The sequence below is a fragment of the Citrobacter sp. R-1.5.2 genome (genome assembly GCF_035064245.1).
Taxonomy (GTDB): domain Bacteria; phylum Pseudomonadota; class Gammaproteobacteria; order Enterobacterales; family Enterobacteriaceae; genus Citrobacter.
Genome location: NZ_JASEYC010000007.1, coordinates 1 through 52559, shown reverse-complemented (window position 1 = coordinate 52559; position 52559 = coordinate 1). Strand labels below are relative to the sequence as shown.

The window sequence follows — 52559 nt, the reverse complement described above, 5'->3', positions numbered from 1 at the left end:
AGGTTTCATCCCGCCGTTACCACAAACGTACAGGTTCCAGCCTTTCTCGGTGGCGATGATACCGACGTCTTTACCCTGGGCTTCCGCACATTCGCGGGTACAGCCAGAAACACCAAACTTCATTTTGTGCGGTGTACGAATGCCCTTGTAGCGGTTTTCCAGCTCGACGCCGAAGCCAACGCTATCGCCAACACCATAACGGCACCAGGTGCTGCCTACACAGGTTTTCGCCATACGTAGCGCTTTGGCGTATGCATGACCCGTTTCGAAACCGGCTTCAATCAACTGACGCCAGATTTCCGGCAGATCATCTTTTTGTGCGCCGAACAGCCCAATACGCTGGGAGCCGGTGATCTTGGTGTACAGGTTAAACTCACGGGCGATACGGCCCACGGCCACCAGGCCTTCAGGGGTAATTTCGCCACCCGCAGAACGCGGGATCACGGAATAGGTGCCGTCTTTCTGGATATTCGCCAGGAAGTTGTCGTTAGTGTCCTGCAGCGGGGTATGCTGTGGTTTAAGAATGTATTCATTCCAGCAGGAGGCCAGCAGGGAGCCAACGGTGGGTTTACACACTTCGCAGCCGTAACCTTTACCGTGTTTAGCCAGCAATTCTTCGAAGGTTTTAATGCCTTCTACGCGGATCAGGTGGAACAGTTCCTGACGTGAATACGGGAAGTGTTCACACAGGTTGTTATTCACTTCGATACCCTGTTTCGCCAGTTCGGCGTTCAGGACCTGGGTCACCAGCGGGATACACCCGCCGCAGCCGGTACCGGCTTTGGTTTCGGCTTTCAGCGCCGCAACGGTGTGACAACCTTTGTTGATCGCGGCAATCAGCATGCCTTTAGTGACGTCGAAGCAGGAACAAATCTGCGCGCTGTCCGGGAGTTTATCCACGCCGATTGATGGTTTACCGCTGCCTGCGTGCGCTGGCAGAATCAGCGAGTCCGGGTTTTCCGGCAGTTCGATGGCGTTCAGCACCAGCTGTAGCAGGTTGCCGTAATCGCTGGTATCACCGACCAGAACCGCACCCAGCAGGGTTTTGTTATCTTCACTCACGATGAGGCGTTTGTAGACTTCTTTGCTTTCATCGAGATAGACATAGCTACGGGCACCCGGTGTGCGCGCGTGCGCGTCGCCAATTCCGCCAACATCTACGCCGAGCAACTTCAGTTTGGCGCTGAGATCCGCACCTTCGAAAGCGTTTTCAGTTTCGAGGATATGATCCACAGCGACCTGGGCCATTTTGTAACCCGGCGCGACCAGACCATATACGCGGTTGTTCCAGCTGGCGCATTCGCCAATCGCATAGATATCCGGGTCAGATGTCTGGCAGCTGTCGTTAATGACGATGCCGCCGCGCGGAGCGACGTCCAGACCGCACTGGGTTGCCAGTTTGTCGCGTGGGCGAATACCGGTGGAGAAGACGATGAAATCAACTTCCAGCTCGCTGCCGTCGGCAAAACGCATGGTTTTGCGCGCTTCGGTGCCTTCCTGGACGATCTCTTTGGTGTTTTTGCTGGTGTGCACACGCACGCCCATGCTTTCAATTTTGCGACGTAACTGCTCGCCACCCATATGATCCAGCTGTTCAGCCATCAGCATGGGGGCGAATTCAATCACGTGGGTTTCCACGCCCAGGCTTTTCAGCGCTCCGGCGGCTTCCAGACCTAACAGGCCACCACCGACGACGGCACCGCGTTTGCTACGGCGGGCGCAAGCCTCAATGGCGTTGAGATCTTCGATGGTACGGTAAACGAAGCAGTCCTGGGTTTCGGAACCTTTAATCGGTGGGATCCACGGATAGGAGCCGGTCGCCATGATCAGCTTGTCGTAATAGACCGTACGGCCCGCGCTGGAGTGGATTACCTTCTCCTGGCGGTTGATGGTAATTGCACGTTCACCGACTAACACCTTAACGCCATGCTTCTCATAGAACCCTTCACGCACCAGAGAAAGCTCTTCAGCTGTGTGGTGAGAGAAGTAGGATGACAGGTGTACGCGGTCGTACGCTTTGCGGGGTTCTTCACAGAAGACGGTAATATCAAAATTGGCAGCGTCGGATTTATCAAGAAGATCCTCAATAAAGCGATGGCCGACCATACCATTACCGATAATAGCGAGTCTGACTTTGCTCATTTTTGCCTCGATTTCTTTTCTATTACTGCCTACCTTAACGATTCAGCAACCGCGCTTATTGATACAAATCAAATTCGGCCTTATATACTCCTTAAGAGGTATATAACTGATTTGTCAGCATTTTTATAAGTGACGGAATTGACAGGCTTTTCATATTTGTACAATTAGCATACAAATTGAGGGGTTTTAGTGTGTTTGGGCCGACATCGCCAGCGAAAGAAGAGGGTATGAGAATAGGCCGGATGGCGCAGACACCATCCGGCAGTGTGTAGGCCGGGCAAGCGAAGCGCCCTCCGGCACTGAGATTAATGCGTTGCTGGTGCGTTATGCAGGCGATGACGCGTGACGAACCCAAGGATAAAGCACATCACGAACACCACGGCATACAGTCCGTTCGCAGTCTGTAATGCGGCTAATGGGCCACTGTGCGCCACGATAGGACCGGTGACGACGAAGGTGAGCATGGTACCAATGGTGCCGCAGGTCAGCACAAAGTTAACCAGTTTAGGTGAGGCAACTTTGGTCTGCTGAGAACCAAGGGTAATAATGGTGGTATAAATCGCGCTGGAGAAGAAGCCCAGTGTCAGAATGAACCACGGCATATGCTCTGGCGTACCGGTGATGAACAGATACATCAGCACGGTGGCCAGCCCTGCCAGTACGGTCAGAATACGCTGCAAATCGAAGAAACGCAGAATAAAGCTAAACGCCCACATGCCGACCATGTAAGACATCCAGAAGTCACTAACCAGTTTACCGGCATCGTTCAGGCTCATGCCCAGGCTCTTGGCGTATTCCGGAACCCAGGAGATAAAACCAAGCTGACCGAGGATGTAACACAGCGCCGCAATCGCCAGGAACAGCACGCCAATGCCCCATTTTTCTTTCACGGCCGGTGCATCTGACTGTTGTGCATGTTTGCCCAGCGCCGGGAATTCGCAGCCGAAGGTCAGCAGGAAAATGGCGACATATACCAGGCCGATACAAGCATAGACCCAGTACCATTCAATGCTGCGCGCGAGCAGGAAGGCCGCAACCATGGGGAAAATCATGCCCGCCATGCTGAAGAAGGAGTCGGTAAACAGCAGGCGGGAGCCACGCTGGCGACCTTCATACATCTGAGTCACCAGGAACGTACCAATCGACATGGTGATACCACTCACCAGTCCCAGCACAAACATTGCCGCAGAGAACAACGCCAGGCTATGGCTGAGCATCAGCCCGGCGATTGCCAATACCATCAGGATGAAGCCAAAACGCAATTGCGTTTTCAGCGGCACGATTTCCATCAGCCAGGCATTCAGAAAAATAGAGATCAGGATACCTGCGTTCAGGAAGGTGAAGGTGTTACTCATGCTGGAAACGGGCAAATGGAAATAATCCGCGATGTTTCCCATCACCATCCCGGTGACAATTACCAACGCACCTGTCAGGGCGTAGGAGAGAAAGCTAATCCATGTGAGCTTAATGCGATTGCTGTTAGTCATGACTGGCCTGTATAGAAGTGTAAGGCGCATTAACGGCGCCGTGAGCGGGCAGATTTTAGGCGTTTTAGTGATGTATTTAAATATTTTTTGGTAATTACTGAGCCTGTTACATTTTTGTATGTGATCGTGATCACATAGGTATTTCCGGCTATGAGGTTACATTTGTTTCAAGTACGTAAAATTAGGTAAAGGGATGGCCTTGTTCATGAAGGCTCTTTAGAATCAATCCACTTGCTTTAGTTTCTGCTCTCGTTTAAGGAAATCTCATGCTCAAATCGACTCTGGCGGCTGTTGCAGCTGTTTTCGCTCTTTCTGCTATCTCTCCCGCAGCGCTGGCAGCGAAAGGGGATCCGCACGTTCTGCTGACAACCTCTGCCGGTAACATTGAACTGGAACTGAACAGCCAGAAAGCCCCGGTTTCAGTGCAAAACTTTGTCGATTATGTCAACAGCGGTTTCTATAACAACACCACGTTCCACCGTGTGATCCCGGGATTTATGGTGCAGGGTGGTGGGTTTAACGAGCAGATGCAGCAGAAAAAACCTAACCCGCCAATCAAGAATGAAGCGGATAACGGGCTGCGTAACACCCGAGGCACGATTGCTATGGCGCGTACTGCGGATAAAGACAGTGCGACCAGCCAGTTCTTTATCAACATTGCGGACAATGCATTCCTCGATCATGGCCAGCGTGACTTTGGTTACGCCGTGTTCGGTAAAGTTGTGAAAGGTATGGATGTTGCGGACAAGATTGCGCAGGTACAGACCCACGATGTCGGTCCTTACCAGAATGTTCCGTCAAAACCGATTGTTATCCTTTCCGCTAAAGTCCTGCCGTAAGCCTATTTTGCGCGGGTAGTCCCTGCCCGCGTTCTCCCCCCTCTCTGCGTAACCCGAAATTGCTGCTTATACTTGTGGCAAGTGTCGGCTCATTCAGGGAGGTCACGTGAAAAAACTCACCGATAAACAAAAGTCCAGGCTCTGGGCGCAACTGCGAAATGCCAATTTCCAGGCAAGCCGGCGACTGGAAGGCGTGGATATTCCACGGGTTACTCTGAGCGCTGAAGACGCCCTGGCGCGTCTTGAGGAATTGCGGAGGCACTATGAGCGATAAATTCGGTGATGGACGTGACCCCTATTTGTATCCCGGGCTGAACGTTATGCGTAACCGGCTGGGGGTTCATCAGGCGCAGCGTCTGGCGCAGGCAGCTTATGAATTGACGGCGCTGCGTGCTGCCACGATTGAACTGGGGCCGTTAGTTCGAGGTTTACCCTACCTGTGCGCTATTCATCGCCAGCTTTATCAGGATATTTTCGACTGGGCTGGCAAGCTACGCGAAGTGGATATTTATCAGGGCGACACACCTTTCTGCCATTTTGCCTGGATAGAGAAAGAGGGCAACGTGTTGATGCAGGACCTGGAAGACGAGTCCTGGCTGGTGGGATTGCCGCCAGAAAAGTTTGTGGACCGCCTCGCACACTACTACTGTGAAATTAACGTGCTGCACCCGTTTCGCATCGGCAGTGGTCTGGCGCAGCGTATTTTCTTCGAACAGCTGGCGATTCATGCCGGGTATATACTCAACTGGGAGGGCATTCAGGTTGAGGAGTGGAACCAGGCAAATCAAAGCGGCGCCATGGGTGACCTGTCCGCACTGCAGGCGATATTTCGTAAAGTGGTAAGCGAAGCCCTGGAAACTGAGTAGAATAGCGCGGTTCTTCTGTACCGGAGCCGCCATGATCCTGCTTATCGATAACTACGATTCTTTTACCTGGAACCTGTATCAATACTTCTGCGAACTGGGCGCAGATGTCCTTGTCAGACGCAACGACGCGCTGACGCTGGCGCAAATTGATGCGCTGAATGCGCAGAAAATCGTCATTTCCCCGGGGCCATGCACGCCGGATGATGCGGGCATCTCGCTGGATGTCATTCGTCATTATGCGGATAAGATCCCTATGCTGGGCGTTTGTCTGGGCCATCAGGCAATGGCACAAGCCTTTGGCGCGACCGTCGTGCGGGCGGCGAAAGTGATGCACGGTAAGACTTCACCCATTACGCATACCGGGCAAGGTGTTTTTCAGGGATTGGCAAATCCGCTAACGGTGACGCGCTACCATTCGTTGGTGGTCGCACCTGAGACGTTGCCTGAGTGCTTTGAAGTGACGGCGTGGAGTGAAACGCAGGAGATTATGGGCATTCGTCACCGGGAGTGGGATATGGAAGGGGTGCAATTTCACCCGGAGAGCATCCTCAGCGATCAGGGGCATCAACTGCTGGCTAATTTCCTTAACCGGTGATTTATGGTTGCTATTCAGTGATTTTTTATTCATATTTTGTGATTATAATTTCACTAGCATTTCTGCTTAACAGGGTGGTAATGACATGGCAACTGAACAAACTGCAATTACGCGCGCAACATTCGATGAAGTGATTCTGCCGATTTATGCACCGGCAGAGTTTATCCCGGTAAAGGGGAAAGGAAGTCGAGTCTGGGATCAACAGGGTAAAGAGTACGTTGATTTCGCGGGCGGCATTGCAGTGACCGCGTTAGGGCATTGCCATCCGGCACTGGTCGAGGCATTAAAAACCCAGGGTGAAACTCTGTGGCATACCAGTAACGTGTTCACCAATGAGCCGGCGTTGCGTTTAGGCCGCAAAATCATTGATGCCACTTTCGCTGAACGCGTGTTGTTCATGAACTCCGGTACCGAAGCTAACGAAACCGCCTTTAAGCTGGCACGCCATTACGCCTGTGTGCGCCATAGCCCATTCAAAACTAAAATTATCGCCTTCCATAATGCGTTTCACGGTCGATCGCTGTTTACCGTTTCCGTGGGTGGGCAGCCGAAATACTCTGATGGCTTTGGACCAAAGCCCGCGGATATCATCCATGTACCGTTTAACGATCTGCATGCCGTAAAAGCGGTGATGGATGATCATACCTGTGCGGTGGTGGTTGAGCCTATTCAGGGTGAGGGAGGGGTTACCGCTGCCACGTCAGAATTCCTGCAGGGGCTGCGCGAACTGTGCGATCAACATCAGGCGCTGCTGGTGTTTGATGAAGTGCAGTGTGGGATGGGGCGTACCGGTGACCTGTTTGCGTATATGCACTACGGCGTGACGCCGGATATCCTGACCAGTGCTAAAGCTCTTGGCGGTGGATTCCCGGTGAGCGCGGTACTGACGACGCTGGAGATAGCCTCCGCGTTCCATGTTGGCTCGCACGGTTCGACCTACGGCGGTAACCCGCTGGCCTGCGCGGTTGCGGGAGCGGCGTTCGATGTTATTAACACCCCGGAAGTGCTGGAAGGTATTCAGGCCAAACGCCATGCCTTTGTGCAGCATTTGCAGAAAATTGATCAGCAGTTTGATATTTTCAGCGATATTCGCGGCATGGGACTGTTGATTGGCGCTGAGTTGAAGCCGCAATTTAAAGGTCGTGCGCGTGATTTCCTCTACGCTGCTGCTCACGAAGGGGTGATGGTGCTAAACGCCGGGCCAGACGTGATGCGTTTTGCGCCGTCGCTGGTGGTAGAGCAGGCTGATATCGATGAAGGGATGCAGCGTTTTGCCCAAGCGGTAGCGAAAGTGGTGGGCTGATTGCCGGATGGCGGCGCGAGCGCCTTATCCGGCCTACAGGGTAAGGTGTGATTCGTAGGCCGGATAAGCGTAGCGTATCCGGCAAATCTCTTAACCCTTCATGTCCCGCAGTCGGCGGCTCAGCCAGATACCGTGGTGCGGTCGCTGGCGCCAGGCAACAGAAGAGATGGTGTGCATGGTGTTAAGATGCCCCAGTATTCGTTGTAGATGCTGCTCAAGCGTACTTAATGGGCCGTGTGAGAGCATCTCTGGTGATTCGAGAATATTCACATCACCAGAACTTCCCGGTCCGTCATATTCCAGCCGCTGTTGACAGCGCTGGAGTGCAATTTCGCAGGATTCCAGATATCGCTGCGCCAGATCCGGCGTCAACATCGTGTGCTCCCTTGCCAGGGTAGTCATTGCATTGATGTGCTCGACGATGAACTGGCTGTGTGTAACCCACAGTTTCATATCTGCCAGATAGTGCGAGTTAAACCCGGGTTCCTGCATGGCCTGGTTTAAGGAGTTAAACAACGTGTTTTGCGCCTGATTGACCCGCATGCGCTGATACGCCAACGGCGTGGCCTGCGGATCGTTGCTGAGGATTAGGCGGATGGCTTCTTGATCTGCTCCTAGCGCATCGTGAGCGTTCTTACGTAGTAAACCACTCTGCCATTGCGGCCATAGCCAGAGCGTACCGCCAAAGGCGATCAAACAGCCGATTACGGTGTCGACAAACCGGGGCACGATAAACTGTTCCCCGTTCAACGTGAGTAACTGTAGGGTATATACCGCTGTGACCGTAAAGCCCACGGTGGCCCAGCCGTAGTTTTTACGGATGATCAGATAGCTCACCAGGGTTATCAGCAGCATAGCTGCCAGCGTGAAGCCCTCAGGAATATGAAAGTGCAACGTGACGCCGGCAATGACCAGTCCGACAAGCGTGCCCACCGAGCGGTGTAAAATACGCACCCGGGTTGCGCCGTAGCCATTTTGCGTGACGAACAGTATCGTCATCAGGATCCAGTAAGGTTTTGGCAGGTGTAAAGCGCTACCCATTAGGCTTGCAATACTCAACATGACGCTGATGCGTCCGGCGTTACGCAGCGCCGGAGATTTCAACGACAAATAGTTTTTCAGTGCAGGAATTAACGGTAATCGACGCTGTTTATCAGCCATCAAATCCCGGGCATACAGTGGGCGTTGGGTACGCAGCACGCGGGCAATGCGGCTGAAATGCCAGTAGCAAAATTGTCCCACCGGATTATCCGGGTGCTGCCGGGCAATCTTCTCCAGGGTGCCGATCTGCTTTTCCATCGAAAAACGCGTCGGCAAACGGTGATACAAAATGTCATCGGCCAGTACGCGTAGACGTTCCGCAACGGTGCGAGCATTCCAGCGAATCACCTGTTCAGCATGACTACGTTCAACCAGTTTCTGCACTTCTTCGGGTTGATGCAGGCTGACGGAAATATGCTCCTGTAAATCCAGCGCTTCCTGGAAAACACGTAGCAAGCGTTTGTATTCATTATTGTGATGTGCCGACAGCATGTGCATTTGCTGGTAGCACTGGGTAATCAGATCCACGGCTTTCTGTTGACGGACCAGCAGGGGGGGTAGCGCTTTTTCGGGATCGGCATGCTGGGTCAACATGCTGTATTTGGCCTCACAGTAATCGGCTAATTCGCGGTACAACAAACTGAGTGATTCGCGCAGCGGTTGTTCACGCCACATCCAGAACCAGAACCAGTTAAACAGGCCGTACCATACTGTCCCCAGCGCGTAGATCAGCAATGGCTCCCAGACGGGCATGTTCCCGGCCAGACTCAGTGTGAAAATCGCCGCGATCAGTGAGGCGGGCAGAAGTCGTGCATGCAACGGGCTTAGCTCAGCAGTCACACCGAGAATCAGCGTCAGGCCGGTGAGGATCAGCGGCAGGGGTATAGTCTGTGCCAGCAGTAACTGCATTATCAGGCTGCAGCCGGCAAACAGCGACGCGCCAATCACTAAGCGTTTGAAAAAGCGCTTATGTGGGGTATCAAGACCCGCAATATTGCAACAGGCAGGGACGAGGGAGAACAACAGTCCCAGATGAAGCTGACCAATGATAAGACCGACAGCCACAGGTAAACATAGCACCAGCGTCTGTCGTAGTGCGTAGTTGATCTCGGGGTGATAAATCAGTCTTCGCCACATCGGAGCAAACAAAAATGGCGCATTACTACGTAACACGCCATGTCGATGGGATTAACGCGTGCCGTAGACGACGATGGTCTTACCATGTGCGGAGATCAGGTTCTGATCTTCCAGCATCTTCAGGATACGACCAACGGTTTCACGGGAACAGCCAACGATCTGGCCAATTTCCTGACGGGTGATTTTAATCTGCATGCCATCCGGGTGGGTCATCGCGTCAGGCTGTTTCGCCAGATTCAGCAGAGTCTGGGCGATACGACCGGTTACGTCGAGGAAGGCAAGGTTGCCCACTTTTTCAGACGTTACCTGCAGACGACGAGCCATCTGAGAAGACAGGCGCATCAGAATATCTGGGTTGACCTGGATTAATTGGCGAAATTTTTTGTAGGAAATTTCAGCGACTTCACATGCGGTTTTGGCACGTACCCAGGCGCTACGTTCCTGGCCTTCTTCGAAGAGGCCTAATTCACCAATAAAATCGCCCTGATTCAGATAAGAGAGGATCATTTCTTTCCCTTCTTCATCTTTGATCAGCACTGCCACTGAGCCTTTAACGATGTAATACAACGTTTCCGCTTTTTCACCCTGGTGAATCAGCGTGCTCTTCGATGGGTACTTATGAATATGGCAATGAGACAAGAACCATTCGAGAGTCGGGTCTGTTTGCGGTTTGCCAAGCACCATGCGCGGTTATCCTCTGTTATAAGCTGTCTCCAGAGCCAGAACACGACGCTGTCTCTGGGGTTGCAAAAATGTGCTTCCCGCTACCTGGGAAGGGGGCTGCTAAAAATAGATTGCAGCCTGTAATGTGATGTCCTCTGCATACATGCAGTACGTCAATGTATTACTGTAGCATCCCGACTGTTTTAGCATAGCTTTCGCCGTGTGTCTCCTGGTGTCTCGCTTCAGCATGACGCAGGTCGCCTTCCATTGCGAGAATTGTTATGTACGCGTAATCTGTCAGGAAAATTGAAACATTGGAGTTACGAAATATGCAAGCGCGTGTAAAGTGGGTTGAGGGGTTAACCTTCCTCGGTGAGTCCGCCTCAGGCCACCAAATTTTGATGGACGGTAACTCTGGTGATAAAGCGCCGAGCCCGATGGAGATGGTATTAATGGCGGCAGGGGGGTGTAGCGCCATTGATGTCGTGTCCATTCTGCAAAAGGGACGCCAGGATGTCACCAACTGCGAAGTGAAGCTCACCTCTGAGCGCCGTGAAGAAGCACCGCGTCTGTTTACCCACATCAATCTGCATTTCATCGTGACGGGTCGCGATCTGAAAGATGCGTCTGTGTCTCGGGCGGTTGATCTTTCTGCTGAGAAATATTGCTCCGTGGCGTTGATGCTGGAAAAAGCGGTGAATATCACCCATTCCTACGAAGTGATTGCTGCTTAACATATGATGCCGGATGGCGGCGTAGCCTTATCCGGCCTACATAACGATACCGACTCGTAGGCCCGATAAGCGTAGCGCCATCGGGAACATCCCATACATCACTCTATCTTTTTACCTTCCATCAGCCTCTGCACCAATGGCAGCATGATCAATTCCATCGCCAGCCCCATCTTGCCGCCCGGCACGACTAATGTATTGATATGGGAAATGAATGAACCCTGCAGCATAGCCAGCAGCCAGGGATAATCGATGCCTTCCAGATTACGAAAATGAATCACTACAAAGCTCTCATCCAGTGACGGAATACTCTTTGCCGCAAAGGGGTTGGAGGTGTCGACGGTGGGCACTCGCTGGAAGTTAATATGCGTGCGGGAAAACTGCGGCGTAATGTAATTGATATAATCGTCCATTGAACGAACGACCGAGTCCATTACCGCTTCACGTGAATGCCCGCGTTCGCTGGTATCGCGGGTGAGTTTCTGGATCCACTCCAGGTTCACAATAGGGACAACACCCACAAGCAGATCGACATGCCGTGCCACATTTTGTTGTGGTGTAACGACGCCGCCGTGCAATCCTTCATAGAACAGTACATCAGTAGGTTCAGGAAGCGGTTGCCATGGGGTGAATGTGCCCGGAACCTGGTTCCATGGAACGGCTTCATCATAGGTATGCAGATATTTACGCGACTGTCCTTTTCCCGTCTGGCCGTACTCAATGAAGGTTTGTTCGAGCAGGCCAAAGTCATTCGCTTCAGGGCCGAAGTAGCTGATGTGTCGTCCGGCGTCGCGCGCTTTGCGGATCGCCATATCCATTTCCGGGCGGGTATAACGATGAAAACTGTCACCTTCCACCTCGGCGGCACGCAGATTTAACTGTGCGAAAATTTTACGAAACGCGAGGCTGGTGGTGGTGGTCCCCGCGCCACTGGATCCTGTTACCGCAATCACCGGATGTTTGGCAGACATAACAACTCCATAAATAGGTTGGTTTTTTATTATAGTCAGCCGTCGGCAGCGGATTACTCGTGAAGCTGTTTCCTCGGCATTATGTTGACCGTTTCATGCAGTTCGGACCACACCAGCACAGCTTCACCTGATTGTAGTTGGCGTTTGACGTCGGCGACTTTTTGTTCGAGCGAGCGTTCATGTTCACCATAATCGGTGCCTTCGCGCAAGACAAAGCTTTCAATCAGGTTATCCAGCGCGTCCGGGGAGATGTCTTGCCAGGGAATCATCATGATGATGCCTCCAGATATGTTGTCAGCCAGTCTGGAATACGCGATTCCAGCCACATCTCAGGGCGACGTAACGTGCCACCAATAAATCCGACGTGTCCACCGTGCTCGGTGAGTTGATACTCCACCTGTGGGGGCAGATTCTCGGGTTGTGGGATGACATGGCTATCCATAAACGGATCGTCTTTGGCGTGGATAATCAGCGTCGGTTTGGCGATCCGATTCAACAGTGGCATGGCGCTGCACTGACGATAGTAATCTATAGCATCAGCAAAACCGTGGATTTTAGCCGTGATCAAATCGTCGAAATCGCGAATACGACGCAGGGATTTTAATTGCGCGAGGCTCACTGGCAGCGACCCCGGATACGCTTCCAGTTTCCGTGAGGCGTTGGCTTTCAGCAGATTGAGCAGGTAGCGCTGGTAGACGCGGGAGAAACCCTTCTCCATGTGATAACTACACGCTTCCAGCACAAACGGTGCAGAGACGATAACTGCCGCATCAATGGGGATCGTGTTCCCTTCTTTCGCCAGCAGGCAGGCCAGCATATTCCCACCGAGCGAATAACCTACTGCAGCGGTTGGAACGCGTCCAAACTCGCGCTCCAGCCAGTTTAAAAACCAGGTGCCATCTTCTGTTTCACCAGAGTGATAAATACGATTCAGGCGATTTGGCTCACCGCTACAGCCACGAAAATGCATCACTACACCGAGCCAGCCGCGCTTTTGCGCCGCTTCAATCAGGCCATGCGCGTACGGACTGTTCAGGCTTCCTTCCAGACCGTGAAAAACCACCAGGCGCGGCTTATGTTTGGCCTGCTGTGGATCTTCGCTCCATGCCAGGTCGACAAAGTCACCATCGGGTAATTCCAGACGCTGCCAATGGGCATCGAACTTCACCTTACGGCGTATTAAACGCGGCAGCATCGTCTGTAGATGACGGTTACTGATACCACGCATCGGGCGGAATTCTCGCGAATCGTCGGTAGGTGGGGTCATTTCTGTGGATGTGATTTCAACCATAACACCAGAGCAATTAATAATCGGAAAGAATAACTATACCGCGCACAGCGCGTGCGGGTTAGCCAATATGTGATTTTGTCGCCAGTCAGTCAGCAGGTTACGCGAGCCTGGAGCGCAACTACGGGCCGAAACATAGGCCTGATAAGACGCGCGAACGTCGCCATCAGGCATTATCAACTCCGACGCCGGATGGCGGTTTCGCCTTATCCGACAATCAGGGCTACTCGGCCAGCATCTGCTCAAGCTGTTCCTGCGCATCCAGCCAGGCCATCTCACACTCTTCCAGCCCGGACTTCGCGCTTGCCTGTTGTTGCAGGCATGCCGTGAGCTCAGCTTTACGACTTTGGTCGTACAGTTCGCTATCACCGAGCTTCTCTTCAGCCTGTGCCAGCTGTGCGTGTAGCTTCTCCATCTCTTTTTCCAGACGGGTAATCTCTTTACGCAGCGGTTGTGTCAGGCTGCGTAGCTCGGCTTCGCGGCGTTTCTGGTCCTTACGCGCCTGGGCGCTGTTAACGCTCTCTTTTGCTGGTTCGTCGCTCTGATTTTCTTGTTTTTGCACGTCGCTCAGCCACTGCTGGTAATCTTCCAGATCGCCATCAAACGGCTCGACTTTTTTGTCGTGCACCAGATAGAGATCATCGGTGGTGGAGCGGATCAAGTGGCGATCGTGCGATACCACAACCAGTGCGCCTTCGAAATCGATTAGCGCTTCGGTCAGTGCCTGGCGCATGTCCAGATCCAGGTGGTTGGTCGGTTCATCAAGCAGCAGCAGGTTCGGGCGCTGCCAGACGATCAGTGCCAACACCAGACGTGCTTTTTCACCGCCGGAGAAACGTCGGGTTTCTTCGCTGACTTTATCGCCCTGGAAGCCGAATCCACCGAGGTAATCACGCAGTTTCTGTTCGAGCTCTTGTGGCGCCATACGTGCCAGGTGCTGAATGGGGGATTCATCAGCGCGCAAAAATTCCAGTTGATGCTGCGCGAAGTAGCCCAGCTTGATGCCTTTCGCCAGGCCAATTTCGCCACTGATAGGGGCCAGTTCGCCGGCCAGCAGCTTGATCAGCGTTGATTTGCCCGCACCGTTGCGGCCTAACAGGCCAATGCGGGAACCCGGCACCAGATTCAGTTTGATGGAATCGAGGATTGTGCGATCGCCGTAGCCAGCACTCACTTTTTCCATTTTCAGCAGTGGGTTAGGCAGGCTTTCCGGTTCACGGAAGCTGAAATGGAACGGGTTATCGACATGGGCTGGCGCGATAAGCTCCATGCGCTCCAGCATTTTGATACGGCTCTGCGCCTGTTTTGCCTTGGTTGCTTTTGCGCGGAAACGATCGATATAGCTTTGCAGATGCGCCACGCGCTCTTGCTGGCTTTCGTACATCGCTTGTTGTTGTGCAAGGCGGGTCGCACGCTGGATTTCAAACGCGCTGTAGTTGCCGGTGTACTCGAACATGGTTTGCTGTTCGATATGAATAATTTTATCCACCACCGGATCGAGGAAGTCACGGTCGTGGGAAATCAAAATCAGTGTGCCCTGATAGCTTTTCAACCATCTTTCCAGCCAGATTACCGCGTCGAGATCGAGGTGGTTGGTGGGTTCATCGAGCAGCAGCAGGTCTGAACGGCAAATCAGCGCCTGGGCCAGGTTGAGGCGCATACGCCAGCCACCGGAGAAATCGCTGACCGGGCGGTCGAGCTGCTCGTTAGAGAAACCGAGACCGTGCAGCAGGCTGGCCGCGCGTGAGCGAATGGTCCAGGCGTCTATGGCGTCCAGCTTTCCGTGTACGGTGGCAATGGCGTGTCCATCGTTACGTTCGTTGGCATCGTTTAACTGGGCTTCCAGTTGACGATATTCGCGGTCGCCATCAATCACGTATTCCAGCGCTGGCTGTGGTAACGCAGGCGTTTCCTGATTCACCCATGCGAGTTGCCAGTTTCCCGGAAACGTAAATCCGCCGGCGTCAGCGCTGATTTCATTTTTCAGCAATGCCAGCAGGGTAGATTTACCGCAGCCATTTTTACCCACCAGGCCAACCTTCTGCCCAGGATTAATGGTGGCCGTGGCATTGTCCAGCAAGACGCGCACGCCGCGACGAATTTGTAACGATGAGAAAACAATCATAAGGCGCCGTATGTTCAGACTATGTTAATTTATCATTATGATAATGTAATGTGTGGGCCATTTGCCGCACCGAGGCGCAATGGTAGCCCAAAACGCCGAAAATAGACAAAAGACAAAACCGGGAGGGGGATGATGTCCCAGCCAGCGAAAGTGTTGCTGCTGTATGCCCATCCGGAATCTCAGGACTCGGTCGCGAACCGGGTTCTGCTTAAACCGGCCATGCAGCTCAATAATGTTACCGTGCACGATCTTTACGCGCACTATCCTGATTTTTTTATCGATATTTCGCACGAGCAGGAATTGCTGCGTGAGCATGACGTGATTGTTTTTCAGCATCCGCTCTATACCTATAGCTGCCCGGCCCTGCTAAAGGAGTGGCTTGACCGCGTACTGAGCCGCGGGTTTGCCAGTGGCCCCGGAGGGAACCAACTGGCGGGAAAGTACTGGCGGAGTGTGATCACCACTGGTGAGCCGGAAAGTGCGTATCGGTATGACGCGCTGAACCGCTATCCGATGAGTGATGTGTTACGTCCTTTTGAGCTGACGGCAGGAATGTGCCGGATGCACTGGATGAGTCCCATCATCGTTTACTGGGCCAGACGGCAAACGAAGCAGGAGCTGGACAGCCATGCTAAAGCGTATGGTGACTGGCTGGCGAATCCGATTCCTGTGGGAGGCCGCTGATGGAAGGTTCTGATTTATTGACGGCGGGAGTGCTGTTCCTCTTCGCGGCGGTGGCTGCGGTGCCGTTGGCATCGCGGCTGGGTATTGGGCCGGTGTTGGGCTATTTGCTGGCGGGGATCGCTATTGGCCCATGGGGACTTGGCTTCATCAGCGATGTGGATGAAATTCTGCACTTCTCTGAGCTGGGCGTGGTCTTCCTGATGTTCATCATCGGGCTGGAACTTAACCCGGCTAAACTATGGCAATTGCGGCGTTCAATTTTTGGTGTCGGTGCCGCGCAGGTGTTACTTAGCGCGCTTGTCCTGGCAGGGTTATTGATGCTCACTGACTATTCCTGGCAGGCGGCGGTAGTCGGTGGGATTGGTTTGGCGATGTCATCGACGACAATGGCGTTACAGCTGATGCGGGAAAAAGGGATGAACCGCAGTGAATCCGGACAACTGGGCTTTTCAGTGCTGTTGTTCCAGGATTTGGCGGTGATCCCCGCGTTGGCGCTGGTTCCGCTGTTAGCAGGATCAGCCGATGAGCATTTTGACTGGATCAAAGTGGGCATGAAGGTGTTGGCTTTTGCTGGCATGTTGATTGGCGGACGCTATCTGCTGCGTCCTGTCTTTCGCTTTATTGCGGGGTCCGGCGTGCGGGAAGTGTTTACCGCGGCCACGTTGCTGCTGGTATTGGGCTCTGCGTTGTTTATGGATGCGCTGGGCCTGTCGATGGCGCTGGGAACGTTTATCGCTGGCGTGCTGCTGGCGGAAAGCGAATATCGACATGAACTGGAAACGGCGATTGATCCCTTTAAAGGGCTTTTGCTCGGGTTATTTTTCATCTCGGTGGGGATGTCACTTAACCTTGGCGTGCTTTATACCCATATTTTGTGGGTAGTGGCGAGCGTGATGGTACTGGTCATCGTGAAGACGCTGGTGCTCTATGTGTTGGCGCGGCTGAATGGCATGAGAAGCTCGGAGCGGATGCAATTTGCGGGGGTGCTAAGCCAGGGCGGAGAATTTGCCTTCGTGCTTTTTTCAACGGCATCTTCCCAGCGGCTGTTTCAGGGCGATCAAATGGCACTTTTGCTGGTAACCGTCACGCTGTCGATGATGACCACGCCACTGTTGATGAAGCTGATTGATAAATGGCTCTCTCGCCAGTTCAACGGCCCGGATGAGGAAGATGAACAGCCCTGGGTGGAAGACGATAAGCCGCAGGTTATCGTGGTGGGGTTTGGGCGTTTTGGTCAGGTGATCGGCCGTTTGCTGATGGCGAACAAAATGCGTATTACCGTCCTGGAGCGGGATATCAGTGCGGTGAATCTGATGCGTAAATATGGCTATAAAGTCTATTACGGTGACGCCACGCAGGTGGAGCTTTTACGTTCCGCTGGCGCAGAGGCGGCGCAGTCTATTGTGATCACCTGCAATGAACCTGAAGACACGATGAAGCTGGTGGAACTGTGCCAACAACATTTTCCGCATTTGCATATTCTTGCGCGAGCGCGCGGACGTGTAGAGGCGCATGAGTTATTACAGGCAGGTGTCACGCAGTTTTCCCGTGAAACCTTCTCGAGCGCACTGGAACTGGGGCGCAAAGCGCTGGTGTCGTTGGGGATGCATCCGCATCAGGCGCAGCGCGCCCAGTTACATTTTCGTCGACTCGATATGCGCATGCTACGGGAATTGATCCCGATGCATACCGATACGGTGCAAATCTCTCGTGCCAGAGAGGCCCGGCGTGAGCTGGAGGAAATTTTCCAGCGGGAGATGCAGAAAGAACGGCGCCAGTTGGATGGCTGGGATGAATTTGAGTAGAGGATAACCATGGCAATTCGTAAACGTTTTATTGCAGGCGCAAAATGTCCGTCCTGCCAGGCGCAGGATTCGCTGGCGATGTGGCGTGAAAATAATATCGATATTGTTGAGTGTGTTAAGTGTGGTCATCAGATGCGCGAGGCCGATAAAGAAGCGCGCGAGCACGTTCGCAAAGAGGAGCAAGTGATCGGGATTTTTCATCCGGACTAGCGATATGACGCAGCTTTTTTTAAGCTAGAGGGTACACGGGTGCAGAATTCCGCTACAATCTGCGCCACTATTCTTTCCATGCTCAGGAGATATCATGAAAGTAGCAAAGGACCTGGTGGTCAGCCTGGCCTATCAGGTACGTACAGAAGACGGTGTGTTGGTTGATGAGTCTCCGGTGAGTGCACCGCTGGACTACCTGCATGGTCACGGTTCCCTGATTTCTGGCCTGGAAACAGCGCTGGACGGTCATGAAGTTGGCGACAAATTCGATGTTGCTGTTGGCGCAAACGACGCATACGGTCAGTACGATGAAAACCTGGTGCAGCGCGTTCCTAAAGACGTCTTCATGGGCGTTGATGAACTGCAGGTTGGCATGCGTTTCCTGGCGGAAACTGACCAGGGTCCAGTACCGGTAGAAATTACCGAAGTGGAAGACGACCACGTTGTGGTTGACGGTAACCACATGCTGGCTGGCCAGAACCTGAAATTCAACGTAGAAGTTGTTGCTATCCGTGAAGCGACCGAAGAAGAGCTGGCCCACGGCCACGTTCACGGTGCGCATGGCCATGACCACGATCATGACCATGGTCACGATGGTTGCTGCGGTGGTCACGGTCACGACCATGGTCACGAGCACGGCGGCGAAGGCTGCTGCGGCGGTGGCGGTAAAGGTAACGGCGGCGGCTGCGGTTGCCACTAATCGGTATGATTGCCTGATGGCGCTACGCTTATCAGGCCTACCGTAGGCCGGATAAGACGTTTACGTCGTCATCCGGCACAAAAAAGCGGGGATATCCCCGCTTTTTTTACGTCTCAATAATGTGGCGGCGGGGTCTCTTCAGACTGCGACGCAATGTGGGACGGCTGCGTTGCTTTGAGCTTTTCCGTCAGCAGACGCAGATGGTCGCGCAGTTTGGCCATTTCCAGTTCATGCGCGGTCACCGTTACGTTCAGCTCTTCAATGGTTATTTCCTGAAACGCCAGGCGACTCTCCAGCTCAGCCAGGCGAGTTTCCATCGTTGTATCCTGCATGATTAACCTCTTCTGTTTTTCTCCGGCAGATCGCGGACTGCGGCGAATTCTACTTAACTTTGCCTGTTTGCACAGCACTCATTCCTCTGCAACGAAACTAATTTAAACAAAAAGTGTCTGAAAAGTGGTGATAATAGGGCGTGCCTGTATGTTGATTTGTTCTACAACGCTTTATAGTACGTTTTTATGTTAGCTAACCCTGGGGTGAGATGCCCCGGCCCTGGAGAGATGGATGAAATCACTGTTTAAAGTAACGCTGCTGGCGACCACAATGGCCGTTGCACTGCATGCCCCGATCACCTTCGCTGCTGATGCTGCGAAACCAGCCGCTACCGCTGACAGCAAAGCAGCATTCAAAAATGACGACCAAAAAGCCGCTTACGCGCTGGGCGCGTCCCTGGGTCGTTATATGGAAAACTCCCTGAAAGAACAAGAAAAACTGGGCATCAAACTGGATAAAGATCAGTTGATCGCGGGTGTTCAGGATGCGTTTGCAGATAAGAGCAAACTGTCTGACCAGGAAATCGAACAAACTCTGCAGGCATTTGAAGCGCGCGTGAAGACTTCCGCTCAGGCGAAAATGGAAAAAGATGCGGCCGATAACGAAGCGAAAGGTAAAGAGTACCGTGCTAAGTTTGCTAAAGAGAAAGGTGTCAAAACCTCTTCTACTGGCCTGGTCTACAAAGTAGAGAAAGAAGGTACCGGTGAAGCACCGAAAGACAGCGATACTGTGGTTGTGAACTACAAAGGTACGCTGATTGATGGTAAAGAGTTTGATAACTCTTACACCCGTGGTGAGCCGCTCTCTTTCCGTCTTGACGGTGTTATTCCAGGCTGGACCGAAGGTCTGAAAAACATCAAGAAAGGCGGCAAAATCCAGCTGGTTATCCCACCGGATCTGGCATACGGTAAAACTGGCGTTCCGGGCATTCCAGCAAACTCCACGCTGGTCTTTGATGTTGAGCTGTTAGATATCAAACCGGCACCGAAAGCAGATGCGAAGCCAGATGCTGCGCCGGCAGATAAAGCTGCAGACAGCAGCAAAAAGTAAATGATTAGAAACCGCCGCCCACAGGGCGGCGGTTTTTTATTATCGGCAGGATATAATTAATACTGGAAAGCGCCTTGTGCGCTGTATTACTTTAGATGCCCCTATAATAGTGATGAGCCTGCCCTGACAACATAACGACAGGCTCCTGAAAAGGAGTGCTTTTTTTCATGTCCAGGTCGCTTTTAACCAACGAAACCAGTGAGCTAGATTTACTGGATCAACGTCCTTTCGATCAAACCGACTTCGATATCCTTAAATCCTATGAAGCGGTAGTGGACGGGTTGGCGATGCTCATTGGTTCCCATTGTGAAATCGTATTGCACTCTTTGCAGGATTTGAAATGCTCGGCCATTCGCATCGCTAACGGTGAACATACGGGCCGTAAAATTGGCTCGCCGATTACCGACCTTGCGTTGCGTATGCTGCATGATATGACGGGTGCGGATAGCAGCGTGTCGAAGTGTTATTTCACACGCGCGAAAAGCGGTGTCTTGATGAAGTCGGTGACGATTGCCATTCGCAACCGTGAGCATCGCGTGATTGGTCTGCTGTGCATCAACATGAACCTTGATGTCCCTTTCTCGCAGATAATGAATACCTTTATCCCGCCGGAGACCCCGGAAGTGGGATCAGCCGTGAACTTCGCGTCCTCAGTCGAAGATCTGGTGACCCAGACGCTGGAGTTCACCATTGAAGAAGTGAACGCCGATCGTAACGTCTCCAACAATGCCAAGAATCGTCAGATCGTCCTGAACCTGTATGAGAAAGGGATCTTCGATATTAAAGATGCGATCAATCAGGTTGCCGATCGTCTGAACATCTCCAAGCACACGGTCTACCTCTATATTCGCCAGTTCAAAAGCGGTGATTTCCAGGGGCAAGATAAGTAATGCGTTTTGCCATCATGGTAACCGGGCCCGCCTACGGCACACAGCAAGCGAGTAGCGCATTGCAATTTGCGCATGCGCTACTCGAAGAAGGACACGAATTGTGTAGCGTCTTCTTTTATCGTGAGGGCGTGTATAACGCGAACGTTCTGACATCGCCCGCCAGTGATGAATTTGATTTAGTGCGAGCCTGGCAAAAGCTTCACCAGCAGCATGGTGTGGCGCTGAATATCTGTGTAGCGGCAGCCTTGCGGCGTGGTGTTGTTGATGAGACTGAGGCAACACGACTGGGGTTGTCTGGTGCTAATTTACAGTCAGGATTTACTCTCAGCGGTCTTGGATCGCTGGCTGAAGCATCCCTGACGTGCGATCGCGTGGTGCAGTTTTAATGAAACGTGTTGCCTTTGTTTTTTCTACTGTGCCGCACGGCAGCGCATCCGGCCGCGAAGGACTGGATGCTTTACTGGCGACATCTGCATTAACGGAAGATCTCGGCGTGTTCTTTATCGGTGATGGTGTCTTCCAGATCCTCCAGGGGCAACAACCGGACGTCGTTCTGGCGCGAGACTATATCTCTACTTTCAAACTGTTAGGATTGTACGATATAGAACAATGCTGGCTTTGTGCGGCCTCATTGCGTGAGCGAGGCCTGGCAGAGGGGGCGAATTTTGTGGTTGATGCGACGGCGCTTGAACCGGAAGATTTGCGTCGTGAGCTTGGCAACTATGACGTCATTTTGAGGTTTTGAGGCTCTCATGCTGCACATTTTACATCGCTCTGCGTGGCTAACCGACTTCTCCTCTCTCCTGCGTCTGATTGCTGAAGATGACGAGCTTTTACTGCTTCAGGATAGCGTCACTGCAGCAATAGAAGGCAGTCGTTTCCTTGAAAGTCTGCAAAATGCCTCCATTAAGGTCTATGTACTGGAAGAAGACATTAAAGCTCGCGGGTTGGGTGGTCAAATTTCAGACAGTGTCGTCAGGGTTGGCTATACTGACTTCGTCAGACTTACGGTGAAGCATCTCAGCCAGATGACCTGGTAATTGTGGGATCGTTGTATATTTCTTGACACCTTTTCGACACCGACCTAAAATTCTGCGTCCTCATATTGTATGAGGTCGTTTTATTACGTGTTTACGAAGCAAAAGCTAAAACCAGGAGCTATTTAATGGCAACAGTTAACCAGCTGGTACGCAAACCACGTGCACGCAAAGTTGCAAAAAGCAACGTGCCTGCGCTGGAAGCATGCCCGCAGAAACGTGGCGTATGTACTCGTGTATATACTACCACCCCTAAAAAACCGAACTCCGCACTGCGTAAAGTTTGCCGTGTTCGTCTGACTAACGGTTTTGAAGTGACTTCCTACATCGGTGGTGAAGGTCACAACCTGCAGGAGCACTCCGTGATCCTGATCCGTGGCGGTCGTGTAAAAGACCTCCCGGGTGTTCGTTACCACACCGTTCGTGGTGCGCTTGACTGCTCCGGCGTTAAAGACCGTAAGCAATCACGCTCCAAGTATGGCGTGAAACGTCCTAAGGCTTAATGGTTCTCCGTTAAGTAAGGCCAAACGTTTTATATTAATGTCAAACTAAACTCTTAGAGTTTTGGACAATCCTGAATTAACAACGGAGTATTTCCATGCCACGTCGTCGCGTCATTGGTCAGCGTAAAATTCTGCCGGATCCGAAGTTCGGATCAGAACTGCTGGCTAAATTTGTAAATATCCTGATGGTAGATGGTAAAAAATCTACTGCCGAAACTATCGTATACAGCGCGCTGGAGACCCTGGCTCAGCGTTCTGGTAAAAACGAACTGGAAGCTTTCGAAGTAGCTCTCGAAAACGTGCGCCCGACTGTCGAAGTTAAGTCTCGCCGCGTTGGTGGTTCTACTTATCAGGTACCAGTTGAAGTCCGCCCGGTCCGTCGTAATGCTCTGGCAATGCGTTGGATCGTTGAAGCTGCTCGTAAACGCGGTGATAAATCCATGGCTCTGCGCCTGGCGAACGAACTTTCTGATGCTGCAGAAAACAAAGGTACTGCAGTTAAGAAACGTGAAGACGTTCACCGTATGGCAGAAGCCAACAAGGCGTTCGCACACTACCGTTGGTAATCCCTTCGGAGTTTTAGTCACCAGGCGGGCGCTTCTAGTAAGCAGCCCGCTTTGGGCTACTTAAATTGAACGCCTAAAAGATAAACGAGGAATCAAATGGCTCGTACAACACCCATCGCGCGCTACCGTAACATCGGTATCAGTGCGCACATCGACGCCGGTAAAACCACTACTACCGAACGTATTCTGTTCTACACCGGTGTAAACCATAAAATCGGTGAAGTTCATGACGGCGCAGCCACCATGGACTGGATGGAGCAGGAGCAGGAGCGTGGTATTACTATCACCTCCGCAGCGACTACTGCATTCTGGTCTGGTATGGCTAAGCAGTACGAACCGCATCGCGTAAACATCATCGACACCCCGGGGCACGTTGACTTCACAATCGAAGTAGAACGTTCCATGCGTGTGCTTGATGGTGCAGTAATGGTTTACTGCGCAGTTGGTGGTGTTCAGCCTCAGTCTGAAACCGTATGGCGTCAGGCAAACAAATATAAAGTTCCGCGCATTGCGTTCGTTAACAAAATGGACCGTATGGGTGCGAACTTCCTGAAAGTTGTTGGTCAGATCAAAACCCGTCTGGGCGCGAACCCTGTTCCGCTGCAGCTGGCAATTGGCGCTGAAGAAGCGTTCACCGGTGTTGTTGACCTGGTGAAAATGAAAGCCATCAACTGGAACGAAGAAGATGCAGGTGTAACCTTCACTTATGAAGATATCCCGGCAGACATGCAGGAACTGGCTGAAGAATGGCACCAGAACCTGATCGAGTCCGCTGCGGAAGCTTCAGAAGAGCTGATGGAGAAATACCTGGGTGGTGAAGAACTGACTGAAGAAGAGATCAAAAAAGCTCTGCGTCAGCGTGTTCTGAACAACGAAATCATCCTGGTAACCTGTGGTTCTGCGTTCAAGAACAAAGGTGTTCAGGCGATGCTGGATGCGGTAATTGATTACCTGCCATCCCCAGTCGACGTACCTGCGATCAACGGTATTCTGGACGACGGTAAAGATACTCCTGCTGAGCGTCATGCTAGCGATGACGAGCCGTTTGCTGCTCTGGCATTCAAAATCGCTACCGACCCGTTCGTGGGTAACCTGACCTTCTTCCGTGTGTACTCTGGTGTGGTTAACTCCGGTGACACCATCCTGAACTCCGTGAAAACTGCACGTGAGCGTTTTGGCCGTATCGTTCAGATGCACGCCAACAAACGTGAAGAGATCAAAGAAGTTCGCGCGGGCGATATCGCGGCTGCAATCGGTCTGAAAGACGTGACCACTGGTGACACCCTGTGTGACCCGGATCACCCGATCATTCTGGAACGTATGGAATTCCCTGAGCCGGTAATCTCCATCGCAGTTGAACCGAAAACCAAAGCTGACCAGGAAAAAATGGGTCTGGCTCTGGGCCGTCTGGCTAAAGAAGACCCGTCTTTCCGTGTATGGACTGACGAAGAATCTAACCAGACCATTATCGCCGGTATGGGTGAGCTGCACCTCGACATCATCGTTGACCGTATGAAGCGTGAATTCAACGTTGAAGCGAACGTCGGTAAACCTCAGGTTGCTTACCGCGAAGCGATTCGTGCGAAAGTTACCGATATCGAAGGTAAACACGCTAAGCAGTCTGGTGGTCGCGGTCAGTACGGTCATGTTGTTATCGACATGTACCCGCTGGAGCCGGGTTCAAACCCGAAAGGCTACGAGTTCATCAACGACATCAAAGGTGGTGTAATTCCTGGCGAATACATCCCGGCCGTTGATAAAGGCATCCAGGAACAGCTGAAATCCGGCCCGCTGGCTGGTTACCCGGTTGTTGATCTGGGCGTGCGTCTGCACTTCGGTTCTTACCATGACGTTGACTCCTCTGAGCTGGCGTTTAAACTGGCCGCTTCTATCGCCTTCAAAGATGGCTTTAAGAAAGCGAAACCAGTTCTGCTTGAGCCTATCATGAAGGTTGAAGTAGAGACTCCGGAAGAGAACACCGGTGACGTTATCGGTGACTTGAGCCGCCGTCGTGGTATGCTTCGTGGTCAGGAATCCAACGTCACTGGCGTTGTTATCCACGCTGAAGTTCCGCTGTCTGAAATGTTCGGATATGCAACCCAACTGCGTTCTCTGACCAAAGGCCGTGCTTCTTACTCCATGGAGTTCCTGAAGTACGACGATGCGCCGAACAACGTTGCTCAGGCCGTTATTGAAGCCCGTGGTAAATAAGCCACAGGATTAAAACCTAAGTCCCGTGCTCTCTCCAAAGGGGAGAGCACTATAGTAAGGAATATAGCCGTGTCTAAAGAAAAATTTGAACGTACAAAACCGCACGTTAACGTCGGCACCATCGGCCACGTTGACCACGGTAAAACTACCCTGACCGCTGCAATCACCACCGTACTGGCTAAAACCTACGGCGGTGCTGCTCGTGCTTTCGACCAGATCGATAACGCTCCGGAAGAAAAAGCTCGTGGTATCACCATCAACACTTCTCACGTTGAATATGACACCCCGACTCGCCACTACGCGCACGTAGACTGCCCGGGCCACGCCGACTATGTTAAAAACATGATCACCGGTGCTGCGCAGATGGACGGCGCGATCCTGGTTGTTGCTGCGACTGACGGCCCGATGCCGCAGACTCGTGAGCACATCCTGCTGGGTCGTCAGGTAGGCGTTCCGTACATCATCGTGTTCCTGAACAAATGCGACATGGTTGATGACGAAGAGCTGCTGGAACTGGTAGAAATGGAAGTTCGTGAACTTCTGTCTCAGTACGATTTCCCGGGCGACGACACTCCGATCGTTCGTGGTTCTGCTCTGAAAGCGCTGGAAGGCGAAGCAGAGTGGGAAGCGAAAATCATCGAACTGGCTGGCTTCCTGGATTCTTACATCCCGGAACCAGAGCGTGCGATTGACAAGCCGTTCCTGCTGCCTATCGAAGACGTATTCTCCATCTCCGGTCGTGGTACCGTTGTTACCGGTCGTGTAGAACGCGGTATCATCAAAGTTGGTGAAGAAGTTGAAATCGTTGGTATCAAAGAGACTGCCAAGTCTACCTGTACTGGCGTTGAAATGTTCCGCAAACTGCTGGACGAAGGCCGTGCTGGTGAGAACGTTGGTGTTCTGCTGCGTGGTATCAAACGTGAAGAAATCGAACGTGGTCAGGTACTGGCTAAGCCGGGCTCTATCAAGCCGCACACCAAGTTCGAATCTGAAGTTTATATCCTGTCCAAAGACGAAGGCGGCCGTCATACTCCGTTCTTCAAAGGCTACCGTCCGCAGTTCTACTTCCGTACTACTGACGTGACTGGTACCATCGAACTGCCAGAAGGCGTTGAGATGGTAATGCCGGGCGACAACATCAAAATGGTTGTTACCCTGATCCACCCAATCGCGATGGATGACGGTCTGCGTTTCGCAATCCGTGAAGGCGGCCGTACTGTAGGTGCGGGCGTTGTTGCTAAAGTAATGAGCTAATTATTTATTAATTAGCTTTGAGCTTAAAAAGGGCGCTAAGGCGCCCTTTTTGCTACCTGTGATTTAACCGTTGTCATATTTGTTCGCATTTTTTGTTCATTCTTCCATCGCGTAAATAACGTTGTGCTATTGTAATCATAATTATTCTCATTTACACTTTGCGCAGAAATTGAACGGGAGCGATCATGTACGTTTGTTTGTGTAATGCGATAAGTGATAAAAAAATTCGTCAGGCTGTTCGCCAGTTTCATCCTCAGTCCTTTCAGCAATTACGTAAGTTTATTCCTGTTGGAAATCAGTGCGGTAAGTGCATTCGTGCTGCCCGTGAAGTCATGCAGGATGAATTAACTCAAATGCCAGAATTTAAAGAGATCGCCTAAGTCACACTCTTTTTTTTGACATCCCTGTAGCCCCATCTACGCTCTAAGAGTGGAAGCGGAGGGACTATAAAATGAAAGGTGATGTTAAAATCATAAATTATCTCAATAAACTATTGGGAAATGAGCTTGTCGCAATCAACCAGTATTTTCTCCATGCCCGTATGTTTAAAAACTGGGGACTGACTCGCCTCAATGATGTTGAGTACCATGAATCAATCGATGAGATGAAACACGCTGATAAATACATTGAGCGTATTTTATTCTTAGAAGGTCTCCCAAACTTACAAGATCTAGGCAAGTTGGGGATTGGTGAAGATGTTGAAGAGATGCTGCAATCAGATCTTCGGCTCGAGCTTGATGGTGCGAAAGATTTACGCGAAGCCATTGCTTATGCCGATAGCGTTCATGACTATGTTAGTCGGGACATGATGATTGAGATCCTGACCGAAGAAGAAGGGCATATCGATTGGCTCGAAACGGAGTTGGATCTGATTGGAAAACTTGGGTTGCAAAACTATCTGCAATCGCAAATTAAGGTCAGCGATTAACCGCCCTGTATCAGATTTAGCCAGCCAACAACAAAACCCGCAGCCGCCAGATATGGCCCAAAAGGCAGCGGGTTTTTTAGTACCTGTCTCCCGTAACGGGCGCAGGAAATCCCGGTGAGACAGCATGCCATGCCCGCGGCAAGTAAAACCAACAGTGGTAATGATTCCCAGCGATGCCATGCGCCTAGCGCGGCAAGAAATTTGACATCACCAAAGCCTAATCCTTCCTGTCGGCATATCAAACGATACCCCCAGTAGAACAACGCAAATACCCCATAACCTGCGACGGCACCCCAAAGCGCGTCGGATAACTGTGCAGGTCTGCAGCACTGATGATAAATAAGACCGCCCCACAAAAGAGGGCAGGTGAATTTGTCGGGCAGCAACCCGGTACGTAGGTCATGGACTAAGAGCAACCCTGATAGCGAAACATAAAACAGCAGAAAGGGGAGGTCGATGTACATGGGCAAACCTTATCTGGTAAAAAGTATACCTTCGGGTAAGCTTGGCGACCCTACAAGTCCGGGATGTGGGTTATGGATACTCTTTTCCACGGAAAATGCGTTGCACCATAGGACATACAATCAGAGTGGAAGGAGGCCTGCATTTGTGAACGAGTGATTAATTTCTACGCGGCACTTGCTTAAGACTGAGATTTACGTATAATGCGCGGGCTTGTCTAATATTGACAGCGGTTCGATATGAGCCACCGGTACTGCGAAAGCAATACCAGACAATGTTCCCAATTGGGGAACTCTGTAAGAACGGTTACACTCTCCCATCAATCGTAATGGGTTTGAGGAGTAACTATTTCGTCTATAAAATAATTGGAGCTCTGGTCTCATGCAGAACCAAAGAATCCGTATCCGTTTGAAAGCGTTTGATCATCGTCTGATCGATCAATCAACCGCGGAAATCGTCGAGACTGCCAAGCGCACTGGTGCGCAGGTTCGTGGTCCGATCCCGCTGCCGACCCGCAAAGAGCGTTTCACCGTTCTGATCTCCCCGCACGTCAACAAAGACGCGCGTGATCAGTACGAGATCCGTACTCACAAGCGTCTGGTTGACATCGTTGAGCCAACTGAAAAAACCGTTGATGCTCTGATGCGTCTGGACCTGGCTGCCGGTGTAGACGTGCAGATCAGCCTGGGTTAATCAGGTCATCGAGCGATTGAGAGGTTGATACAATGATTGGTTTAGTCGGTAAAAAAGTGGGTATGACCCGCATCTTCACTGAAGATGGCGTATCTATCCCAGTAACCGTTATCGAAGTTGAAGCAAACCGCGTTACTCAGGTTAAAGATCTGGCTAACGATGGCTATCGCGCTGTTCAGGTTACCACCGGTGCTAAAAAAGCTAACCGCGTAACTAAGCCGGAAGCTGGCCACTTTGCTAAAGCTGGCGTAGAAGCTGGCCGCGGCCTGTGGGAGTTCCGTCTGGCAGATGGTGAAGAATACACCGTTGGTCAGAACATTAGCGTTGAACTGTTTGCTGACGTTAAAAAAGTTGACGTAACCGGTACCTCTAAAGGTAAAGGTTTCGCTGGTACCGTTAAGCGCTGGAACTTCCGTACCCAGGACGCGACTCACGGTAACTCCTTGTCTCACCGCGTTCCGGGTTCTATCGGTCAGAACCAGACTCCGGGCAAAGTGTTCAAAGGCAAGAAAATGGCAGGTCAGCTGGGCAACGAACGTGTCACTGTTCAGAGCCTGGACGTAGTACGTGTTGACGCTGAGCGCAACCTGCTGCTGGTTAAAGGTGGTGTTCCGGGTGCGACCGGTTGCGACCTGATCGTTAAACCAGCTGTGAAGGCGTAAGGGGATAGCAATGGAATTAGTATTGAAAGACGCGCAGAGCGCGCTGACTGTTTCCGAAACTACCTTCGGTCGTGATTTCAACGAAGCGCTGGTTCACCAGGTTGTTGTTGCTTATGCAGCTGGTGCTCGTCAGGGTACTCGTGCTCAGAAGACTCGTGCTGAAGTAACTGGTTCAGGCAAAAAGCCGTGGCGCCAGAAAGGTACCGGCCGTGCGCGTTCAGGTTCTATCAAGAGCCCGATCTGGCGTTCAGGTGGCGTGACCTTCGCTGCTCGCCCGCAGGACCACAGTCAAAAAGTTAACAAAAAGATGTACCGCGGCGCGCTGAAAAGCATTCTGTCCGAACTGGTACGTCAGGATCGTCTGATCGTTGTCGAATCATTCTCTGTAGAAGCGCCTAAAACTAAGCTGCTGGCACAGAAACTGAAAGACATGGCTCTGGAAGATGTGCTGATCATCACCGGTGAGCTGGACGAGAACCTGTTCCTGGCTGCGCGCAACCTGCACAAGGTTGACGTACGCGATGCAACTGGTATCGACCCGGTTAGCCTGATCGCCTTCGACAAAGTCGTAATGACTGCTGATGCTGTTAAGCAAGTTGAGGAGATGCTGGCATGATTCGTGAAGAACGTCTGCTGAAGGTGCTGCGTGCACCGCACGTTTCTGAAAAAGCGTCTACTGCGATGGAAAAAACTAACACCATCGTTCTCAAAGTTGCTAAAGACGCGACCAAAGCAGAAATCAAAGCTGCTGTGCAGAAACTGTTTGAAGTCGAAGTCGAAGTCGTTAACACCCTGGTAGTTAAAGGGAAAGTTAAACGTCACGGACAGCGTATCGGTCGTCGTAGCGACTGGAAAAAAGCTTACGTCACCCTGAAGGAAGGCCAGAATCTGGACTTCGTCGGCGGCGCTGAGTAAGTCGGAGGAGTAATACAATGGCAGTTGTTAAATGTAAACCGACATCTCCGGGTCGTCGCCACGTCGTTAAAGTGGTCAACCCAGAGCTGCACAAGGGCAAACCTTTTGCTCCGCTGGTTGAAAAAAACAGCAAATCCGGTGGTCGTAACAACAATGGCCGCATCACCACTCGTCACATCGGTGGTGGTCACAAGCAGGCTTATCGTATTGTTGACTTCAAACGCAACAAAGACGGTATCCCGGCAGTTGTTGAACGTCTTGAGTACGATCCGAACCGCTCCGCGAACATCGCGCTGGTTCTGTACAAAGACGGTGAACGCCGTTACATCCTGGCCCCTAAAGGCCTGAAAGCTGGCGACCAGGTTCAATCTGGCGTTGATGCTGCAATCAAAGCAGGTAACACCCTGCCGATGCGCAATATCCCGGTTGGTTCTACCGTTCATAACGTAGAAATGAAACCAGGTAAAGGCGGTCAGCTGGCACGTTCCGCTGGTACTTACGTTCAGATCGTTGCTCGTGATGGTGCTTATGTCACCCTGCGTCTGCGTTCTGGTGAAATGCGTAAAGTCGAAGCAGACTGCCGTGCAACTCTGGGCGAAGTTGGCAATGCTGAGCATATGCTGCGCGTTCTGGGTAAAGCAGGTGCTGCACGCTGGCGTGGTGTTCGTCCTACCGTTCGCGGTACTGCGATGAACCCAGTCGACCACCCACATGGTGGTGGTGAAGGTCGTAACTTTGGTAAGCACCCGGTAACTCCGTGGGGCGTTCAGACCAAAGGTAAGAAGACCCGCAGCAACAAGCGTACTGATAAATTCATCGTACGTCGCCGTAGCAAATAATTTTAGAGGATAAGCCATGCCACGTTCTCTCAAGAAAGGTCCTTTTATTGACCTGCACTTGCTGAAGAAGGTAGAGAAAGCGGTGGAAAGCGGAGACAAGAAGCCCCTGCGCACTTGGTCCCGTCGTTCAACGATCTTTCCTAACATGATCGGTTTGACCATCGCTGTCCATAATGGTCGTCAGCACGTTCCGGTATTTGTTTCCGACGAAATGGTCGGTCACAAACTGGGTGAATTCGCACCGACTCGTACTTATCGCGGCCACGCTGCTGATAAAAAAGCGAAGAAGAAATAAGGTAGGAGGAAGAGATGGAAACTTTAGCTCAACATCGCCATGCTCGTTCTTCTGCTCAGAAGGTTCGCCTTGTTGCAGACCTGATTCGCGGTAAGAAAGTGTCGCAGGCCCTTGATATTCTGACCTACACCAATAAGAAAGCGGCTGTACTGGTTAAGAAAGTCCTGGAATCTGCCATTGCTAACGCTGAACACAACGATGGCGCTGACATTGACGATCTGAAAGTTACGAAAATTTTCGTAGACGAAGGCCCGAGCATGAAGCGCATTATGCCGCGTGCAAAAGGTCGTGCAGATCGCATCCTGAAGCGCACCAGCCACATTACTGTGGTTGTGTCCGATCGCTGAGACTCTGGAGACTAGCAATGGGTCAGAAAGTACATCCTAATGGTATTCGCCTGGGTATTGTAAAACCATGGAACTCAACCTGGTTTGCGAACACCAAAGAATTCGCTGACAACCTGGACAGCGATTTTAAAGTACGTCAGTACCTGACTAAGGAACTGGCTAAAGCGTCTGTATCTCGTATCGTTATCGAGCGTCCGGCTAAGAGCATCCGTGTGACCATTCACACTGCTCGCCCGGGTATCGTTATCGGTAAGAAAGGCGAAGACGTAGAAAAACTGCGCAAAGTCGTAGCGGATATTGCTGGCGTTCCTGCTCAGATCAATATCGCCGAAGTGCGTAAGCCTGAACTGGACGCAAAATTAGTTGCTGACAGCATCACTTCTCAGCTGGAACGTCGCGTTATGTTCCGTCGTGCTATGAAGCGTGCTGTACAGAACGCAATGCGTCTGGGCGCTAAAGGTATTAAAGTTGAAGTTAGCGGCCGTCTGGGCGGCGCGGAAATCGCTCGTACCGAATGGTACCGTGAAGGTCGCGTTCCTCTGCACACTCTGCGTGCTGACATCGACTACAACACCTCTGAAGCGCACACCACTTACGGTGTAATCGGCGTTAAAGTGTGGATCTTCAAAGGCGAGATCCTGGGTGGTATGGCTGCTGTTGAACAACCGGAAAAACCGGCTGCGCAACCTAAAAAGCAGCAGCGTAAAGGCCGTAAATAAGGAGCGTCGCTGATGTTACAACCAAAGCGTACAAAATTCCGTAAAATGCACAAAGGCCGTAACCGCGGTCTGGCGCAGGGTACGGATGTTAGCTTCGGCAGCTTCGGTCTGAAAGCTGTTGGCCGTGGTCGTCTGACTGCCCGTCAGATCGAAGCAGCACGTCGTGCTATGACCCGTGCAGTTAAGCGTCAAGGTAAGATCTGGATCCGTGTATTCCCGGACAAACCGATCACTGAAAAGCCGCTGGCAGTGCGTATGGGTAAAGGTAAAGGTAACGTAGAGTATTGGGTTGCCTTGATTCAGCCGGGTAAAGTCCTGTATGAAATGGACGGCGTACCGGAAGAGCTGGCCCGTGAAGCATTCAAGCTGGCAGCAGCGAAACTGCCGATTAAAACCACCTTTGTAACTAAGACGGTGATGTAATGAAAGCAAAAGAGCTGCGTGAGAAGAGTGTTGAAGAGCTGAACACCGAGCTGCTGAATCTGCTGCGTGAGCAGTTCAACCTGCGTATGCAGGCTGCAAGTGGCCAGCTGCAACAGTCTCACCTGTTGAAGCAAGTGCGTCGTGATGTCGCACGCGTTAAGACTTTACTGACTGAGAAGGCGGGTGCGTAATGACCGATAAAATCCGTACTCTGCAAGGTCGCGTTGTTAGCGATAAAATGGAGAAATCCATTGTTGTTGCTATCGAACGTTTTGTGAAACACCCGATCTACGGTAAATTCATTAAGCGTACGACCAAACTGCACGTACATGACGAGAACAACGAATGCGGTACTGGTGACGTGGTTGAAATCCGCGAATGCCGTCCGCTGTCCAAGACTAAGTCCTGGACGCTGGTTCGCGTTGTAGAGAAAGCTGTTCTGTAATACAGTAGGCATTCTCAACGAATAAACGGCTCAGCGATGAGCCGTTTATTTTTTCTACCCATATCGTTTAAGCGGTGTTATAATGCCGCGCCCCCGATATGGGGCTTTTTTAACGACCTGATTTTCGGGTCTCAGTAGTAGTTGACATTAGCGGAGCACTAAAATGATCCAAGAACAGACTATGCTGAACGTCGCCGACAACTCCGGTGCACGTCGCGTAATGTGTATCAAGGTTCTGGGTGGCTCGCACCGTCGCTACGCAGGCGTCGGCGATATCATCAAGATCACCATCAAGGAAGCAATTCCACGTGGTAAGGTCAAAAAAGGTGATGTGCTGAAGGCGGTAGTGGTGCGCACCAAGAAGGGTGTTCGTCGCCCGGACGGTTCTGTCATTCGCTTCGATGGTAATGCATGCGTTATTTTAAACAATAACAGCGAGCAACCTATCGGTACGCGTATTTTTGGGCCGGTAACTCGTGAACTTCGTAACGAGAAGTTCATGAAAATTATCTCTCTGGCACCAGAAGTACTCTAAGGAGCGAATCATGGCAGCGAAGATCCGTCGTGATGACGAAGTTATCGTGTTAACCGGTAAAGATAAAGGTAAACGCGGTAAAGTAAAAAATGTCCTGTCTTCCGGCAAGGTCATTGTTGAAGGTATCAACCTGGTTAAGAAACATCAGAAGCCGGTTCCGGCCCTGAACCAACCAGGCGGCATCGTAGAGAAAGAAGCAGCTATTCAGATCTCTAACCTTGCTATCTTCAACGCGGCAACCGGCAAGGCTGACCGTGTAGGCTTTAGATTCGAAGACGGTAAAAAAGTCCGTTTCTTTAAATCTAACAGCGAAACTATCAAGTAATTTGGAGTAGTACGATGGCGAAACTGCATGATTACTACAAAGACGAAGTAGTCGCTAAACTCATGTCTGAGTTTAACTACAATTCTGTCATGCAAGTCCCTCGGGTCGAGAAGATCACCCTGAACATGGGTGTTGGTGAAGCGATCGCTGACAAGAAACTGCTGGATAACGCAGCAGCTGACCTGACAGCAATCTCCGGTCAAAAACCGCTGATCACCAAAGCACGCAAATCTGTTGCAGGCTTCAAAATCCGTCAGGGCTATCCGATCGGCTGTAAAGTAACTCTGCGTGGCGAACGCATGTGGGAGTTCTTTGAGCGCCTGATCACTATTGCTGTTCCACGTATCCGTGACTTCCGTGGCTTGTCCGCTAAGTCTTTCGACGGTCGTGGTAACTACAGCATGGGTGTCCGTGAGCAGATCATCTTCCCAGAAATCGACTACGATAAAGTCGACCGCGTGCGTGGTTTGGATATTACCATTACCACTACTGCGAAATCTGACGAAGAAGGCCGTGCTCTGCTGGCTGCCTTTGACTTCCCGTTCCGCAAGTAAGGTAGGGTTACTGAATGGCTAAGCAATCAATGAAAGCACGCGAAGTAAAGCGCGTAGCTTTAGCTGATAAGTACTTCGCAAAACGCGCTGAACTGAAAGCTATTATCTCTGATGTGAACGCGACCGACGAAGATCGTTGGAACGCAGTTCTCAAGCTGCAGTCTCTGCCGCGTGATTCCAGCCCGTCCCGTCAGCGTAACCGCTGCCGTCAAACAGGTCGTCCGCATGGCTATGTGGGCAAGTTCGGGTTGAGCCGTATCAAACTGCGTGAAGCCGCCATGCGCGGTGAAGTACCAGGCTTGAAAAAGGCTAGCTGGTAATTACCAATTGAATCACGGGAGTAAAGACAGATGAGCATGCAAGATCCGATCGCGGATATGCTGACCCGTATCCGTAACGGTCAGGCCGCGAATAAAGCTGCGGTCACCATGCCTTCCTCCAAGCTGAAAGTGGCAATTGCCAACGTGCTGAAGGAAGAAGGTTTTATTGAAGATTTTAAAGTTGAAGGCGACACCAAGCCGGAACTGGAACTTACTCTCAAGTATTTCCAGGGTAAAGCTGTTGTAGAAAGCATTCAGCGTGTCAGTCGCCCAGGTCTGCGCATTTATAAGCGTAAAGACGAGCTGCCGAAAGTTATGGCTGGCATGGGTATCGCAGTTGTTTCTACCTCTAAAGGTGTTATGACTGATCGTGCAGCGCGCCAGGCTGGTCTTGGTGGCGAAATTATCTGCTACGTAGCCTAATCGGAGGAAAAAATGTCTCGTGTTGCTAAAGCACCGGTCGTTATTCCTGCCGGCGTTGATGTAAAAATCAACGGTCAGGTTATTACGATCAAAGGTAAAAACGGCGAGCTGACTCGTACTCTCAACGATGCTGTTGCAGTAAATCATGCAGATAATGCACTGACCTTCGGTCCGCGTGATGGTTACGCTGATGGATGGGCTCAGGCTGGTACCGCGCGTGCCCTGCTGAATGCAATGGTTGTCGGTGTTACCGAAGGCTTCACTAAGAAGCTGCAGCTGGTTGGTGTAGGTTATCGTGCAGCGGTCAAAGGGAATGTAGTAAACCTTGCTTTAGGTTTCTCTCACCCAGTTGATCATCAGCTGCCGGCAGGTATCACTGCAGAATGTCCGACTCAGACTGAAATCGTGCTGAAAGGCGCTGATAAACAGCTGATCGGTCAGGTTGCAGCAGATCTGCGCGCCTACCGTCGTCCTGAGCCTTACAAAGGCAAGGGTGTTCGTTACGCCGACGAAGTCGTGCGTACCAAAGAGGCTAAGAAGAAGTAAGGTAACACTATGGATAAGAAATCTGCTCGTATCCGTCGTGCGACCCGCGCACGCCGCAAGCTCAAAGAGCTGGGCGCAACTCGCCTGGTGGTACATCGTACCCCGCGTCATATTTACGCACAGGTAATTGCACCGAACGGTTCTGAAGTTCTGGTAGCTGCTTCTACTGTAGAAAAAGCTATTGCTGAACAACTGAAGTACACCGGTAACAAAGACGCTGCAGCAGCTGTGGGTAAAGCTGTCGCCGAACGCGCTCTGGAAAAAGGCATCAAAGATGTGTCCTTTGACCGTTCCGGGTTCCAATATCATGGTCGTGTCCAGGCACTGGCAGATGCTGCCCGTGAAGCTGGCCTTCAGTTCTAAGGTAGAGGTGTAAGATGGCTCACATCGAAAAACAAGCTGGCGAACTGCAGGAAAAGCTGATCGCGGTAAACCGCGTATCTAAAACCGTTAAAGGTGGTCGTATTTTCTCCTTCACAGCTCTGACTGTAGTTGGCGATGGTAACGGTCGCGTTGGTTTTGGTTACGGTAAAGCGCGTGAAGTTCCAGCAGCGATCCAGAAAGCGATGGAAAAAGCCCGTCGCAATATGATTAACGTCGCGCTGAACCACGGCACCCTGCAGCACCCGGTTAAGGGTACTCATACGGGTTCTCGTGTATTCATGCAGCCGGCTTCCGAAGGTACCGGTATCATCGCCGGTGGTGCAATGCGCGCCGTTCTGGAAGTCGCTGGAGTTCGTAACGTTCTGGCTAAAGCGTATGGTTCCACCAACCCGATTAACGTGGTTCGTGCAACTATCGATGGTCTGGAAAATATGAAATCTCCGGAAATGGTCGCTGCCAAGCGTGGTAAATCCGTTGAAGAAATTCTGGGGAAATAAACCATGGCAAAGACTATTAAAATTACTCAAACCCGCAGTGCAATCGGTCGTCTGCCGAAACACAAGGCAACGCTGCTTGGCCTGGGTCTGCGTCGTATTGGTCACACCGTAGAGCGCGAGGATACTCCTGCTGTTCGTGGTATGGTCAACGCGGTTTCCTTCATGGTTAAAGTTGAGGAGTAAGAGATGCGTTTAAATACTCTGTCTCCGGCCGAAGGCTCCAAAAAGGCGGGTAAACGCCTGGGTCGTGGTATCGGTTCTGGCCTCGGTAAAACCGGTGGTCGTGGTCACAAAGGTCAGAAGTCTCGTTCTGGCGGTGGCGTACGTCGCGGTTTCGAGGGTGGTCAGATGCCTCTGTACCGTCGTCTGCCGAAATTCGGCTTCACTTCACGTAAAGCAGCGATTACAGCCGAAGTTCGTCTGTCTGACCTGGCTAAAGTTGAAGGCGGTGTTGTAGACCTGAACACGCTGAAAGCGGCTAACATTATCGGTATCCAGATCGAGTTCGCGAAAGTGATCCTGGCTGGTGAAGTAACGACTCCGGTAACTGTTCGTGGCCTGCGTGTTACTAAAGGCGCTCGTGCTGCTATCGAAGCTGCTGGCGGTAAAATCGAGGAATAAGTAGCAGATGGCTAAACAACCGGGATTAGATTTTCAAAGTGCCAAAGGTGGCTTAGGCGAGCTGAAACGCAGACTGCTGTTTGTAATCGGCGCGCTGATTGTGTTCCGTATTGGCTCTTTCATTCCGATCCCTGGTATTGATGCCGCTGTACTTGCCAAACTGCTTGAGCAACAGCGAGGCACCATCATTGAAATGTTTAACATGTTCTCTGGTGGTGCTCTCAGCCGTGCTTCTATCTTTGCTCTGGGGATCATGCCGTATATTTCGGCGTCGATCATTATCCAGCTGCTGACGGTGGTTCATCCAACGCTGGCAGAAATTAAGAAAGAAGGGGAGTCTGGTCGTCGTAAGATCAGCCAGTACACCCGCTACGGTACTCTGGTGCTGGCAATATTCCAGTCGATCGGTATTGCTACCGGTCTCCCGAATATGCCTGGTATGCAGGGCCTGGTAATGAATCCAGGCTTTGCATTCTATTTCACTGCTGTTGTAAGTCTGGTTACAGGGACTATGTTCCTGATGTGGTTGGGTGAACAGATTACTGAACGTGGTATCGGCAACGGTATCTCAATCATTATCTTCGCCGGTATTGTCGCGGGACTCCCGCCAGCCATTGCCCATACTATCGAGCAAGCGCGTCAAGGCGACCTGCACTTCCTCGTGTTGCTGTTGGTTGCAGTATTAGTATTTGCAGTGACGTTCTTTGTTGTATTTGTTGAGCGTGGTCAACGCCGTATTGTGGTAAACTACGCGAAACGTCAGCAAGGTCGTCGTGTCTATGCTGCACAGAGCACACATTTACCGCTGAAAGTGAATATGGCGGGGGTAATCCCGGCAATCTTCGCTTCCAGTATTATTCTGTTCCCAGCAACCATCGCGTCATGGTTCGGGGGCGGGACTGGTTGGAACTGGCTGACAACAATTTCGCTGTATTTGCAGCCTGGGCAACCGCTTTATGTGTTACTCTATGCGTCTGCAATCATCTTCTTCTGTTTCTTCTACACGGCGTTGGTTTTCAACCCGCGTGAAACAGCAGATAACCTGAAGAAGTCCGGTGCATTTGTACCAGGAATTCGTCCGGGAGAGCAAACGGCGAAGTATATCGATAAAGTAATGACCCGCCTGACTTTGGTTGGTGCGCTCTACATTACCTTTATCTGCCTGATCCCGGAGTTCATGCGTGATGCAATGAAAGTACCGTTCTACTTCGGTGGGACCTCACTGCTTATCGTTGTTGTCGTGATTATGGACTTTATGGCTCAAGTGCAAACTCTGATGATGTCTAGTCAGTACGAGTCTGCATTGAAGAAGGCGAATCTGAAAGGCTACGGCCGTTAACAGTCGCCCGAGAAGTTACGGAGAGTAAAAATGAAAGTTCGTGCTTCCGTCAAGAAATTATGCCGTAACTGCAAAATCGTTAAGCGTGATGGTGTCATCCGTGTGATTTGCAGTGCCGAGCCGAAGCATAAACAGCGCCAAGGCTGATTTATTCGCATATTTTTCTTGCAAAGTTGGGTTGAGCTGGCTAGATTAGCCAGCCAATCTTTTGTATGTCTGTGCGTTTCCATTTGAGTATCCTGAAAACGGGCTTTTCAGCATGGTGCGTACATATTAAATAGTAGGAGTGCATAGTGGCCCGTATAGCAGGCATTAACATTCCTGATCAGAAACATGCTGTGATCGCATTAACTTCGATCTACGGCGTCGGCAAGACCCGTTCTAAAGCCATTCTGGCTGCAGCGGGTATCGCTGAAGATGTTAAGATCAGTGAGCTGTCTGAAGAACAAATCGACACGCTGCGTGACGAAGTTGCCAAATTTGTCGTTGAAGGTGATCTGCGCCGTGAAGTTAGCATGAGCATCAAGCGCCTTATGGACCTTGGTTGCTATCGCGGTTTGCGTCATCGTCGTGGTCTCCCGGTTCGCGGTCAGCGTACCAAGACCAACGCACGTACCCGTAAGGGTCCGCGCAAACCGATCAAGAAATAATCGGGGTGATTGAATAATGGCAAAGGCACCAATTCGTGCACGTAAACGTGTAAGAAAACAAGTCTCTGACGGCGTGGCTCATATCCATGCTTCTTTTAACAACACCATCGTTACCATTACTGATCGTCAGGGTAACGCACTGGGTTGGGCAACAGCCGGTGGTTCCGGTTTCCGTGGTTCTCGCAAATCCACTCCGTTTGCAGCTCAGGTTGCAGCAGAGCGTTGCGCTGACGCCGTAAAAGAATACGGTATCAAGAATCTGGAAGTTATGGTCAAAGGACCGGGTCCAGGTCGCGAATCTACTGTTCGTGCTCTGAACGCCGCTGGTTTCCGCATCACTAATATTACTGATGTGACTCCGATCCCTCATAACGGTTGTCGTCCGCCGAAAAAACGTCGCGTATAACGCTGTCGTTTCTAGGATTGTTGGAGAAAGAAAATGGCAAGATATTTGGGTCCTAAGCTCAAGCTGAGCCGTCGTGAGGGCACTGACTTATTCCTTAAGTCTGGCGTTCGCGCGATCGATACCAAGTGTAAAATTGAACAAGCTCCTGGCCAGCACGGTGCGCGTAAACCGCGTCTGTCTGACTATGGTGTGCAGTTGCGTGAAAAGCAAAAAGTTCGCCGTATCTACGGTGTGCTGGAGCGTCAGTTCCGTAACTACTACAAAGAAGCAGCGCGTCTGAAAGGCAACACCGGTGAAAACCTGTTGGGTCTGCTGGAAGGTCGTCTGGACAACGTTGTATACCGTATGGGCTTCGGTGCCACTCGTGCAGAAGCACGTCAGCTGGTCAGCCATAAAGCAATTATGGTAAACGGTCGTGTTGTTAACATCGCTTCTTATCAGGTTAGTCCGAATGACGTTGTTAGCATTCGTGAGAAAGCGAAGAAGCAGTCTCGCGTGAAAGCCGCTCTGGAGCTGGCTGAGCAGCGTGAAAAGCCAACCTGGCTGGAAGTTGATGCTGGCAAGATGGAAGGTACGTTCAAGCGTAAGCCGGAGCGTTCTGATCTGTCTGCGGACATTAACGAACACCTGATCGTCGAGCTTTACTCCAAGTAAAGCTTAGTACCAAAGAGAGGACACAATGCAGGGTTCTGTGACAGAGTTTCTAAAACCGCGCCTGGTAGATATCGAGCAAGTGAGTTCGACGCACGCCAAGGTGACCCTTGAGCCTTTAGAGCGTGGCTTTGGCCATACTTTGGGTAACGCACTGCGCCGTATTCTGCTCTCATCGATGCCGGGTTGCGCGGTGACCGAGGTTGAGATTGATGGTGTACTACATGAGTACAGCACCAAAGAAGGCGTTCAGGAAGATATCCTGGAAATCCTGCTCAACCTGAAAGGGCTGGCGGTGAGAGTTCAGGGTAAAGATGACGTTATTCTTACCTTGAATAAATCTGGCATTGGCCCTGTGACTGCAGCCGACATTACCCATGATGGGGATGTCGAAATCGTCAAGCCACAGCACGTGATCTGCCACCTGACCGATGAGAATGCATCTATTAGCATGCGTATCAAAGTTCAGCGCGGTCGTGGTTATGTGCCGGCTTCTACCCGAATTCATTCGGAAGAAGATGAGCGCCCAATCGGCCGTCTGCTGGTCGACGCATGCTACAGCCCTGTAGAGCGTATTGCCTACAATGTTGAAGCAGCGCGTGTAGAACAGCGTACCGACCTGGACAAGCTGGTCATCGAAATGGAAACCAACGGCACAATCGATCCTGAAGAGGCGATTCGTCGTGCGGCAACCATTCTGGCTGAACAACTGGAAGCTTTCGTTGATTTACGTGATGTACGTCAGCCGGAAGTTAAAGAAGAGAAACCAGAATTCGATCCGATCCTGCTGCGCCCTGTTGACGATCTGGAATTGACTGTCCGCTCTGCTAACTGCCTCAAAGCAGAAGCTATCCACTATATCGGTGATCTGGTACAGCGTACTGAGGTTGAGCTTCTTAAGACGCCTAACCTTGGTAAAAAATCTCTTACCGAGATTAAAGACGTGCTGGCTTCCCGTGGACTGTCTCTGGGCATGCGCCTGGAAAACTGGCCACCGGCAAGCATCGCTGACGAGTAACCGGATCACAGGTTAAGGTTTTACTGAGAAGGATAAGGTCATGCGCCATCGTAAGAGTGGTCGTCAACTGAACCGCAACAGCAGCCATCGCCAGGCTATGTTCCGCAATATGGCAGGTTCACTGGTTCGTCATGAAATCATCAAGACGACTCTGCCGAAAGCGAAAGAGCTGCGTCGCGTAGTTGAGCCGCTGATTACTCTTGCCAAGACTGATAGCGTAGCTAATCGTCGTCTGGCATTCGCCCGCACTCGTGATAACGAGATCGTGGCAAAACTGTTTAACGAGCTGGGCCCGCGTTTCGCGAGCCGCGCCGGTGGTTACACTCGCATTCTGAAGTGTGGCTTCCGTGCAGGTGACAACGCGCCGATGGCATACATCGAGCTGGTTGATCGCTCTGAATCGAAAGCAGAAGCTGCTGCAGAGTAATCTGTAGTAACGTAAAAAAACCCGCCTCGGCGGGTTTTTTTATATCCGCAAGATCCCCACTTATCTACAATATCTGTATTCTTTTTGTTCATCCCCTGGGGTGTCGTATGTGGTTACTGGACCAGTGGGCAGAGCGTCATATCATTGACGCACAATCTAAAGGCGAGTTTGATGATTTACCGGGTACAGGTGAGCCATTGACTCTTGACGATGATTCTCATGTCCCGCCGGAGCTTCGGGCCGGGTACCGTTTATTAAAAAACTCTGGGTGTCTTCCTCCTGAGCTCGAACAACGCAGAGAGGCGATACAGTTGCTTGATATACTTGCAGGTATTCGCCAGGACGATCCTCGTTATCAGGATGTGAGTCGACGTCTGTCGCTACTTGAACTCAAACTTCGTCAGGCCGGACTTAGCACCGAGTTTCTACGTGGTGAATACGCGGATAAACTATTGCATAAAATTAATGATGAATAGCGGAGGAAGTATGTACCGGATTGGTGAATTAGCAAAACTGGCCGACGTGACGCCCGATACTATCCGCTACTATGAAAAGCAGCAGATGATGGAGCATGAAGTACGTACTGAAGGCGGATTTCGACTCTATACAGAAAGTGATCTGCAACGGCTGAAGTTTATTCGTTACGCGCGACAGCTAGGTTTTACGTTGGAGTCTATTCGTGAATTACTTTCGATCCGTGTCGATCCGGAACACCATACCTGTCAGGAATCAAAAGGGATCGTTCAGGATAGATTGCAGGAAGTCGAAGCACGTATAGCCGAACTTCAAACGATGCAACGATCATTGCAGCGATTGAATGATGCATGCTGCGGAAAGGCACACAGCAGCGTCTATTGTTCTATTCTGGAGGCACTTGAACAAGGTGCCAGTGGCACGACAACAGGTTGTTGATTTATTGAACGGGAGGGTCTAGACTCGCGGCGTAAATTGTTACCACAAACTGGAGATATTATGAGTCGTTATCAGCACACCAAAGGGCAGATAAAGGACAACGCCATTGAGGCGCTACTGCATGATCCACTTTTCAGGCAGCGTGTTGAGAAGAATAAAAAAGGGAAAGGTAGTTATCTGCGTAAAGGTAAACATGGCAATCGGGGTAACTGGGAGGCCAGTGGCAAGAAAGTGAATCACTTTTTTACCACTGGCCTTCTTGTTTTAGTGAGTGTTTAAGAGCGGTTATTCTGTTCTTTCAGCAGGTCACGAATTTCACTTAACAATACTTCCTCTTTAGAAGGAGCCGGCGGTGCTGCAGGTTCTTCCTCTTTTTTACGATTCAGTTTGTTGATCAGTTTGATTGCCATAAAGATAGCAAACGCCACAATAATGAAATCAAAGACGTTCTGAATAAATACACCGTAATGCATAACGACAGCCGGGATGTCTCCCTGCGCATCGCGTAATGTCAAAGCAAACTGTTTAAAATCGATCCCACCAATTAACAACCCCAGTGGCGGCATGATGATATCGGCAACCAGCGATGAAACAATCTTACCGAATGCCGCACCAATAATGACACCCACTGCCAAATCGACAACATTCCCGCGCATCGCGAATTCGCGAAACTCTTTAATAATGCTCATTTTATTCTCCCTATGCAGCTGACGTTTATAAGTTTAACAAATGTTAAGACATTTTCCATTTATGTATTGCTGAAAGGAAAATTTATTAGACCATGAAAAATAAAGGGAAATAAAATGGGCGCTATATAAGCGCCCAAATATTTACAGGAAAAAAGGACTTGGCTGGAATAGCCGTTCGACGTCAGTAATAAATTTTTTGTCTGTCAGGAACATGATAACGTGATCACCCTGCTCAATACGCAGGTTGTCATTGGCTATCATCACGTCGTTACCTCGCACTACGGCACCAATAATGGTACCAGGTGGAAGTTTAATTTCGTCTATTGCGCGACCGACAACTCGTGATGTCGTTTCATCCCCGTGCGCGACAGCTTCAATCGCTTCCGCAACACCGCGTCGCAGCGAAGAAACGCCGACAATATCAGCTTTGCGCACATGGCTCAGTAGCGCAGATATGGTGGCCTGTTGCGGTGAAATTGCAATATCAATCACGCTACCCTGGACCAGATCAACATACGCCCTACGCTGGATCAGCACCATGACTTTCTTTGCGCCCATGCGTTTGGCGAGCATGGCCGACATAATGTTAGCTTCATCGTCGTTGGTTACCGCGATAAAAAGATCAACTTGATCAATATGTTCTTCAGCCAGCAGCTCTTGATCCGAGGCATCGCCGAAAAAGACGATTGTATTTTGCAATTTCTCTGCAAGCTCGGATGCCCGTTGCTGATTGCGTTCGATCAGTTTGACGCTGTAATCTTTTTCCAGACGTCGGGCCAGACCAGCACCGATATTACCGCCACCCACTAACATAATACGCTTGTAGGGTTTTTCCAGACGCTGAAGTTCACTCATTACGGCACGAATATGCTGTGAAGCTGCAATAAAGAATACTTCATCACCCGCTTCAACAATGGTGGAACCCTGCGGACGAATTGGCCTGTCATGACGGAATATCGCCGCGACGCGGGTATCGATGTGTGGCATATGCTCGCGCATTGTCGACAGTGCATTGCCTATCAATGGCCCGCCGTAATAGGCTTTGACCACCGCCAGACTGACTTTACCTTCGGCAAAATTTACTACCTGTAACGCACCCGGGTATTCAATCAGTCGATAAATGCTATCGATAACCAGCTGCTCTGGCGCAATCAGATGATCGATAGGCACTGCATCAGACTGGAACAGTTTATCTGCATCGCGGACATAATCCGGCGAGCGAATTCGGGCGATACGATTGGGGGTATTAAAGAGTGAGTATGCTACCTGGCAGGCAACCATATTGGTTTCATCTGAGCTGGTTACTGCAACCAGCATATCGGCGTCGTCAGCTCCGGCCTCACGCAGTACACGGGGATGAGAACCATGGCCTTGCACAACGCGGAGATCAAACTTGTCCTGCAGGCTTCGCAGACGCTCACCATTGGTATCGACTACCGTGATATCGTTGTTTTCTCCGACCAGGTTCTCAGCCAACGTACCGCCAACTTGCCCTGCGCCCAGAATGATAATTTTCATCAGTTGCGACCCGTTATCTCATCACTTCTTGATTAGCTTAGCGTAAAAGAAACCGTCACCTTCTTCTGCACCCGGTAAATTCTGGTGCCCTGGCTGTTCCGGCGTACCCGTTTCACTTAATAGAGCATCTGGCGTTCGTGCCAGGAAGGCAGAGATTTGCTGTTGGTTCTCTTCAGGCAAAATAGAACAGGTTGCATAAACCAGCGTGCCACCCGGTTTCAGATGTGCCCAGGTCGCATTAAGTATTTCTGCCTGCAATTGGGCGAGTTCAGCAATATCCCGATCGCGACGCAGCCACTTTATATCGGGATGGCGACGGATGACCCCAGTGGCAGAGCACGGTGCATCTAACAAAATGCGATCAAACTTTTGTTCGCCGCACCACTGTTCGGGGTAACGACCATCGCCCTGTTTAACGGTTGCCTTCATGCCAAGGCGTTTCAGGTTGTCATAGACACGCGACAGACGTTTTTCATCGACATCGACAGCCATCACATTAGCTTGCGGGGCAACTTCCAGAATGTGAGTGGTTTTACCGCCCGGCGCACAGCACAAGTCGAGGATCTGTTCACCGTCCTTCGGTAACAGATAGGTCACGCATCCTTGAGCTGAAGCATCCTGGACGGTCACCCAGCCTTCGTCAAAACCTGGTAGGGCGTGCACAGGAGTTGGCGTTTCCAGACGTACCGCATCCGGGTAGTCCGGATGCGGGAAGCCGGTTAATCCCGCTTCGGTAAGCAGATCCAGCCAAGCGTCGCGTGTATGGTGGTTACGATTGACACGTAGCCACATCGGTGGTCGCTGGTTATTGGCTGCAAGAATCGTCTCCCACTGTTGTGGATAGGCATTTTTGATACGCTTAACCAGCCATGAAGGGTGTAAAAAACGCAGTTCGCTTTGCGCAAATTCGGTGAGCAACTCTTCCTGACGGCGCTGAAACTGGCGTAATACGCCGTTAATTAGCCCTTTCAGCTGAGGTCGCTTGATAACGACTGCACCTTCGACGGTTTCAGCAAGCGCAGCATGTGGCGGAATACGAGTATGCAAAAGCTGGTAGAAGCCAACCATAATCAGATAGTGGACAGTGCGCTGTTTGCCCGTCATCGGGCGTTCCATCAACTGTTGAATCATCCACTCCAGCTGGGAGAGCGTACGTAAAACACCGAAGCAAAGCTCCTGCAACAGCGCCTTATCTTTATCGGCTACTTTTTGCTGCATGGCGGGCAGCACGTTACTCAACGATTGGCCCTTTTCAACAACCTGTTCGACGGCCTGGGCCGCCATACTGCGTAAATTAAGATGTTTTTTCATAAGCGCAAAAATAAAAATGCCCGGAGGTTCCGGGCTTTAAAAGAGATGAACCGTCAGATCAGACGATTTCCGGGCACAAACCACTCCCGACGTGAATTGAGCAGATCCTGTGCGCTCATCGCTTTCTTGCCGGCAGGCTGTAAAGCGATGAGATTCAGGATACCGTCGCCTGTTGCGACCTGGATGCCCTGCTTTGTCGCCTCGAGGATGGTGCCTGGTGCAGCCTGTGTGTTCGCAGCAATAACAGAAGCTTTCCAGACTTTTACTGGCTGACCTTCTATTTCAAGCCAGCTCATTGGCCACGGGTTAAAGGCGCGGATACAGCGTTCCAGTTGAGCGGCCGAAAGCGACCAGTCGATACGGGCCTCTTCTTTGCTGAGTTTTTCAGCATGCGTAACCAGAGATTCATCCTGAACAACTGGTTTTATTGTGCCAGCAGCAAGCTGTTTTAGCGTTTCAATCAGCCCCTGAGGCCCTAAATCTGCCAGCTTGTCGTATAACGAACCGCTAGTATCTTCTGCCGTAATTGGGCAGGACAGCTTATGCAGCATATCGCCTGTGTCCAGACCGACATCCATCTGCATGATGGTTACACCGGTTTCGGTGTCGCCTGCCCACAATGAACGCTGGATCGGCGCGGCTCCACGCCAGCGTGGAAGCAGAGAACCGTGAACGTTGATACAACCCAGACGCGGCATGTCCAGTACGGCTTTTGGCAGAATCAGGCCATAGGCTACCACCACCATTACATCTGCGTGCAGGTCAGAAACCAGTTGTTGGTTTTCCTGGGGACGAAGAGATACAGGCTGGAAAACGGGTATCCCTTTTTCTTCCGCCAGCACTTTCACCGGGCTGGGCATTAGCTTTTTACCACGTCCCGCAGGACGATCCGGCTGGGTAAACACGCCAACGACGTTATGTCCAGAAGACAACAGCGCGTCAAGATGACGCGCTGCAAAGTCAGGTGTACCCGCAAAAATAATACGTAGTGAGTCTGACACGTTGATTCTTGTCCTTAAGCTCGGGCGTTCAGGCGGTCGAGTTTTTCAACTTTCTGACGAATACGTTGTTGCTTCAACGGAGACAGATAATCGATAAACAGTTTACCGACCAGGTGATCCATTTCATGTTGGATGCAGATAGCCAACAGGCCATCGGCCTCCAGTTCAAAAGGCTTGCCGTCGCGATCGAGCGCACGAATTTTTACTTTTTCAGCGCGCGGTACTAATGCACGTTGTTCAGGAATAGATAGGCAGCCTTCTTCAATGCCGGTTTCGCCGTCTTTCTCCAGTAGCTCTGGGTTAATGAGTACCAGACGCTCGTCACGGTTTTCAGAGACATCAATAACAATGATGCGCTGATGGATATCGACCTGTGTTGCGGCCAGACCGATACCTTCTTCGGCGTACATCGTTTCGAACATATCATCAACGATACGCTGAATTTCTGCATTCACTTCTTCAACTGGCTTTGCGACTTTGCGAAGACGCTCGTCCGGAATATGTAACACTTGCAAAACTGACATAGTTATCCAGAGTTGTGTTCAGGAATTGGAAAGATTATTACCTCTATTCTAGACAAAACCCGCTCTGATTGACAGCATCAGTGACCAATCGCAAAGATTGCCAGGACTGCTTGTGGCAGGGGAACAGGGATGACCCATATTGAGATTTGGTTACGTTTAGCACAAGTGAATGAACTGTATGGTGATGAGATGGTGCGCACTGCTCACTGGCTTATTGCTCAACCGGGTATTAACAATACGATACTTCGGCATGCAGGGCTCACTCCTCGTCAGGTCGAACGTTTTCAGGCCTTTTCTGAGCAGTCACTGGAAAAAACGCTGCGTTGGCTTGAGTTACCCCATCATCATCTGGTTTTTGCCGACAGCAAGTATTTTCCGCCGCAACTGCGTGCTATTGAGGATTACCCAGGCGTACTTTTCATTGCTGGTCGCCCTGAGTGTCTTCACGCATTTCAAGTTGCTGTTGTCGGCAGTCGGCAGCACTCCTGGTATGGCGAACGATGGGCGCGGTTGTTCTGTGAGAAGCTTGCAGCATGTGGTGTGACGATCACTAGCGGACTGGCTAAAGGGATTGACGGTGTGGCGCATACAGCAGCGATAAACACACACGGGGCTAGTATTGCGGTACTGGGAAATGGCCTGGAAACCATATATCCGCGGCGACATGTTCGACTTGCTGAAAATTTGATAGAGGCCGGAGGCGCGCTGGTGTCTGAATTCCCTTTGGATATGCTCCCTTTACCGCGTAATTTTCCCCGACGAAATCGCATTATTAGTGGTCTAAGTAAGGGAGTACTGGTTGTTGAGGCGGCACAGCGTAGCGGCTCATTAGTCACAGCACGCTGTGCACTGGAACAAGGACGGGAGGTTTTTGCTTTGCCTGGGCCGATCGGGAGCCCGGGAAGTGAAGGGCCCCATTGGCTCATTCAGCAGGGAGCCATGCTTGTGACGTCACCAGAGGAAATACTGGAAAGTTTGCAATATGGGCTGCAATGGTTGCCAGATGAGCCTGAAAAATCAATTTATTCGCCGGATCACGAAGAGGTGGCATTGCCATTTTCAGAGCTCCTGGCTAACGTAGGAGATGAGGTAACACCTGTTGACGTCGTCGCTGAACGTGCCGGCCAACCTGTGCCAGAGGTAGTGGCTCAACTGCTCGAACTGGAGTTAGCAGGATGGATCGCAGCTGTACCCGGCGGCTATGTCCGATTGAGGAGGGCAAGCCATGTTCGACGTACTAATGTATTTGTTTGAGACATATATCCATAACGAAGCAGAGCTGCGTGTGGATCAGGACAAACTGGAACGGGATCTTACCGACGCTGGTTTTGATCGTGAAGACATCTACAACGCGTTACTGTGGCTGGAAAAGCTTGCTGATTATCAGGACGGCCTTGCCGAACCTATGCAGCTTGCATCAGATCCCCTTTCTGTACGTATTTATACTGCAGAAGAGTGCGATCGGCTGGATGCGAGCTGTCGGGGGTTCCTGCTATTCCTGGAGCAGATTCAGGTGCTAAACCTCGAAACGCGAGAAATGGTGATAGAGCGCGTACTTGCGCTGGATACGGCTGAGTTTGATCTGGAAGACCTGAAGTGGGTGATCTTGATGGTTCTGTTCAACATTCCAGGCTGCGAAAATGCCTATCAGCAAATGGAAGAATTACTCTTTGAAGTGAATGAAGGTATGCTGCATTAATCAATCTTCATTCAGTATGAGTTGTTATGGCTAAATCAGCACTGTTTACGGTGCGTAAAAACGAGCCCTGTCCACAATGTGGGGCTGAACTGGTTATACGTTCCGGGAAACACGGCCCGTTTCTCGGTTGCTCACACTATCCAGAATGCGATTATGTCCGCCCGCTGAAATCATCTGCGGACGGACATATAGTCAAAGTTCTGGAGGGTAAATTCTGCCCAGCATGTGGCGCTGAACTGGTGCTGAGGCAGGGGCGATTCGGTATGTTTATTGGGTGCAGTGATTACCCTGCCTGCGATCACACTGAGCTTATCGATAAGCCTGATGAAACAGCAATAGTATGCCCCCAATGCCAGACGGGCCATTTGGTTCAGCGGCGTTCACGTTATGGCAAAACCTTTTACTCCTGCGATCGCTATCCGGAGTGTCAGTTTGTCATCAACTTCAAACCGTTAGCCGGAGAGTGTCCAGAGTGCCACTATCCGCTACTCATCGAAAAGAAAACCGCGCAGGGTGTGAAGTATTTCTGTGCCAGTAAACAATGTGGAAAGCCGATCCCGGCGGAATAAAAAAGTGAATAAAAACCTGCCTACGGACCCCATCGCTGCCGCGATAGAGGTTCTGCAACAAGAAAATGTCATCGCTTATCCAACAGAAGCCGTTTTTGGTGTCGGGTGTGATCCTGACAGTGAAACGGCGGTAACGCGTCTGTTGGAACTCAAACAACGTCCAATAGATAAAGGTTTGATTTTGATTGCGGCAAACTTTGATCAACTCAAACCGTATATTGATGACAGCATGCTTACTGATGCTCAACGTGAAGCTGTTTTTGCGCGCTGGCCAGGCCCTGTCACCTTCGTTTTTCCGGCACTTGTGACTACGCCGCGTTGGCTAACTGGTCGTTTTGATTCGCTCGCCGTGCGTGTCACGGATCACCCGCTGGTGGTTGCATTGTGTCAGGCCTATGGCAAGCCATTAGTTTCCACCAGTGCTAATCTAAGTGGACTAGCACCCTGCAGAACGGTAGAGGAAGTACGGGCGCAGTTCGGGGACGATTTTCCAGTGGTTGAAGGTAATACCGGCGGGCGTTTGAATCCCTCGGAAATCAGAGATGCTTTGACGGGTGAACAGTTTCGACAGGGGTAATATGAAAGAAGCCTATGCTGTTTTTGGTAATCCGGTAGCGCACAGCAAATCGCCTTTTATTCATCAGCAATTTGCAGAGCAGCTGAAGATTGATCACTCTTATGGTCGGGTGTTGGCGCCCATCAATAACTTTGTGAATACGCTCAATGCCTTTTTTGCGGATGGGGGGAAGGGAGCCAATGTTACCGTTCCCTTTAAAGAAGAGGCGTTTGCGCGTGCTGATGAACTAACAGAGCGGGCATCGTTGGCTGGAGCGGTTAATACCCTAAAACGGCTGGAGGATGGGTGCTTACTGGGTGATAACACCGATGGTATCGGCCTGCTTAGTGACCTTGAACGTTTGTCTTTCATTCATCCCGGGTCTCGCATTCTGCTGATTGGGGCTGGTGGAGCGTCCCGCGGTGTGTTGCTGCCTCTCCTGTCTATGGATTGCGCAGTGACTATTGTTAATCGTACCGCTTCGCGGGCTGAAGAATTGGCGCAGATCTTCTCCCATACCGGTAGCGTTCAGGCGGTGGGAATGGATGAGCTGGATAATTACACTTTCGATTTGATCATCAACGCGACTTCCAGTGGTATTAGCGGCGATGTTCCAGCCATTCCGGCATCGCTCATTCACTCTTCGGTCTACTGCTACGACATGTTCTACCAAAAGGGGAATACCCCGTTCCTTTCCTGGTGCGTATCACATGGTGCAAAACATTATGCCGATGGTTTGGGAATGCTGGTGGGGCAAGCGGCACATGCTGTTTTGCTCTGGCATGGTGTACTGCCGGAGATTGAGCCTGTGATTAAAACACTGCAACAGGAACTTTCCGTATGAATCAGGCGATTCAATTCCCTGATAGGGAAGAGTGGGTGGCGGATATTAATTCCGTCATCTTCCCGGCGATGGTTCATGGTATGCAGCTAAAATGCGCCATAAAAGGAGAGACGCTGGCGCATCGCTTTGGCGGCGACACGCCTGAACAGTGGCTTGAAACTTTTCGCGAATATCGCTGGGATCTGGAAGAAGAGGCTGAAGCATTGATCCAGGCCCAGCAAGAAGATGATCAAGGTTGGGTCTGGTTATCCTGACCTAAATACTCATCTTTCCACTTCACGTAGTTGTTAGCGGAGTACTGTAGGCCTGCTTTCTCTTCATCAGTTAGTGGGCGGATTTGTTTAACCGGGCTTCCCAGATACAGATATCCGCTCTCCAGGCGCTTGTTTTGCGGGACCAGACTTCCTGCTCCGATCATGACGTCATCTTCTACTACTACGCCATCCAGCAAAATCGATCCCATACCGACTAAAACGCGGTTGCCAATGATGCAGCCGTGTAGCATGACTTTATGACCTACAGTCACATCTTCGCCTACGATCAGAGGGTTACCTTGCGGATTAGATGTGGATTTATGTGTGACATGCAGCACGCTGCCATCCTGAATGTTTGTACGGGCGCCAATCTGTACGTAGTTCACGTCGCCACGAATCGCAACCAGTGGCCAAATCCCGACATCATCAGCCAGACGAGTATCGCCAATGACAACACTACTACTATCGATCATGACGCGCTCGCCGATCTGTGGGAAAAGATCCTTATAAGGACGCAGTACATTAGACATGTTTACCTCAATGAAAATAGGGCGGTAATGAAGACTTTGGTTGGATTATTGAGTCTGTGCAAGTGATTTAGTTATCAAAAATCAGCCAAATTGCACAGGAATGTAGCGAAAGGAGTGAAAAACAAGCACTCGGTAAAAAAGATCCAAAAAACACTTGTGCTAAAAAATGGGATCCCTATAATGCGCCTCCATCGACACGGCGGATGTGAATCACTTCACGCAAACAGCCGGTCCGGTTGAAGAGAAAAATCCTGAAAATGAGGGTTGACTCTGAAAGAGGAAAGCGTAATATACGCC

73 protein-coding genes and 1 pseudogene (1 of these 74 running past the window's edge) are annotated in these 52559 nt (G+C 51.1%); 58 read left to right on the top strand and 16 right to left on the bottom strand.

Annotation, left to right across the window (positions count from 1 at the left end):
• A protein-coding gene (nirB, locus tag QMN38_RS14175) for an NADPH-nitrite reductase large subunit (protein ID WP_323605238.1) crosses the window boundary here: on the bottom strand, window positions 1-2142 show its 5' portion. The gene continues 402 nt to the left of window position 1, outside the view; only the first 2142 of its 2544 coding nucleotides appear in the window; it begins with the start codon at window positions 2140-2142; its stop codon lies off the left edge, out of view.
• Window positions 2143-2447: 305 nt separating this feature from the next.
• Entirely contained in the window at window positions 2448-3629 is a 1182-nt protein-coding gene (gene tsgA, locus QMN38_RS14170; RefSeq protein ID WP_323605237.1) for an MFS transporter TsgA, read from the bottom strand.
• Between the two features lie 266 nt (window positions 3630-3895).
• Between tsgA and ppiA the strand changes: the two genes are divergently transcribed.
• The 5 genes from ppiA (at window position 3896) to argD (ending at window position 7232) form a co-directional block, all read left to right on the top strand.
• Entirely contained in the window at window positions 3896-4468 is a 573-nt protein-coding gene (ppiA, locus tag QMN38_RS14165) for a peptidylprolyl isomerase A (protein WP_137381141.1), read from the top strand.
• A gap of 106 nt (window positions 4469-4574) precedes the next feature.
• On the top strand, window positions 4575-4742 hold the full coding sequence (locus tag QMN38_RS14160) for a YhfG family protein (RefSeq protein WP_137381140.1): 168 nt from the start codon (window positions 4575-4577) through the stop codon (window positions 4740-4742).
• Entirely contained in the window at window positions 4732-5334 is a 603-nt protein-coding gene (locus QMN38_RS14155; RefSeq protein WP_323605236.1) for a putative adenosine monophosphate-protein transferase Fic, read from the top strand. Before QMN38_RS14160 ends, QMN38_RS14155 begins: the two co-directional genes overlap by 11 nt.
• A gap of 31 nt (window positions 5335-5365) precedes the next feature.
• Window positions 5366-5929 (top strand): aminodeoxychorismate synthase component 2, encoded by a 564-nt coding sequence (gene pabA, locus QMN38_RS14150; protein ID WP_323605235.1) that lies wholly within the window; start codon window positions 5366-5368, stop codon window positions 5927-5929.
• 85 nt (window positions 5930-6014) lie between these two features.
• The gene (gene argD / locus QMN38_RS14145) at window positions 6015-7232 is read left to right on the top strand and encodes a bifunctional acetylornithine/succinyldiaminopimelate transaminase (protein ID WP_323605234.1); all 1218 of its coding nucleotides are present in this window, start codon (window positions 6015-6017) and stop codon (window positions 7230-7232) included.
• Window positions 7233-7322: 90 nt separating this feature from the next.
• Here the strand turns inward: argD and QMN38_RS14140 are convergent, their stop codons facing one another.
• On the bottom strand, window positions 7323-9410 hold the full coding sequence (locus QMN38_RS14140; RefSeq protein WP_271442322.1) for a YccS/YhfK family putative transporter: 2088 nt from the start codon (window positions 9408-9410) through the stop codon (window positions 7323-7325).
• A gap of 51 nt (window positions 9411-9461) precedes the next feature.
• On the bottom strand, window positions 9462-10094 hold the full coding sequence (gene crp / locus QMN38_RS14135) for a cAMP-activated global transcriptional regulator CRP (RefSeq protein ID WP_000242758.1): 633 nt from the start codon (window positions 10092-10094) through the stop codon (window positions 9462-9464).
• Window positions 10095-10402: 308 nt separating this feature from the next.
• Here crp and QMN38_RS14130 point away from each other — a divergent pair, with 308 nt between their 5' ends.
• Complete coding sequence (locus QMN38_RS14130) at window positions 10403-10807, top strand: OsmC family protein (protein ID WP_202037578.1); 405 nt, start codon at window positions 10403-10405, stop codon at window positions 10805-10807.
• Between the two features lie 98 nt (window positions 10808-10905).
• Here QMN38_RS14130 and QMN38_RS14125 read toward each other — a convergent pair whose 3' ends face one another.
• The 4 genes and pseudogenes from QMN38_RS14125 to QMN38_RS14110 all read right to left on the bottom strand — a co-directional run bounded on the left by QMN38_RS14125 (window position 10906) and on the right by QMN38_RS14110 (window position 15188).
• On the bottom strand, window positions 10906-11775 hold the full coding sequence (locus tag QMN38_RS14125) for a phosphoribulokinase (protein ID WP_008786301.1): 870 nt from the start codon (window positions 11773-11775) through the stop codon (window positions 10906-10908).
• 53 nt (window positions 11776-11828) lie between these two features.
• The gene (locus QMN38_RS14120; RefSeq protein ID WP_202037580.1) at window positions 11829-12047 is read right to left on the bottom strand and encodes a YheU family protein; all 219 of its coding nucleotides are present in this window, start codon (window positions 12045-12047) and stop codon (window positions 11829-11831) included.
• A pseudogene (locus QMN38_RS14115) lies at window positions 12044-13112 on the bottom strand (hydrolase). Before QMN38_RS14115 ends, QMN38_RS14120 begins: the two are co-directional and overlap by 4 nt.
• Window positions 13113-13286: 174 nt before the next feature.
• Complete coding sequence (locus QMN38_RS14110) at window positions 13287-15188, bottom strand: ABC transporter ATP-binding protein (RefSeq protein ID WP_323605233.1); 1902 nt, start codon at window positions 15186-15188, stop codon at window positions 13287-13289.
• Window positions 15189-15320: 132 nt separating this feature from the next.
• Here QMN38_RS14110 and kefG point away from each other — a divergent pair, with 132 nt between their 5' ends.
• From kefG to slyD, 4 genes are all read left to right on the top strand, one after another.
• A complete protein-coding gene (kefG, locus tag QMN38_RS14105; protein WP_271442323.1) occupies window positions 15321-15872 on the top strand; it encodes a glutathione-regulated potassium-efflux system ancillary protein KefG in 552 nt (183 codons plus the stop codon).
• On the top strand, window positions 15872-17677 hold the full coding sequence (gene kefB / locus QMN38_RS14100) for a glutathione-regulated potassium-efflux system protein KefB (RefSeq protein ID WP_323605232.1): 1806 nt from the start codon (window positions 15872-15874) through the stop codon (window positions 17675-17677). The genes kefG and kefB overlap by 1 nt, the downstream gene beginning before the upstream one ends.
• A gap of 9 nt (window positions 17678-17686) precedes the next feature.
• On the top strand, window positions 17687-17887 hold the full coding sequence (locus QMN38_RS14095; RefSeq protein WP_005121675.1) for a YheV family putative zinc ribbon protein: 201 nt from the start codon (window positions 17687-17689) through the stop codon (window positions 17885-17887).
• Window positions 17888-17981: 94 nt separating this feature from the next.
• Window positions 17982-18587, top strand: coding sequence for a peptidylprolyl isomerase (gene slyD / locus QMN38_RS14090; RefSeq protein ID WP_003023634.1), 606 nt, complete (start codon window positions 17982-17984; stop codon window positions 18585-18587).
• Between the two features lie 113 nt (window positions 18588-18700).
• Here the strand turns inward: slyD and QMN38_RS14085 are convergent, their stop codons facing one another.
• Window positions 18701-18919 (bottom strand): protein SlyX, encoded by a 219-nt coding sequence (locus QMN38_RS14085; protein WP_003023639.1) that lies wholly within the window; start codon window positions 18917-18919, stop codon window positions 18701-18703.
• Between the two features lie 232 nt (window positions 18920-19151).
• Here QMN38_RS14085 and fkpA point away from each other — a divergent pair, with 232 nt between their 5' ends.
• From fkpA to bfr, 11 genes are all read left to right on the top strand, one after another.
• Window positions 19152-19970, top strand: coding sequence for an FKBP-type peptidyl-prolyl cis-trans isomerase (gene fkpA, locus QMN38_RS14080; protein WP_271442317.1), 819 nt, complete (start codon window positions 19152-19154; stop codon window positions 19968-19970).
• Between the two features lie 167 nt (window positions 19971-20137).
• Entirely contained in the window at window positions 20138-20860 is a 723-nt protein-coding gene (locus tag QMN38_RS14075; RefSeq protein ID WP_003023643.1) for a helix-turn-helix transcriptional regulator, read from the top strand.
• Window positions 20860-21246 (top strand): sulfurtransferase complex subunit TusD, encoded by a 387-nt coding sequence (tusD, locus tag QMN38_RS14070; protein ID WP_005121677.1) that lies wholly within the window; start codon window positions 20860-20862, stop codon window positions 21244-21246. Before QMN38_RS14075 ends, tusD begins: the two co-directional genes overlap by 1 nt.
• Complete coding sequence (tusC, locus tag QMN38_RS14065) at window positions 21246-21605, top strand: sulfurtransferase complex subunit TusC (RefSeq protein ID WP_271442320.1); 360 nt, start codon at window positions 21246-21248, stop codon at window positions 21603-21605. The genes tusD and tusC overlap by 1 nt, the downstream gene beginning before the upstream one ends.
• Before the next feature lie 7 nt (window positions 21606-21612).
• The gene (gene tusB, locus QMN38_RS14060; protein WP_271442321.1) at window positions 21613-21900 is read left to right on the top strand and encodes a sulfurtransferase complex subunit TusB; all 288 of its coding nucleotides are present in this window, start codon (window positions 21613-21615) and stop codon (window positions 21898-21900) included.
• Between the two features lie 125 nt (window positions 21901-22025).
• A complete protein-coding gene (rpsL, locus tag QMN38_RS14055) occupies window positions 22026-22400 on the top strand; it encodes a 30S ribosomal protein S12 (RefSeq protein ID WP_003023654.1) in 375 nt (124 codons plus the stop codon).
• A gap of 95 nt (window positions 22401-22495) precedes the next feature.
• Complete coding sequence (gene rpsG, locus QMN38_RS14050) at window positions 22496-22966, top strand: 30S ribosomal protein S7 (protein ID WP_003023657.1); 471 nt, start codon at window positions 22496-22498, stop codon at window positions 22964-22966.
• 96 nt (window positions 22967-23062) lie between these two features.
• The gene (gene fusA, locus QMN38_RS14045; protein WP_003023659.1) at window positions 23063-25177 is read left to right on the top strand and encodes an elongation factor G; all 2115 of its coding nucleotides are present in this window, start codon (window positions 23063-23065) and stop codon (window positions 25175-25177) included.
• 69 nt (window positions 25178-25246) lie between these two features.
• Window positions 25247-26431: an elongation factor Tu gene (tuf, locus tag QMN38_RS14040; RefSeq protein ID WP_003031109.1), complete on the top strand. Its 1185-nt coding sequence runs from the start codon at window positions 25247-25249 to the stop codon at window positions 26429-26431.
• Window positions 26432-26616: 185 nt separating this feature from the next.
• Window positions 26617-26811: a bacterioferritin-associated ferredoxin gene (gene bfd / locus QMN38_RS14035; RefSeq protein ID WP_003031111.1), complete on the top strand. Its 195-nt coding sequence runs from the start codon at window positions 26617-26619 to the stop codon at window positions 26809-26811.
• Window positions 26812-26882: 71 nt separating this feature from the next.
• On the top strand, window positions 26883-27359 hold the full coding sequence (bfr, locus tag QMN38_RS14030; RefSeq protein ID WP_040232010.1) for a bacterioferritin: 477 nt from the start codon (window positions 26883-26885) through the stop codon (window positions 27357-27359).
• Here bfr and QMN38_RS14025 read toward each other — a convergent pair.
• Window positions 27356-27823: a prepilin peptidase gene (locus QMN38_RS14025; RefSeq protein ID WP_271442358.1), complete on the bottom strand. Its 468-nt coding sequence runs from the start codon at window positions 27821-27823 to the stop codon at window positions 27356-27358. The genes bfr and QMN38_RS14025 overlap by 4 nt on opposite strands.
• Before the next feature lie 379 nt (window positions 27824-28202).
• On the opposite strand from QMN38_RS14025, the gene rpsJ reads away from it, so the two are divergent.
• The 31 genes from rpsJ to arfA all read left to right on the top strand — a co-directional run bounded on the left by rpsJ (window position 28203) and on the right by arfA (window position 43046).
• Window positions 28203-28514, top strand: coding sequence for a 30S ribosomal protein S10 (rpsJ, locus tag QMN38_RS14020; protein WP_001181005.1), 312 nt, complete (start codon window positions 28203-28205; stop codon window positions 28512-28514).
• Window positions 28515-28546: 32 nt separating this feature from the next.
• Window positions 28547-29176 (top strand): 50S ribosomal protein L3, encoded by a 630-nt coding sequence (gene rplC / locus QMN38_RS14015; protein WP_003031117.1) that lies wholly within the window; start codon window positions 28547-28549, stop codon window positions 29174-29176.
• A gap of 10 nt (window positions 29177-29186) precedes the next feature.
• Window positions 29187-29792, top strand: coding sequence for a 50S ribosomal protein L4 (gene rplD, locus QMN38_RS14010; RefSeq protein WP_003031119.1), 606 nt, complete (start codon window positions 29187-29189; stop codon window positions 29790-29792).
• Complete coding sequence (gene rplW, locus QMN38_RS14005; RefSeq protein ID WP_000617546.1) at window positions 29789-30091, top strand: 50S ribosomal protein L23; 303 nt, start codon at window positions 29789-29791, stop codon at window positions 30089-30091. Before rplD ends, rplW begins: the two co-directional genes overlap by 4 nt.
• A gap of 17 nt (window positions 30092-30108) precedes the next feature.
• A complete protein-coding gene (gene rplB / locus QMN38_RS14000; protein ID WP_016154746.1) occupies window positions 30109-30930 on the top strand; it encodes a 50S ribosomal protein L2 in 822 nt (273 codons plus the stop codon).
• A gap of 16 nt (window positions 30931-30946) precedes the next feature.
• Complete coding sequence (gene rpsS, locus QMN38_RS13995) at window positions 30947-31225, top strand: 30S ribosomal protein S19 (RefSeq protein ID WP_001138115.1); 279 nt, start codon at window positions 30947-30949, stop codon at window positions 31223-31225.
• A gap of 14 nt (window positions 31226-31239) precedes the next feature.
• The gene (gene rplV, locus QMN38_RS13990) at window positions 31240-31572 is read left to right on the top strand and encodes a 50S ribosomal protein L22 (protein ID WP_000448832.1); all 333 of its coding nucleotides are present in this window, start codon (window positions 31240-31242) and stop codon (window positions 31570-31572) included.
• Between the two features lie 17 nt (window positions 31573-31589).
• Window positions 31590-32291, top strand: coding sequence for a 30S ribosomal protein S3 (rpsC, locus tag QMN38_RS13985; RefSeq protein ID WP_000529945.1), 702 nt, complete (start codon window positions 31590-31592; stop codon window positions 32289-32291).
• Between the two features lie 12 nt (window positions 32292-32303).
• The gene (gene rplP / locus QMN38_RS13980; protein ID WP_000941212.1) at window positions 32304-32714 is read left to right on the top strand and encodes a 50S ribosomal protein L16; all 411 of its coding nucleotides are present in this window, start codon (window positions 32304-32306) and stop codon (window positions 32712-32714) included.
• Window positions 32714-32905 (top strand): 50S ribosomal protein L29, encoded by a 192-nt coding sequence (gene rpmC, locus QMN38_RS13975; protein ID WP_000644742.1) that lies wholly within the window; start codon window positions 32714-32716, stop codon window positions 32903-32905. Before rplP ends, rpmC begins: the two co-directional genes overlap by 1 nt.
• Entirely contained in the window at window positions 32905-33159 is a 255-nt protein-coding gene (gene rpsQ / locus QMN38_RS13970) for a 30S ribosomal protein S17 (RefSeq protein WP_003031120.1), read from the top strand. The genes rpmC and rpsQ overlap by 1 nt, the downstream gene beginning before the upstream one ends.
• Window positions 33160-33322: 163 nt before the next feature.
• A complete protein-coding gene (rplN, locus tag QMN38_RS13965; protein ID WP_000613954.1) occupies window positions 33323-33694 on the top strand; it encodes a 50S ribosomal protein L14 in 372 nt (123 codons plus the stop codon).
• A gap of 10 nt (window positions 33695-33704) precedes the next feature.
• On the top strand, window positions 33705-34019 hold the full coding sequence (rplX, locus tag QMN38_RS13960) for a 50S ribosomal protein L24 (RefSeq protein ID WP_003031122.1): 315 nt from the start codon (window positions 33705-33707) through the stop codon (window positions 34017-34019).
• A gap of 14 nt (window positions 34020-34033) precedes the next feature.
• The gene (gene rplE / locus QMN38_RS13955; RefSeq protein ID WP_064541635.1) at window positions 34034-34573 is read left to right on the top strand and encodes a 50S ribosomal protein L5; all 540 of its coding nucleotides are present in this window, start codon (window positions 34034-34036) and stop codon (window positions 34571-34573) included.
• Between the two features lie 14 nt (window positions 34574-34587).
• Window positions 34588-34893, top strand: coding sequence for a 30S ribosomal protein S14 (gene rpsN, locus QMN38_RS13950; protein ID WP_003031125.1), 306 nt, complete (start codon window positions 34588-34590; stop codon window positions 34891-34893).
• Between the two features lie 30 nt (window positions 34894-34923).
• Window positions 34924-35316 (top strand): 30S ribosomal protein S8, encoded by a 393-nt coding sequence (gene rpsH / locus QMN38_RS13945; protein ID WP_003031127.1) that lies wholly within the window; start codon window positions 34924-34926, stop codon window positions 35314-35316.
• 12 nt (window positions 35317-35328) lie between these two features.
• On the top strand, window positions 35329-35862 hold the full coding sequence (rplF, locus tag QMN38_RS13940) for a 50S ribosomal protein L6 (RefSeq protein WP_006687355.1): 534 nt from the start codon (window positions 35329-35331) through the stop codon (window positions 35860-35862).
• 9 nt (window positions 35863-35871) lie between these two features.
• Window positions 35872-36225 (top strand): 50S ribosomal protein L18, encoded by a 354-nt coding sequence (gene rplR / locus QMN38_RS13935; RefSeq protein WP_000358956.1) that lies wholly within the window; start codon window positions 35872-35874, stop codon window positions 36223-36225.
• Between the two features lie 14 nt (window positions 36226-36239).
• Window positions 36240-36743: a 30S ribosomal protein S5 gene (gene rpsE, locus QMN38_RS13930; RefSeq protein WP_003031131.1), complete on the top strand. Its 504-nt coding sequence runs from the start codon at window positions 36240-36242 to the stop codon at window positions 36741-36743.
• A gap of 3 nt (window positions 36744-36746) precedes the next feature.
• Complete coding sequence (rpmD, locus tag QMN38_RS13925; RefSeq protein WP_001140434.1) at window positions 36747-36926, top strand: 50S ribosomal protein L30; 180 nt, start codon at window positions 36747-36749, stop codon at window positions 36924-36926.
• A 3-nt stretch (window positions 36927-36929) separates the two neighbouring features.
• Window positions 36930-37364 (top strand): 50S ribosomal protein L15, encoded by a 435-nt coding sequence (gene rplO, locus QMN38_RS13920; protein WP_001238917.1) that lies wholly within the window; start codon window positions 36930-36932, stop codon window positions 37362-37364.
• 7 nt (window positions 37365-37371) lie between these two features.
• A complete protein-coding gene (gene secY, locus QMN38_RS13915) occupies window positions 37372-38703 on the top strand; it encodes a preprotein translocase subunit SecY (protein WP_001118864.1) in 1332 nt (443 codons plus the stop codon).
• A 30-nt stretch (window positions 38704-38733) separates the two neighbouring features.
• On the top strand, window positions 38734-38850 hold the full coding sequence (gene rpmJ / locus QMN38_RS13910; RefSeq protein WP_000868187.1) for a 50S ribosomal protein L36: 117 nt from the start codon (window positions 38734-38736) through the stop codon (window positions 38848-38850).
• A 146-nt stretch (window positions 38851-38996) separates the two neighbouring features.
• Window positions 38997-39353 (top strand): 30S ribosomal protein S13, encoded by a 357-nt coding sequence (gene rpsM / locus QMN38_RS13905; RefSeq protein WP_003031135.1) that lies wholly within the window; start codon window positions 38997-38999, stop codon window positions 39351-39353.
• 16 nt (window positions 39354-39369) lie between these two features.
• On the top strand, window positions 39370-39759 hold the full coding sequence (rpsK, locus tag QMN38_RS13900) for a 30S ribosomal protein S11 (RefSeq protein WP_260861814.1): 390 nt from the start codon (window positions 39370-39372) through the stop codon (window positions 39757-39759).
• 33 nt (window positions 39760-39792) lie between these two features.
• The gene (gene rpsD, locus QMN38_RS13895; protein ID WP_003031138.1) at window positions 39793-40413 is read left to right on the top strand and encodes a 30S ribosomal protein S4; all 621 of its coding nucleotides are present in this window, start codon (window positions 39793-39795) and stop codon (window positions 40411-40413) included.
• A 25-nt stretch (window positions 40414-40438) separates the two neighbouring features.
• Window positions 40439-41428, top strand: a complete 990-nt coding sequence (locus QMN38_RS13890) for a DNA-directed RNA polymerase subunit alpha (RefSeq protein WP_003031139.1) — start codon at window positions 40439-40441, stop codon at window positions 41426-41428.
• A 40-nt stretch (window positions 41429-41468) separates the two neighbouring features.
• Window positions 41469-41855, top strand: coding sequence for a 50S ribosomal protein L17 (gene rplQ, locus QMN38_RS13885; protein ID WP_001216372.1), 387 nt, complete (start codon window positions 41469-41471; stop codon window positions 41853-41855).
• 107 nt (window positions 41856-41962) lie between these two features.
• Window positions 41963-42331, top strand: a complete 369-nt coding sequence (locus QMN38_RS13880; protein ID WP_271450467.1) for a DnaJ family domain-containing protein — start codon at window positions 41963-41965, stop codon at window positions 42329-42331.
• A gap of 10 nt (window positions 42332-42341) precedes the next feature.
• On the top strand, window positions 42342-42767 hold the full coding sequence (zntR, locus tag QMN38_RS13875; protein WP_271442360.1) for a Zn(2+)-responsive transcriptional regulator: 426 nt from the start codon (window positions 42342-42344) through the stop codon (window positions 42765-42767).
• 60 nt (window positions 42768-42827) lie between these two features.
• Window positions 42828-43046, top strand: a complete 219-nt coding sequence (gene arfA / locus QMN38_RS13870) for an alternative ribosome-rescue factor ArfA (RefSeq protein WP_271442361.1) — start codon at window positions 42828-42830, stop codon at window positions 43044-43046.
• Here arfA and mscL read toward each other — a convergent pair.
• The 5 genes from mscL to def form a co-directional block, all read right to left on the bottom strand.
• The gene (gene mscL / locus QMN38_RS13865; protein ID WP_137383643.1) at window positions 43043-43456 is read right to left on the bottom strand and encodes a large-conductance mechanosensitive channel protein MscL; all 414 of its coding nucleotides are present in this window, start codon (window positions 43454-43456) and stop codon (window positions 43043-43045) included. The genes arfA and mscL overlap by 4 nt on opposite strands.
• 141 nt (window positions 43457-43597) lie before the next feature.
• Window positions 43598-44974 carry a Trk system potassium transporter TrkA gene (gene trkA / locus QMN38_RS13860; RefSeq protein WP_115601380.1) on the bottom strand — a complete coding sequence of 459 codons (1377 nt, stop codon included), beginning with the start codon at window positions 44972-44974 and terminating at the stop codon, window positions 43598-43600.
• Window positions 44975-44995: 21 nt separating this feature from the next.
• The gene (rsmB, locus tag QMN38_RS13855) at window positions 44996-46285 is read right to left on the bottom strand and encodes a 16S rRNA (cytosine(967)-C(5))-methyltransferase RsmB (RefSeq protein ID WP_323605231.1); all 1290 of its coding nucleotides are present in this window, start codon (window positions 46283-46285) and stop codon (window positions 44996-44998) included.
• Between the two features lie 53 nt (window positions 46286-46338).
• The gene (gene fmt, locus QMN38_RS13850; RefSeq protein WP_271442363.1) at window positions 46339-47286 is read right to left on the bottom strand and encodes a methionyl-tRNA formyltransferase; all 948 of its coding nucleotides are present in this window, start codon (window positions 47284-47286) and stop codon (window positions 46339-46341) included.
• 14 nt (window positions 47287-47300) lie between these two features.
• Entirely contained in the window at window positions 47301-47810 is a 510-nt protein-coding gene (gene def / locus QMN38_RS13845; protein ID WP_040232019.1) for a peptide deformylase, read from the bottom strand.
• Between the two features lie 129 nt (window positions 47811-47939).
• Here def and dprA point away from each other — a divergent pair, with 129 nt between their 5' ends.
• From dprA to QMN38_RS13815, 6 genes are read left to right on the top strand one after another with little or no spacing between them, the layout of a single operon-like run.
• Window positions 47940-49064, top strand: coding sequence for a DNA-protecting protein DprA (dprA, locus tag QMN38_RS13840; protein ID WP_271442364.1), 1125 nt, complete (start codon window positions 47940-47942; stop codon window positions 49062-49064).
• Window positions 49036-49509: a DUF494 family protein Smg gene (gene smg, locus QMN38_RS13835; RefSeq protein WP_005134083.1), complete on the top strand. Its 474-nt coding sequence runs from the start codon at window positions 49036-49038 to the stop codon at window positions 49507-49509. Before dprA ends, smg begins: the two co-directional genes overlap by 29 nt.
• A 26-nt stretch (window positions 49510-49535) precedes the next feature.
• Complete coding sequence (locus tag QMN38_RS13830; protein WP_323605230.1) at window positions 49536-50078, top strand: DNA topoisomerase family protein; 543 nt, start codon at window positions 49536-49538, stop codon at window positions 50076-50078.
• 4 nt (window positions 50079-50082) lie between these two features.
• A complete protein-coding gene (gene tsaC, locus QMN38_RS13825) occupies window positions 50083-50655 on the top strand; it encodes an L-threonylcarbamoyladenylate synthase type 1 TsaC (protein ID WP_323605229.1) in 573 nt (190 codons plus the stop codon).
• 1 nt (window position 50656) lies between these two features.
• Entirely contained in the window at window positions 50657-51478 is an 822-nt protein-coding gene (gene aroE / locus QMN38_RS13820) for a shikimate dehydrogenase (RefSeq protein WP_323605228.1), read from the top strand.
• On the top strand, window positions 51475-51732 hold the full coding sequence (locus tag QMN38_RS13815) for a DUF1488 family protein (protein WP_271442367.1): 258 nt from the start codon (window positions 51475-51477) through the stop codon (window positions 51730-51732). The genes aroE and QMN38_RS13815 overlap by 4 nt, the downstream gene beginning before the upstream one ends.
• On the opposite strand, the gene QMN38_RS13810 is transcribed toward QMN38_RS13815, so the two are convergent.
• Window positions 51708-52262 (bottom strand): gamma carbonic anhydrase family protein, encoded by a 555-nt coding sequence (locus QMN38_RS13810; protein WP_271442368.1) that lies wholly within the window; start codon window positions 52260-52262, stop codon window positions 51708-51710. The genes QMN38_RS13815 and QMN38_RS13810 overlap by 25 nt on opposite strands.
• Window positions 52263-52559 lie beyond the last annotated feature (297 nt).

What these genes read in the sequence shown, in the direction of transcription:
- tsgA (WP_323605237.1), bottom strand. Translation starts at nt 3,629, where the DNA reads ATGACTAACAGCAATCGCATTAAGCTCACATGGATTAGCTTTCTCTCC.
- ppiA (WP_137381141.1), top strand. Translation starts at nt 3,896, where the DNA reads ATGCTCAAATCGACTCTGGCGGCTGTTGCAGCTGTTTTCGCTCTTTCT.
- QMN38_RS14155 (WP_323605236.1), top strand. Translation starts at nt 4,732, where the DNA reads ATGAGCGATAAATTCGGTGATGGACGTGACCCCTATTTGTATCCCGGG.
- pabA (WP_323605235.1), top strand. Translation starts at nt 5,366, where the DNA reads ATGATCCTGCTTATCGATAACTACGATTCTTTTACCTGGAACCTGTAT.
- argD (WP_323605234.1), top strand. Translation starts at nt 6,015, where the DNA reads ATGGCAACTGAACAAACTGCAATTACGCGCGCAACATTCGATGAAGTG.
- QMN38_RS14140 (WP_271442322.1), bottom strand. Translation starts at nt 9,410, where the DNA reads ATGTGGCGAAGACTGATTTATCACCCCGAGATCAACTACGCACTACGA.
- crp (WP_000242758.1), bottom strand. Translation starts at nt 10,094, where the DNA reads ATGGTGCTTGGCAAACCGCAAACAGACCCGACTCTCGAATGGTTCTTG.
- QMN38_RS14130 (WP_202037578.1), top strand. Translation starts at nt 10,403, where the DNA reads ATGCAAGCGCGTGTAAAGTGGGTTGAGGGGTTAACCTTCCTCGGTGAG.
- QMN38_RS14125 (WP_008786301.1), bottom strand. Translation starts at nt 11,775, where the DNA reads ATGTCTGCCAAACATCCGGTGATTGCGGTAACAGGATCCAGTGGCGCG.
- QMN38_RS14120 (WP_202037580.1), bottom strand. Translation starts at nt 12,047, where the DNA reads ATGATGATTCCCTGGCAAGACATCTCCCCGGACGCGCTGGATAACCTG.
- QMN38_RS14110 (WP_323605233.1), bottom strand. Translation starts at nt 15,188, where the DNA reads ATGATTGTTTTCTCATCGTTACAAATTCGTCGCGGCGTGCGCGTCTTG.
- kefG (WP_271442323.1), top strand. Translation starts at nt 15,321, where the DNA reads ATGTCCCAGCCAGCGAAAGTGTTGCTGCTGTATGCCCATCCGGAATCT.
- kefB (WP_323605232.1), top strand. Translation starts at nt 15,872, where the DNA reads ATGGAAGGTTCTGATTTATTGACGGCGGGAGTGCTGTTCCTCTTCGCG.
- QMN38_RS14095 (WP_005121675.1), top strand. Translation starts at nt 17,687, where the DNA reads ATGGCAATTCGTAAACGTTTTATTGCAGGCGCAAAATGTCCGTCCTGC.
- slyD (WP_003023634.1), top strand. Translation starts at nt 17,982, where the DNA reads ATGAAAGTAGCAAAGGACCTGGTGGTCAGCCTGGCCTATCAGGTACGT.
- QMN38_RS14085 (WP_003023639.1), bottom strand. Translation starts at nt 18,919, where the DNA reads ATGCAGGATACAACGATGGAAACTCGCCTGGCTGAGCTGGAGAGTCGC.
- fkpA (WP_271442317.1), top strand. Translation starts at nt 19,152, where the DNA reads ATGAAATCACTGTTTAAAGTAACGCTGCTGGCGACCACAATGGCCGTT.
- QMN38_RS14075 (WP_003023643.1), top strand. Translation starts at nt 20,138, where the DNA reads ATGTCCAGGTCGCTTTTAACCAACGAAACCAGTGAGCTAGATTTACTG.
- tusD (WP_005121677.1), top strand. Translation starts at nt 20,860, where the DNA reads ATGCGTTTTGCCATCATGGTAACCGGGCCCGCCTACGGCACACAGCAA.
- tusC (WP_271442320.1), top strand. Translation starts at nt 21,246, where the DNA reads ATGAAACGTGTTGCCTTTGTTTTTTCTACTGTGCCGCACGGCAGCGCA.
- tusB (WP_271442321.1), top strand. Translation starts at nt 21,613, where the DNA reads ATGCTGCACATTTTACATCGCTCTGCGTGGCTAACCGACTTCTCCTCT.
- rpsL (WP_003023654.1), top strand. Translation starts at nt 22,026, where the DNA reads ATGGCAACAGTTAACCAGCTGGTACGCAAACCACGTGCACGCAAAGTT.
- rpsG (WP_003023657.1), top strand. Translation starts at nt 22,496, where the DNA reads ATGCCACGTCGTCGCGTCATTGGTCAGCGTAAAATTCTGCCGGATCCG.
- fusA (WP_003023659.1), top strand. Translation starts at nt 23,063, where the DNA reads ATGGCTCGTACAACACCCATCGCGCGCTACCGTAACATCGGTATCAGT.
- bfd (WP_003031111.1), top strand. Translation starts at nt 26,617, where the DNA reads ATGTACGTTTGTTTGTGTAATGCGATAAGTGATAAAAAAATTCGTCAG.
- bfr (WP_040232010.1), top strand. Translation starts at nt 26,883, where the DNA reads ATGAAAGGTGATGTTAAAATCATAAATTATCTCAATAAACTATTGGGA.
- QMN38_RS14025 (WP_271442358.1), bottom strand. Translation starts at nt 27,823, where the DNA reads ATGTACATCGACCTCCCCTTTCTGCTGTTTTATGTTTCGCTATCAGGG.
- rpsJ (WP_001181005.1), top strand. Translation starts at nt 28,203, where the DNA reads ATGCAGAACCAAAGAATCCGTATCCGTTTGAAAGCGTTTGATCATCGT.
- rplC (WP_003031117.1), top strand. Translation starts at nt 28,547, where the DNA reads ATGATTGGTTTAGTCGGTAAAAAAGTGGGTATGACCCGCATCTTCACT.
- rplD (WP_003031119.1), top strand. Translation starts at nt 29,187, where the DNA reads ATGGAATTAGTATTGAAAGACGCGCAGAGCGCGCTGACTGTTTCCGAA.
- rplW (WP_000617546.1), top strand. Translation starts at nt 29,789, where the DNA reads ATGATTCGTGAAGAACGTCTGCTGAAGGTGCTGCGTGCACCGCACGTT.
- rplB (WP_016154746.1), top strand. Translation starts at nt 30,109, where the DNA reads ATGGCAGTTGTTAAATGTAAACCGACATCTCCGGGTCGTCGCCACGTC.
- rpsS (WP_001138115.1), top strand. Translation starts at nt 30,947, where the DNA reads ATGCCACGTTCTCTCAAGAAAGGTCCTTTTATTGACCTGCACTTGCTG.
- rplV (WP_000448832.1), top strand. Translation starts at nt 31,240, where the DNA reads ATGGAAACTTTAGCTCAACATCGCCATGCTCGTTCTTCTGCTCAGAAG.
- rpsC (WP_000529945.1), top strand. Translation starts at nt 31,590, where the DNA reads ATGGGTCAGAAAGTACATCCTAATGGTATTCGCCTGGGTATTGTAAAA.
- rplP (WP_000941212.1), top strand. Translation starts at nt 32,304, where the DNA reads ATGTTACAACCAAAGCGTACAAAATTCCGTAAAATGCACAAAGGCCGT.
- rpmC (WP_000644742.1), top strand. Translation starts at nt 32,714, where the DNA reads ATGAAAGCAAAAGAGCTGCGTGAGAAGAGTGTTGAAGAGCTGAACACC.
- rpsQ (WP_003031120.1), top strand. Translation starts at nt 32,905, where the DNA reads ATGACCGATAAAATCCGTACTCTGCAAGGTCGCGTTGTTAGCGATAAA.
- rplN (WP_000613954.1), top strand. Translation starts at nt 33,323, where the DNA reads ATGATCCAAGAACAGACTATGCTGAACGTCGCCGACAACTCCGGTGCA.
- rplX (WP_003031122.1), top strand. Translation starts at nt 33,705, where the DNA reads ATGGCAGCGAAGATCCGTCGTGATGACGAAGTTATCGTGTTAACCGGT.
- rplE (WP_064541635.1), top strand. Translation starts at nt 34,034, where the DNA reads ATGGCGAAACTGCATGATTACTACAAAGACGAAGTAGTCGCTAAACTC.
- rpsN (WP_003031125.1), top strand. Translation starts at nt 34,588, where the DNA reads ATGGCTAAGCAATCAATGAAAGCACGCGAAGTAAAGCGCGTAGCTTTA.
- rpsH (WP_003031127.1), top strand. Translation starts at nt 34,924, where the DNA reads ATGAGCATGCAAGATCCGATCGCGGATATGCTGACCCGTATCCGTAAC.
- rplF (WP_006687355.1), top strand. Translation starts at nt 35,329, where the DNA reads ATGTCTCGTGTTGCTAAAGCACCGGTCGTTATTCCTGCCGGCGTTGAT.
- rplR (WP_000358956.1), top strand. Translation starts at nt 35,872, where the DNA reads ATGGATAAGAAATCTGCTCGTATCCGTCGTGCGACCCGCGCACGCCGC.
- rpsE (WP_003031131.1), top strand. Translation starts at nt 36,240, where the DNA reads ATGGCTCACATCGAAAAACAAGCTGGCGAACTGCAGGAAAAGCTGATC.
- rpmD (WP_001140434.1), top strand. Translation starts at nt 36,747, where the DNA reads ATGGCAAAGACTATTAAAATTACTCAAACCCGCAGTGCAATCGGTCGT.
- rplO (WP_001238917.1), top strand. Translation starts at nt 36,930, where the DNA reads ATGCGTTTAAATACTCTGTCTCCGGCCGAAGGCTCCAAAAAGGCGGGT.
- secY (WP_001118864.1), top strand. Translation starts at nt 37,372, where the DNA reads ATGGCTAAACAACCGGGATTAGATTTTCAAAGTGCCAAAGGTGGCTTA.
- rpmJ (WP_000868187.1), top strand. Translation starts at nt 38,734, where the DNA reads ATGAAAGTTCGTGCTTCCGTCAAGAAATTATGCCGTAACTGCAAAATC.
- rpsK (WP_260861814.1), top strand. Translation starts at nt 39,370, where the DNA reads ATGGCAAAGGCACCAATTCGTGCACGTAAACGTGTAAGAAAACAAGTC.
- rpsD (WP_003031138.1), top strand. Translation starts at nt 39,793, where the DNA reads ATGGCAAGATATTTGGGTCCTAAGCTCAAGCTGAGCCGTCGTGAGGGC.
- QMN38_RS13890 (WP_003031139.1), top strand. Translation starts at nt 40,439, where the DNA reads ATGCAGGGTTCTGTGACAGAGTTTCTAAAACCGCGCCTGGTAGATATC.
- rplQ (WP_001216372.1), top strand. Translation starts at nt 41,469, where the DNA reads ATGCGCCATCGTAAGAGTGGTCGTCAACTGAACCGCAACAGCAGCCAT.
- QMN38_RS13880 (WP_271450467.1), top strand. Translation starts at nt 41,963, where the DNA reads ATGTGGTTACTGGACCAGTGGGCAGAGCGTCATATCATTGACGCACAA.
- zntR (WP_271442360.1), top strand. Translation starts at nt 42,342, where the DNA reads ATGTACCGGATTGGTGAATTAGCAAAACTGGCCGACGTGACGCCCGAT.
- arfA (WP_271442361.1), top strand. Translation starts at nt 42,828, where the DNA reads ATGAGTCGTTATCAGCACACCAAAGGGCAGATAAAGGACAACGCCATT.
- mscL (WP_137383643.1), bottom strand. Translation starts at nt 43,456, where the DNA reads ATGAGCATTATTAAAGAGTTTCGCGAATTCGCGATGCGCGGGAATGTT.
- trkA (WP_115601380.1), bottom strand. Translation starts at nt 44,974, where the DNA reads ATGAAAATTATCATTCTGGGCGCAGGGCAAGTTGGCGGTACGTTGGCT.
- rsmB (WP_323605231.1), bottom strand. Translation starts at nt 46,285, where the DNA reads ATGAAAAAACATCTTAATTTACGCAGTATGGCGGCCCAGGCCGTCGAA.
- def (WP_040232019.1), bottom strand. Translation starts at nt 47,810, where the DNA reads ATGTCAGTTTTGCAAGTGTTACATATTCCGGACGAGCGTCTTCGCAAA.
- dprA (WP_271442364.1), top strand. Translation starts at nt 47,940, where the DNA reads ATGACCCATATTGAGATTTGGTTACGTTTAGCACAAGTGAATGAACTG.
- smg (WP_005134083.1), top strand. Translation starts at nt 49,036, where the DNA reads ATGTTCGACGTACTAATGTATTTGTTTGAGACATATATCCATAACGAA.
- QMN38_RS13830 (WP_323605230.1), top strand. Translation starts at nt 49,536, where the DNA reads ATGGCTAAATCAGCACTGTTTACGGTGCGTAAAAACGAGCCCTGTCCA.
- aroE (WP_323605228.1), top strand. Translation starts at nt 50,657, where the DNA reads ATGAAAGAAGCCTATGCTGTTTTTGGTAATCCGGTAGCGCACAGCAAA.
- QMN38_RS13815 (WP_271442367.1), top strand. Translation starts at nt 51,475, where the DNA reads ATGAATCAGGCGATTCAATTCCCTGATAGGGAAGAGTGGGTGGCGGAT.
- QMN38_RS13810 (WP_271442368.1), bottom strand. Translation starts at nt 52,262, where the DNA reads ATGTCTAATGTACTGCGTCCTTATAAGGATCTTTTCCCACAGATCGGC.